The 51,094-nt window shown below is 67.6% G+C and carries 44 protein-coding genes and 4 pseudogenes; 29 read left to right on the forward strand and 19 right to left on the reverse strand.

The window, feature by feature from the left end:
* Positions 1-152: 152 nt before the first annotated feature.
* A complete protein-coding gene (locus tag CV1CTNOD_RS13005; protein ID WP_207386408.1) occupies positions 153-1,232 on the reverse strand; it encodes a S1C family serine protease in 1,080 nt (359 codons plus the stop codon).
* A 351-nt stretch (positions 1,233-1,583) separates the two neighbouring features.
* Positions 1,584-2,270, reverse strand: coding sequence for a YczE/YyaS/YitT family protein (locus CV1CTNOD_RS13010; protein WP_131786377.1), 687 nt, complete (start codon positions 2,268-2,270; stop codon positions 1,584-1,586).
* 418 nt (positions 2,271-2,688) lie between these two features.
* Between CV1CTNOD_RS13010 and CV1CTNOD_RS13015 the strand changes: the two genes are divergently transcribed.
* Entirely contained in the window at positions 2,689-3,465 is a 777-nt protein-coding gene (locus CV1CTNOD_RS13015) for an aminotransferase class IV family protein (protein ID WP_242606657.1), read from the forward strand.
* Positions 3,466-3,559: 94 nt separating this feature from the next.
* On the opposite strand, the gene CV1CTNOD_RS13020 is transcribed toward CV1CTNOD_RS13015, so the two are convergent.
* From CV1CTNOD_RS13020 to CV1CTNOD_RS13050, 6 genes are all read right to left on the reverse strand, one after another.
* A complete protein-coding gene (locus tag CV1CTNOD_RS13020; RefSeq protein WP_131786379.1) occupies positions 3,560-4,192 on the reverse strand; it encodes an ATP-dependent Clp protease proteolytic subunit in 633 nt (210 codons plus the stop codon).
* Positions 4,193-4,304: 112 nt separating this feature from the next.
* A complete protein-coding gene (locus CV1CTNOD_RS13025; RefSeq protein WP_131786380.1) occupies positions 4,305-5,018 on the reverse strand; it encodes an MBL fold metallo-hydrolase in 714 nt (237 codons plus the stop codon).
* Between the two features lie 174 nt (positions 5,019-5,192).
* Positions 5,193-5,762: a hypothetical protein gene (locus CV1CTNOD_RS13030; RefSeq protein WP_131786381.1), complete on the reverse strand. Its 570-nt coding sequence runs from the start codon at positions 5,760-5,762 to the stop codon at positions 5,193-5,195.
* Positions 5,763-6,091: 329 nt separating this feature from the next.
* Positions 6,092-6,865 carry an alpha/beta hydrolase family protein gene (locus tag CV1CTNOD_RS13035; RefSeq protein ID WP_347402932.1) on the reverse strand — a complete coding sequence of 258 codons (774 nt, stop codon included), beginning with the start codon at positions 6,863-6,865 and terminating at the stop codon, positions 6,092-6,094.
* Between the two features lie 730 nt (positions 6,866-7,595).
* Complete coding sequence (gene hypB, locus CV1CTNOD_RS13045; RefSeq protein WP_131786384.1) at positions 7,596-8,477, reverse strand: hydrogenase nickel incorporation protein HypB; 882 nt, start codon at positions 8,475-8,477, stop codon at positions 7,596-7,598.
* A gap of 52 nt (positions 8,478-8,529) precedes the next feature.
* Entirely contained in the window at positions 8,530-8,868 is a 339-nt protein-coding gene (locus tag CV1CTNOD_RS13050) for a hydrogenase maturation nickel metallochaperone HypA (protein ID WP_131786385.1), read from the reverse strand.
* 313 nt (positions 8,869-9,181) lie between these two features.
* Between CV1CTNOD_RS13050 and CV1CTNOD_RS13055 the strand changes: the two genes are divergently transcribed.
* The 9 genes from CV1CTNOD_RS13055 to CV1CTNOD_RS13095 all read left to right on the forward strand — a co-directional run bounded on the left by CV1CTNOD_RS13055 (position 9,182) and on the right by CV1CTNOD_RS13095 (position 17,730).
* A complete protein-coding gene (locus tag CV1CTNOD_RS13055; RefSeq protein ID WP_242606652.1) occupies positions 9,182-9,802 on the forward strand; it encodes a hydrogenase maturation protease in 621 nt (206 codons plus the stop codon).
* Complete coding sequence (locus CV1CTNOD_RS13060) at positions 9,799-12,273, forward strand: carbamoyltransferase HypF (RefSeq protein ID WP_131786386.1); 2,475 nt, start codon at positions 9,799-9,801, stop codon at positions 12,271-12,273. The genes CV1CTNOD_RS13055 and CV1CTNOD_RS13060 overlap by 4 nt, the downstream gene beginning before the upstream one ends.
* Positions 12,274-12,275: 2 nt before the next feature.
* A complete protein-coding gene (locus CV1CTNOD_RS13065; protein ID WP_131786421.1) occupies positions 12,276-12,566 on the forward strand; it encodes a HypC/HybG/HupF family hydrogenase formation chaperone in 291 nt (96 codons plus the stop codon).
* Positions 12,563-13,309 carry a HypC/HybG/HupF family hydrogenase formation chaperone gene (locus CV1CTNOD_RS13070; RefSeq protein WP_131786387.1) on the forward strand — a complete coding sequence of 249 codons (747 nt, stop codon included), beginning with the start codon at positions 12,563-12,565 and terminating at the stop codon, positions 13,307-13,309. Before CV1CTNOD_RS13065 ends, CV1CTNOD_RS13070 begins: the two co-directional genes overlap by 4 nt.
* Positions 13,309-14,085, forward strand: a complete 777-nt coding sequence (locus CV1CTNOD_RS13075) for a D-sedoheptulose-7-phosphate isomerase (RefSeq protein WP_131786388.1) — start codon at positions 13,309-13,311, stop codon at positions 14,083-14,085. The genes CV1CTNOD_RS13070 and CV1CTNOD_RS13075 overlap by 1 nt, the downstream gene beginning before the upstream one ends.
* Positions 14,082-15,209, forward strand: a complete 1,128-nt coding sequence (hypE, locus tag CV1CTNOD_RS13080; protein WP_131786389.1) for a hydrogenase expression/formation protein HypE — start codon at positions 14,082-14,084, stop codon at positions 15,207-15,209. The genes CV1CTNOD_RS13075 and hypE overlap by 4 nt, the downstream gene beginning before the upstream one ends.
* A 179-nt stretch (positions 15,210-15,388) precedes the next feature.
* On the forward strand, positions 15,389-15,661 hold the full coding sequence (locus CV1CTNOD_RS13085) for a HypC/HybG/HupF family hydrogenase formation chaperone (protein ID WP_131786390.1): 273 nt from the start codon (positions 15,389-15,391) through the stop codon (positions 15,659-15,661).
* Between the two features lie 123 nt (positions 15,662-15,784).
* A complete protein-coding gene (gene hypD / locus CV1CTNOD_RS13090; RefSeq protein WP_131786391.1) occupies positions 15,785-16,885 on the forward strand; it encodes a hydrogenase formation protein HypD in 1,101 nt (366 codons plus the stop codon).
* A 62-nt stretch (positions 16,886-16,947) separates the two neighbouring features.
* Positions 16,948-17,730 (forward strand): DUF6390 family protein, encoded by a 783-nt coding sequence (locus tag CV1CTNOD_RS13095; protein WP_131786392.1) that lies wholly within the window; start codon positions 16,948-16,950, stop codon positions 17,728-17,730.
* 80 nt (positions 17,731-17,810) lie between these two features.
* On the opposite strand, the gene CV1CTNOD_RS13100 is transcribed toward CV1CTNOD_RS13095, so the two are convergent.
* The 3 genes and pseudogenes from CV1CTNOD_RS13100 to CV1CTNOD_RS13110 form a co-directional block, all read right to left on the reverse strand.
* Complete coding sequence (locus CV1CTNOD_RS13100) at positions 17,811-18,416, reverse strand: response regulator (protein WP_131786422.1); 606 nt, start codon at positions 18,414-18,416, stop codon at positions 17,811-17,813.
* A pseudogene (locus CV1CTNOD_RS13105) lies at positions 18,328-19,146 on the reverse strand (ABC transporter ATP-binding protein); the annotation flags it as partial. The gene CV1CTNOD_RS13100 and the pseudogene CV1CTNOD_RS13105, both read right to left, overlap by 89 nt.
* A gap of 271 nt (positions 19,147-19,417) precedes the next feature.
* A complete protein-coding gene (locus tag CV1CTNOD_RS13110; RefSeq protein WP_131786393.1) occupies positions 19,418-19,987 on the reverse strand; it encodes a hemerythrin domain-containing protein in 570 nt (189 codons plus the stop codon).
* Positions 19,988-20,282: 295 nt separating this feature from the next.
* Here CV1CTNOD_RS13110 and CV1CTNOD_RS26615 point away from each other — a divergent pair.
* The 5 genes and pseudogenes from CV1CTNOD_RS26615 to CV1CTNOD_RS13135 all read left to right on the forward strand — a co-directional run.
* Positions 20,283-20,522, forward strand: a pseudogene (locus tag CV1CTNOD_RS26615) (methylcrotonoyl-CoA carboxylase); the annotation flags it as partial.
* 20 nt (positions 20,523-20,542) lie between these two features.
* Positions 20,543-20,665 (forward strand): hypothetical protein, encoded by a 123-nt coding sequence (locus CV1CTNOD_RS13120; RefSeq protein ID WP_347402934.1) that lies wholly within the window; start codon positions 20,543-20,545, stop codon positions 20,663-20,665.
* 55 nt (positions 20,666-20,720) lie between these two features.
* Positions 20,721-21,881 carry an acyl-CoA dehydrogenase family protein gene (locus CV1CTNOD_RS13125; protein ID WP_131786395.1) on the forward strand — a complete coding sequence of 387 codons (1,161 nt, stop codon included), beginning with the start codon at positions 20,721-20,723 and terminating at the stop codon, positions 21,879-21,881.
* A gap of 165 nt (positions 21,882-22,046) precedes the next feature.
* Positions 22,047-22,289 (forward strand): type II toxin-antitoxin system Phd/YefM family antitoxin, encoded by a 243-nt coding sequence (locus tag CV1CTNOD_RS13130; protein ID WP_131786396.1) that lies wholly within the window; start codon positions 22,047-22,049, stop codon positions 22,287-22,289.
* A complete protein-coding gene (locus tag CV1CTNOD_RS13135) occupies positions 22,286-22,678 on the forward strand; it encodes a type II toxin-antitoxin system VapC family toxin (protein ID WP_131786397.1) in 393 nt (130 codons plus the stop codon). The genes CV1CTNOD_RS13130 and CV1CTNOD_RS13135 overlap by 4 nt, the downstream gene beginning before the upstream one ends.
* Positions 22,679-23,017: 339 nt before the next feature.
* Here CV1CTNOD_RS13135 and CV1CTNOD_RS27835 read toward each other — a convergent pair whose 3' ends face one another.
* Positions 23,018-23,584, reverse strand: a complete 567-nt coding sequence (locus CV1CTNOD_RS27835) for a lanthionine synthetase LanC family protein (RefSeq protein WP_131786398.1) — start codon at positions 23,582-23,584, stop codon at positions 23,018-23,020.
* A 65-nt stretch (positions 23,585-23,649) separates the two neighbouring features.
* On the opposite strand from CV1CTNOD_RS27835, the gene CV1CTNOD_RS13145 reads away from it, so the two are divergent.
* Entirely contained in the window at positions 23,650-24,711 is a 1,062-nt protein-coding gene (locus CV1CTNOD_RS13145; RefSeq protein WP_207386409.1) for an NAD-dependent epimerase/dehydratase family protein, read from the forward strand.
* Positions 24,712-24,730: 19 nt separating this feature from the next.
* Here CV1CTNOD_RS13145 and CV1CTNOD_RS13150 read toward each other — a convergent pair whose 3' ends face one another.
* The 3 genes and pseudogenes from CV1CTNOD_RS13150 to CV1CTNOD_RS26625 all read right to left on the reverse strand — a co-directional run.
* Positions 24,731-26,065, reverse strand: a complete 1,335-nt coding sequence (locus CV1CTNOD_RS13150) for a hypothetical protein (protein WP_131786399.1) — start codon at positions 26,063-26,065, stop codon at positions 24,731-24,733.
* 325 nt (positions 26,066-26,390) lie between these two features.
* The gene (locus CV1CTNOD_RS13155) at positions 26,391-28,082 is read right to left on the reverse strand and encodes an IS1634 family transposase (protein ID WP_242606654.1); all 1,692 of its coding nucleotides are present in this window, start codon (positions 28,080-28,082) and stop codon (positions 26,391-26,393) included.
* Positions 28,083-28,199: 117 nt separating this feature from the next.
* A pseudogene (locus CV1CTNOD_RS26625) lies at positions 28,200-28,373 on the reverse strand (ABC transporter permease subunit); the annotation flags it as partial.
* A gap of 1,236 nt (positions 28,374-29,609) precedes the next feature.
* Here CV1CTNOD_RS26625 and CV1CTNOD_RS13170 point away from each other — a divergent pair.
* Positions 29,610-30,572 (forward strand): hypothetical protein, encoded by a 963-nt coding sequence (locus tag CV1CTNOD_RS13170; protein WP_131786402.1) that lies wholly within the window; start codon positions 29,610-29,612, stop codon positions 30,570-30,572.
* Between the two features lie 655 nt (positions 30,573-31,227).
* On the opposite strand, the gene CV1CTNOD_RS13175 is transcribed toward CV1CTNOD_RS13170, so the two are convergent.
* A complete protein-coding gene (locus CV1CTNOD_RS13175; RefSeq protein ID WP_242606655.1) occupies positions 31,228-32,928 on the reverse strand; it encodes an ATP-binding SpoIIE family protein phosphatase in 1,701 nt (566 codons plus the stop codon).
* Positions 32,929-33,353: 425 nt separating this feature from the next.
* Between CV1CTNOD_RS13175 and CV1CTNOD_RS13180 the strand changes: the two genes are divergently transcribed.
* Entirely contained in the window at positions 33,354-33,809 is a 456-nt protein-coding gene (locus CV1CTNOD_RS13180; protein ID WP_131786404.1) for a hypothetical protein, read from the forward strand.
* Positions 33,810-33,917: 108 nt separating this feature from the next.
* Here CV1CTNOD_RS13180 and CV1CTNOD_RS13185 read toward each other — a convergent pair whose 3' ends face one another.
* On the reverse strand, positions 33,918-35,378 hold the full coding sequence (locus tag CV1CTNOD_RS13185; RefSeq protein WP_131786405.1) for a DHA2 family efflux MFS transporter permease subunit: 1,461 nt from the start codon (positions 35,376-35,378) through the stop codon (positions 33,918-33,920).
* A gap of 134 nt (positions 35,379-35,512) precedes the next feature.
* Here CV1CTNOD_RS13185 and CV1CTNOD_RS13190 point away from each other — a divergent pair, with 134 nt between their 5' ends.
* From CV1CTNOD_RS13190 to CV1CTNOD_RS13235, 9 genes and pseudogenes are all read left to right on the forward strand, one after another.
* Positions 35,513-36,181 carry a TetR/AcrR family transcriptional regulator gene (locus CV1CTNOD_RS13190; RefSeq protein WP_242606656.1) on the forward strand — a complete coding sequence of 223 codons (669 nt, stop codon included), beginning with the start codon at positions 35,513-35,515 and terminating at the stop codon, positions 36,179-36,181.
* Positions 36,181-36,306: pseudogene (locus tag CV1CTNOD_RS28300) on the forward strand (LLM class flavin-dependent oxidoreductase); the annotation flags it as partial. The gene CV1CTNOD_RS13190 and the pseudogene CV1CTNOD_RS28300, both read left to right, overlap by 1 nt.
* A gap of 411 nt (positions 36,307-36,717) precedes the next feature.
* The gene (locus tag CV1CTNOD_RS13200; RefSeq protein ID WP_131786408.1) at positions 36,718-38,325 is read left to right on the forward strand and encodes an acyl-CoA synthetase; all 1,608 of its coding nucleotides are present in this window, start codon (positions 36,718-36,720) and stop codon (positions 38,323-38,325) included.
* Positions 38,326-38,473: 148 nt separating this feature from the next.
* Positions 38,474-39,196 carry a TetR/AcrR family transcriptional regulator gene (locus CV1CTNOD_RS13205; RefSeq protein ID WP_131786409.1) on the forward strand — a complete coding sequence of 241 codons (723 nt, stop codon included), beginning with the start codon at positions 38,474-38,476 and terminating at the stop codon, positions 39,194-39,196.
* A 227-nt stretch (positions 39,197-39,423) separates the two neighbouring features.
* On the forward strand, positions 39,424-40,635 hold the full coding sequence (locus CV1CTNOD_RS13210) for an acetyl-CoA C-acetyltransferase (RefSeq protein WP_131786410.1): 1,212 nt from the start codon (positions 39,424-39,426) through the stop codon (positions 40,633-40,635).
* Between the two features lie 181 nt (positions 40,636-40,816).
* Positions 40,817-42,982 (forward strand): 3-hydroxyacyl-CoA dehydrogenase NAD-binding domain-containing protein, encoded by a 2,166-nt coding sequence (locus CV1CTNOD_RS13215; RefSeq protein ID WP_131786411.1) that lies wholly within the window; start codon positions 40,817-40,819, stop codon positions 42,980-42,982.
* 1,269 nt (positions 42,983-44,251) lie between these two features.
* Positions 44,252-44,656, forward strand: coding sequence for a PPOX class F420-dependent oxidoreductase (locus CV1CTNOD_RS13225; RefSeq protein WP_131786413.1), 405 nt, complete (start codon positions 44,252-44,254; stop codon positions 44,654-44,656).
* 206 nt (positions 44,657-44,862) lie between these two features.
* Positions 44,863-45,246, forward strand: coding sequence for a VOC family protein (locus tag CV1CTNOD_RS13230; RefSeq protein ID WP_131786414.1), 384 nt, complete (start codon positions 44,863-44,865; stop codon positions 45,244-45,246).
* A 360-nt stretch (positions 45,247-45,606) separates the two neighbouring features.
* The gene (locus tag CV1CTNOD_RS13235) at positions 45,607-46,656 is read left to right on the forward strand and encodes an LLM class F420-dependent oxidoreductase (RefSeq protein ID WP_131786415.1); all 1,050 of its coding nucleotides are present in this window, start codon (positions 45,607-45,609) and stop codon (positions 46,654-46,656) included.
* 141 nt (positions 46,657-46,797) lie between these two features.
* Here the strand turns inward: CV1CTNOD_RS13235 and CV1CTNOD_RS13240 are convergent, their stop codons facing one another.
* Both CV1CTNOD_RS13240 and CV1CTNOD_RS13245 read right to left on the reverse strand, forming a co-directional pair.
* Entirely contained in the window at positions 46,798-47,958 is a 1,161-nt protein-coding gene (locus CV1CTNOD_RS13240) for an acyl-CoA dehydrogenase family protein (RefSeq protein ID WP_131786416.1), read from the reverse strand.
* Between the two features lie 21 nt (positions 47,959-47,979).
* Positions 47,980-48,843, reverse strand: coding sequence for a 3-hydroxybutyryl-CoA dehydrogenase (locus CV1CTNOD_RS13245; protein ID WP_131786417.1), 864 nt, complete (start codon positions 48,841-48,843; stop codon positions 47,980-47,982).
* Positions 48,844-49,433: 590 nt separating this feature from the next.
* Here CV1CTNOD_RS13245 and CV1CTNOD_RS13250 point away from each other — a divergent pair.
* Both CV1CTNOD_RS13250 and CV1CTNOD_RS13255 read left to right on the forward strand, forming a co-directional pair.
* Positions 49,434-50,594, forward strand: a complete 1,161-nt coding sequence (locus tag CV1CTNOD_RS13250; RefSeq protein WP_131786418.1) for a branched-chain amino acid ABC transporter substrate-binding protein — start codon at positions 49,434-49,436, stop codon at positions 50,592-50,594.
* Between the two features lie 15 nt (positions 50,595-50,609).
* Positions 50,610-50,894 (forward strand): hypothetical protein, encoded by a 285-nt coding sequence (locus tag CV1CTNOD_RS13255; protein ID WP_131786419.1) that lies wholly within the window; start codon positions 50,610-50,612, stop codon positions 50,892-50,894.
* Positions 50,895-51,094 lie beyond the last annotated feature (200 nt).

Raw genomic sequence — 51,094 nt, forward strand, 5'->3', positions numbered from 1 at the left:
TTCTGCTGGGCGCATCCCGTTCGCAGCCATCCACACAGATCATGATCTAAACGAGTTCGTTACCGTGCACGCTTTTCGGCCACATTAGCTTTCGGCGACATTAGCGTACGCATCGACAAACTCGTGCCGATCTTCCCGGTGTCTAGCGCTCATCAAGGCATGCGAAGTGCTCCGACGGCCGGGACGGTCGACCTGACGCGGCGCCGTCCGTCCGGACGCCTCCCGCGCCTGGCTGGGCCGGCCTGCGGAGCAGGCCCTGGTGAACCAGGCCATGCCTGGCGCGGCGCACCCAGAGGGCCGGTCGCTGACGCGCCGGCACGGAGGTCACGCTCGTGCACGCCGGTGAGGACGCTGTTGCCTGTGGCACGCGTTATGCGGACCTGCACGCTGTGCGCCTCGATGCCGGCGGTGCTCCCAAGGCTTCCAAGGCTCTCCAGACGTGCTGCTGGGGCGGCTTTCGCGGATGTGCCCGATGTGAGCGCAGTGGCGATGGAGACCGCGTGACTGATCGGGATGGCGTACCCGGCCCTCATCCCGGTTGGCAGGTACTCGTTGAACGCGGTCGCTGCCGTGTCCATCCCGATGACATCACCGGCCGCGCTGACCAGCGGACCGCCGGAGAATCCGGGCTTTATGGCAACGTCAGTCTTGATCAGTCCGGAAAGCTCTTCGGCGTTGCCGCCGTCGGGGTCGGTGGCGGTGATGCTCTGGTTGAGTGCTGTGATCCTGCCGGAAACGACCGCGGGCGATCCGCCGTCGGCGTTGCCGACGGCGGCGACGGAGTCACCGGCCCTGGCCTTCGAGGAGTCACCGATCGGAACCGTGGCAAGCCCGGAGGCACCCTGCAGCTGCAGCACCGCGACATCGTCGGTCGTGTTCGTCCCGACGACCGACGCCTGGTAGGAACGACCGCTGCTGGCGACGGTAACAGTGATGGTGGCGGCGTCCGCGATGACGTGGTTGTTGGTGAGTACCTCGCCGGAGGATTTCAGCACCATACCGGTGCCCGCCGCGGAGGCGTTCTGCGAGGCGAGTCTGGAAACAATGCTCACCACCCCCGGGAGCACCTTGTCGGCGGCGGCCGACAGCTGGGCGGAAACGGGGTTGGTGTTGGCGGCGGTAAAGGAACGCGGAATGGTAAAGGTCTGAATCGCCCGGTCGACGACTGGCGCGTCGGCGCCGTCACCCGGGCCGCCGATGACACTGGAGGCCGGGGTAACGGCGCCGATCACTATTGCCACGCATCCGACGACAGCGGTCCGCAGCCGTCGTTTTCGCGGCGCTGAACGCGGTATGGACCGCCGGGTACTCCTGATCGTTGCCGATCCTGGATCTGATCCTGGATCTGTCCGTCGTAGTTCGCAGGCGTCGGAACTCTCCTCACCCACTGTGACCTTCACCTACCCTGAGTTCGCCCTGATGGTCGACGTCCGTTGATCTAAGACAATCGCGTGGCAAACCTCGGGTAATCACGATCGCCGCGATGCGGGGCACATCACGCTCGGACCGGCCCTGTTCTGGATCCGGTATTCGTCACACCTGCGAGGAATCGGTTGCGGGAAGGCGGGGAAGGCAGGAAGGTGTCAGCCGGCTTCGGGCGCCGAGGCCGACGTCCTGGTCGGCAGACCCAGGTTGGTGATACTGGTAAGTCGTTCCGTAGCAGCGATCATCGGTTGGATGAGCAGGTTGACGCTCAAAAGGAAGCACAGCGTCCCGACACCGACCGGACCGCCGAGCAACCAGCCGGCAACCAGCAGCAGCGCCTCGAGGGATCCCTTCGACGCCCAGAACGGCCATCGCCAACGCCGAACCATTGTGATGGCGAGCAGGTCCATGGCACGGATACCAATCGCGCTCATGATGATGAGGGTCGAGCCGTAGGCGCACAGCACACCACCGACGAGCATCAGCCCGACTCGGTGGATATGGGTCTCCTCGGCGAGTTCGACGGCCAGCAGCAGGTCGATGATGCTGCCGCAGAGGAAGAACGTGATGAACGGCAAGACAACCGGCCTACACCGGTTCCACAGCGACCAGATGGTGATACAGACGAGCGCGACGGACGCCTGGCCGATCCCGATCGTTATCGAAATGTGCTCCTTGACGCCGAGCACGAATACGTCGAGCGGGTCCGTTCCCAGGTCGGAGACGATGAAGAACGTGGCACCGATCGAGAAGAAAATGCATCCGACCAGGTAGACGGTCAATCGTCCGGGATTCCATTCCGACCAGCGCGCATTGCTGAGGATTCTGCGTGCTGACAACCCCATGTTCGCCCTTTCTCGCCCATCTCGCGGAACCGGCCAGGCGAACGATAACTACGAAAATGATTGTCGGTGATCGCCGGAAGAATACATTTTCGTTAAGCATCCGTGACGAATTTTTCTCCGTAACAGATGCCTGGGTAAAGTATGGGCTTCGATTGCCGGCGGGTAACGTCCGGATTCGAACCGGACGAACCGAACCGGGGCGTAAGGTGCCGTGGGCGTTCTCGTGCGATCTCAACGGTCACCTATACCGTGGACCCCACCCTATCCGGCACCAGCAGCCGGCCTGCCAGGGGGTACGCAAGGATCCGGTGATCCCCCGCACCGTCCTGTCGCGGGGATCCCGCTGGCGGCTTCCCCGGGAGAGGCGAGAGAGAATCGGCTGGTAGCGATCCCTGCTGGAGGTGAGACTGGCCCCGTGATGGAGCTGGACGGCGCACCGCTCGACATTAATGATCTTGCTGCACTGGCGCTGACGAACTACGGCCACTTCACGACGATGCGTATCGATCACCAACGGGTGCGCGGGCTGTCACTGCATCTGAAGCGGTTGGCCCACGATTGTCGGCTGCTCTTCGATGCCGACCTGGACGTCGACAGGATCCGACATCTCGCCCGCCGGGCGGTCGCGGGGGGCACAGCTTCCTGCATGGTCCGGATAACTGTCTTCGACCCGGCGCTCGAGGTAGGGCATCCAGGTGTCGCGGCACAACCGCACGTCCTGGTGACCACCCGGCCGGCACCCGCCCTCCCGTTGCCGCCGCTGCGCGTCCAGTCGGTCGCTTACAGCCGGAACATGCCGGCGGTCAAACACGTGGGCCTTTTCGACACGCTGCGCTACCGTCGTGCCGCGCAACTCAACGGCTTCGACGACGTGCTCTTCACCGATGCCGCTTCTTTCGTCTCGGAGGGCGCCACCTGGAACATCGGCTTCTTCGACGGTAACCAGGTGATCTGGCCCGATGCGGACTGTCTGCTCGGAGTGACCGTGGAGTTGCTCCGGCGGACGCACGAGCGCGCGGTCACCGCACCGGTCGACCGTGCGGCGCTCCTCGGTATGCAGGCCGCGTTCGCCACCAACACGGCTGTCGGCGTACGCGCGATCGCCGCGGTCGACGACCGGGAACTGGCAAACGATCATCCGATCGTCGAGACTCTCCGCAGGGAATATCTCGACATTCCCGGAGAACCACTGTGACGGCATCGGTGTGACGGCATCGGGTCGCCGGCGCCCGGCCGAGAGGGTCCGGGGCCAGATGCTGTCGCTATGGGCTGCCGCTATGCGGACGCCGCTATTCGGACGCGGCGCGCCGCAGCGAGTTCTTCCGGCTCTGGATGACCTCGTCGATGAGGCCGTACTCGCACGCCTCGGTCGCGTCGAGAATCTTGTCGCGTTCGACGTCCCGGCGGATCTGTTCGGTGCTCCGGTTGGTGTGCCGGGCAAGTATCGTCTCCAGCAGCGCCCGCATCCGCAGGATCTCACGGGCGTGAATTTCCAGATCGCTCGACTGCCCCTCGCTCTGGCTGGACGGCTGGTCGATCAGTATCCGGCTGTTGCTGAGGGCGAGCCGTTTGCCGGGAGTTCCGGCCGCGAGCAGGATGGCCGCCCCGGACACGGCCTGCCCGAGACAGAGGGTCTGTATGTCGGGCCGGACGAACTGCATCGTGTCGTAGATCGCCATCAGCGCGGTGAACGAGCCACCCGGGGAGTTGATGTAGAGCGAGATGTCCCGGTCTGCGTCCTCGCCTTCGAGATAGAGCAGCTGCGCCATGATGTCGTTCGCGGAAATATCGTCGATCTGGGTCCCCAGGAAGATGATGCGTTCCTTCAGCAGCTTGGAATAGGGATCCATCCCGTATTCGCCGCGGGAGGTGCGCTCAATGATGTTGGGTAGGACGTAACGGTTCACAACGGTGCGTGTCATGTGCTTCTCTCTCGATTCGGATGAGCGGTTCGCGACCGGAACAACTGGAACGGACATACCCGTCCGGTCAGCAGGACCGGGTCGGGTGACGGGTGGGCGGGGCATGTCGGTGTCACCCGCCGAAGAAGGCCCGCCATTGTTCGACGGAACGGGGACGGAACACCGCGTTACCGCTGCGCACCGTCGACATCGGCGCGCTGGGCTGCGCCGAGTAGAAGTGACCGGGGTAGACGATGGTGTCGTCAGGCAGCGCGGCCAGCTGCCGCAGGCTCGCGTACATGGCGTCGGGGTCGCCGCCGGGGAAATCGGTACGTCCGCAGCCTTCCAGGAAAAGCGTGTCGCCGGCGACCAGCCGGTCGCCGTCCACCAGGAAGCACTGGCTGCCCGGGGTGTGCCCGGGGGTGTGCAGCAGCCGGACGGGCACGGCACCGACGTCGAGCACGTCGTCGTGATCGTGGCCCACGAGGTCGGTCGCCGACACCCCGGTGGTACGCCGTACCCACTCGCTCTCGTCCTGGTGCACGTGTACCGGGACCTGCGTACGGGCGAGCAGCTCCGGCAGGCCCGGCAGGGCGAAACCGAACATCTCGCCGCCGACGTGATCGGGATGGTGATGGGTGACCAGGACGCCGGTGAGGCGCATCTCATCGGCGGCAAGCACCGAGAGAAGATCGTCGACAGCGTACGCCGGGTCGACCACCACCGCGTCCCGGGTCTCCTGGTCGCCGATCAGGTACGTGAAGTTGACCATCTGAGTCGCTACCGGATCATTGACCGCGTAGTCACGCCCGGACAGCAACTGGCGAAAGTACAGACGGTTGACCATCGGCCCAGACTACGGCGGCAGCCGGCACAGCGAGGTCGGCCATCCGAGACTGTCATGCGGGGATCTGCGGGAGCCCCGATGGGAGATCCTCTCGGGCCACCTGACTCCGGACGGGGGGTTGGGCGTATCTCGTCACCGTCATCGACCGCCGTTCACGCAAAATGATCATCTGGTTCATTGTGCGGCCTGCTTCCTGGTGCCGCTCACACGGGCGGGGCCGATGAATTCAGCGGGACATCGAGGTCGATGCGACGGAAGTCGAAAGAGGAAGGGGCCGAGCTCCCCGTGTTCGAATCGGACGATCTTACTCGTCACGGCTTGGGGTGGCGGCGAAGCCGCTATTCCCGTGGTAAAGCTGTTGCAGGTCGATGAGTTGGATGGTGCGGTCGTCAGCGGCGGCATCGTGGAGTTCGGGGTGAAACCCGCGCCGCTGAAACACAGCAGGCGCGGGACGCCGCCGCTGGTGGTGCGGGTTGTTCTGGTGTGGAGCAGGCTGCGGATGTGGTCGAGGCGCTGGAGGTGGCTGATTCCCATGGTCTCGTTCCATTTGGCCTTGCCGAGGGCGAGCAGGGTTTCGCGTTCGGAGTCGTGGTGGCCGAAGACCGCGAAGTCAATCTCGTGGCTGGTCCTGGCGGCCGGGTCGTGGACGGTACCGGCGGCGACGCGGGAGGGGTGGCCGCCGTGGGTGTCGGGGCTGGCGTGCCAGCGGGCCCAGGCACGGCAGAGGTCCTCGACGACGCCCACGGTCAGCCGGCCGAGCCGGCCTTGCGTGCTGGGCCCGAACGCCCTGATCTACCGGTCATACCGGTCATACCGGTCATACGGTCGTACCGGGGAGACTGTCACGCACGGTCCCGCGAGGGCCGGGAGGCGAAACTCCTCTCGGCTACTCGGCTACTCGGCTACTCGGCTACTCGGCTACTCGGCTACTCGGCTACTCGGCTACTCGGCTCTGGGGGAGTGAGGGCGCGGCCGGCGGAACGGCGAATCGTGTAGCCGGGGTTCCCGCTGATCGGGAGCGAAGCGAACGATCAGCGGGGAGGCGAAGTGATCGGTGAGGAGGCTGGCGTCCGTCATGTCCTTGCGGGGAGGTTGCCCTCGGTGATCCAAGCGGCGGCTGCGGAGCCGATGATGTCACTGCTCTTGATCCAGGCAAAGTGGTCGCGGACGGTCACTCCGGATCCCTCTTCGATATGCCAGCGGGTGACCTGGGCGTTGCCGATTTTGCCGCACAGAAAGTCGACATTGGAACGCGGACCGAGCGGGTCGCCCTCCAGTGAGATCACCAGTACCGGCAGGTCGAACGTACGTAGTGCCGCGTCATAGTCACGCTTCGTGCCATGTGGCTGGTATCGTCCGTTTCGTGCATGCCGGGCCCAGTCGGTCATCACGCCGGCTGCCATAGGCGCGGCGATCACCATGCCGCCCGGCCAATACCCACGGATCCGGGACACCAGGCCGATGATCTGCCCCTTCCAGAACGCGCTGAGCCGATGCCGGGGGATAAAGGACCGCCAATAGACGCTGCCGGTCGCAATCACGCAGACTCCGGCGATCTCCTTCGGCGCCGAAGCCGCGTACAACAGCGCGAGCTGACCGCCGAGGCTGTGCCCGAACAGGTATACAGGCGCCAGCGGCAGCCGCGCTCGGAGCGCCGCGAGGATCGCCGGAAGATCCACCTCCAGGAGCTCGCGATAGCCGAATGTGGGTTGCTCACGAAGGCCCGGTGTGCTTTCCCCCTGGGCCCGAAGATCGCAGGTGGTGACGGACAGGCCAACGGCAAATAGCGCTTTTGCCAACGGCCGGTAAAACTTTGCCTTCATCCCCATGGCCGGCAGGATCAGCACAACCGGGACGGTTGGGTCGTTGTGCTCAAGCAGCCGAATCACAAAGGTCACGTTGTCGTCGGTCGTGACGTGAATCGCTTCCGGCGTGGCCAGCTCCGAGGGCTGCCCGGCCGGGTCATCGGCGGTGGCGTTACCGTCGGTCCAACGTACGGACATCTAAGCCTCTCATCATGGTAGAACCGACAGTCCTGCCGCGGCTGGCCGCAACGATAGACAGGATGCACCGGGGTTCCGGCGGATGCTGGGAGGTCGATACGACGCGGTCAGCGCCTCCGGTCCGCCTCCGACCAAATGCCGTTCGCCGTCGAGGCCACGTGCCGGCATAGTTGTTCAGACGAGACACCACCGTGACTTACGATCAGGTGCTTCATCCCGCGCAGGTTCACGTTTCGTACGGTAGGCGATTGAAGTCGGGTCCACAACCCGACAGGCAAAAACCGATAACACGATTGCCACTTCGTACCGGTCCAGCACGGCCGCCGGACAGAGCCGGGGACCCGTCGAGGATGCCAGGTGATCGCTTACCGGGCGTTCGACGTCGAACCGGTCGGGGTCCGGATAGTGCTCGGGATCACGGTTGACGGCGGGCGGCAGCACCAGCATGGCGATACTCGGCGTGACCTCCGCTGGTCTCGTTCCACTTGGCCTTGCCGAGGGCGAGCAGGGTTTCGCGTTCGGAGTCGTGGTGGCCGAAGAGCGCGAAGTCAATCTCGTGGCTGGTCGGGTTGCGTTATACGGACAGCCAGTCGCACCATGCGGTGAGGCCGGCGCCGGTGCGGGAGCTGATTTCCAGGGTGGTCACGCCGGGGTTGACGTCGGTGAGGTTGCGGTGGAAAAGCTCGAGGTCGAAGTCCAGGTGGGGTAGCAGGTCCATCTTGTTGATCAGAACGAGGTCGGCGGACCGGAACATGATCGGGTATTTCAGCGGCTTCTCCTCGCCTTCGGTGACCGAGAAAATCATCGCCCGCCGGTGTTCGCCGACGTCGAACTCGGCCGGACAGACCAGATTGCCGACGTTTTCGATGACGACGAGGTCGAGGAGATCCAGGCGCAGGCGTCCGATCGCTGAACGGATCATGGCGGCGTCGAGATGACATTCGCCGCCGAAACCCTGCCCGGTGTTGACCAGCGACACCACCGCGCCCAGCCCGGCGAGCCGGTCGGCGTCGATGCTGGTCTCGATGTCGCCCTCGATCACCCCGACCCGCAGCGTGGAGCACAACCGGCGGAGGGTTTCCTGGAGCAGGGTCGTTTTACCGGCGCCCGGTGCGGACATCAGGTTGACGACATGCGTCCCGGCGGCGTCGAAGTCACTACGGTTCGCGGCGGCGAGCCGGTCGTTCTCGCCGAGGATCGCGGCCAGCACCTCGACGCGCTGCGCCCCGGTCTCGTACCCGGAATGATCGCCAACCCCGCGCTGGCCGGCGCCGGCCGCCACGACGCCGTTGCCGGCGCGCGCATTGCCGTCATGGGAGTTGCCGTCATGACGCTCATGGTCAGGGCGGGGCCCATGGTCAGAATAAGGCTCGTGGCCACGCTGGGGGTGGTCGTTCTGGGCGTGGTGTTCGTGGTCGTGCGGGGTGCGGTCGGCGTGCCAGTGGAATCGGCCCATACTGATCCTCCTCCTCCGGTTCGCGGTGTCGATGGAATCAGCCTGTGGCGGCTCACGCCTCCGCGAGTTCCAGGGAAGTGATCAGAAACTCCTCGCCCCGCACCACCGACACGCTGCGACCGCCGCACTGCCCACACAGCAGGACTGGCGCGGTGAGCGTCTGCATATGACCGCAGTCGGTGCAGCGGATCTGCGCCGGCACACTCTCGATCCGTAGCTGAGAGCGGTCCAGGGCGGTGCCTTCGCTGACCAGCGACCAGCAGTGGACGAGGGTGTCCGGCACGATCTGCCGTAGTTGTCCGATCTGTATGTATACGGTCTGTACCGGACGGTCACCGGCGTGCTCGGCGACGACGCCGGCGATGGCGCGGCAGATCGACAGCTCGTGCACAGTGAGTCCCCTCTGCGGGTCCGTCCGACTTGGCTGATTCGTCCGGTCTGCGGGTCCGTCCGGTCTGTTGGTTCATCCGGTCTGTTGGTCCGTCCGGTTCCGTGGGTCCGTATGGCGGGACGGGCTTCAGCGTTCGGCGTCCGTGGTCGACATCGGTGGTCGGCATCAGTGTTGACCATCCGGATCGTGCCTGCCGGTGGGTTCCGGCAGTGGAGCGGGCGTGAGCTCGGCAACTTTGTGATCAATGGAATGGTCCTGGAGCGCAACAGGTAGAAGATCGACACGGAATGGACGGAACGGATGGAGGAGCCCGGTGACGCAGCTCCCCGAGGAACCCGCCAGCGGCATCACAACGTCGCGGTGTGAGCTTCTCCTGGTGGGCTGCGGCAACGTCCTGCGTCGCGACGACGGCGTCGGCCCAGTCCTCATCCGGCATCTGTGGGAACGGGGCGTCCCCGACGGGGTGCAGATCGTCGACGGTGGTACCGCCGGGATGGACGTGGCGTTCCGGATGCGCGGGGCCCGCCGGGTGGTCATCATCGACGCCGCTCGGACCGGCGCGCAGCCGGGCACGATCTATCGCGTACCCGGTCCCGAGCTGGCCGATCTCCCGCCGCTGGAAGGCCTGCACACCCATGCCTTCCGCTGGGACCACGCGCTGGCACTCGCCAACTGGCTGGAGGGCCAAAGGCGGCGCGATCATGTTTCTTTCGCGCGGCCGGAGGGCCAGGTTCCGGGGTCACTGGAGGCGGACGCCTACCCCGACGATGTCACGGTGTTCCTCATCGAGGCCGAGTGCGTCGATGCGGGCTGGGAGCTGTCAGCGGCGGTGCGCCACGCCATGGAGGAGGTCATCGTCCTGATCGAACGGGACTTCCTGGCCGGGTTCCGTCGCGCTGGGGCGGCTGGTCCTCACCCGGGGTCATGCGCATGACAGCGGCTGGCATCCATCCTGTAGCCATCGGTCACTCCGAGGCCGTGGAACGGCTGCGGGTGACGGTCGAGGGCGTTGTGCAGGGGGTTGGATTCCGGCCCTTCGTCCACCGGCTCGCCGTTGCCCTCGGTGTCGACGGTTTCGTCGGCAACGACCCCGGCTCGGTGTTCATCGAGGTCCAGGGCACACCGGTAGTGGTCACGGAGTTCCTGCGGCGGCTGCGCAGCGACGCACCGCTCCCGGCCTGTATCACGACTCTGCGGGCGGAAGTCGTTGCGCCGGCAACCGGAGAGCCCGGCTTTCGCATCGTGGCCAGTCGCGGTGGCGGCGAGGGCGTCCGTACCTTCGTCCCCGCGGACATGGCAGTGTGCGACGACTGCATAGGTGAGCTGTTCGACCCGGCCGACCGCCGCTATCGCCATCCGTTCATCACCTGCACCACTTGCGGTCCCCGGTTCACCATCATCCGGTCGCTGCCCTACGACCGGGCGGCCACCACCATGTCAGGTTTCCCGATGTGCCCGGCCTGCACGGCCGAGTACCACGACGGAGCCGACCGCCGTTTCCACGCCCAGCCGGTGTGCTGCCCGGATTGCGGGCCGCAGTTGACCTTCGTGCCTTTCGTGCGTGGACGCCGCACCGCGACCGGGCCGGACGAGGCCCTGGCCGCGGCCCACCGGGCGCTGGCCGACGGTCTGGTCGTCGCGGTGAAGGGGATCGGTGGCTACCACCTGGCCTGCCGGGCTGACAGTCCGGCGGCGGTGCGTCTGCTGCGCGAGCGCAAGGCGCGGGCGGGCAAGGCGTTCGCGGTGATGGCCCGCGACTTTGCGGTGGCCGGGCGGCTTGCCGAGATCGACCCGGCCGAGGCCGCGGTACTGGGCAGCCCGGCCCGTCCGATCGTGCTGCTGCGGCGCCGGCCGGACGCCCCCGTCGTCGCGGACGTGGCGCCGGGCAACCCGCTGATCGGTGTACTGCTGCCCTACTCGCCGCTGCACCACCTCCTGTTCGCCCAGGTGCCCGGCATGGCCGTCCCGGTTCCCGAATTCATGGTGCTGACCAGCGCCAACCTGGCCGACGAGCCGATCTGCTTCGACGACACCGACGCCCGGAGCCGGCTGCCGGCGCTGGCCGACGCGATGCTCACCCACGACCGGCCGATCCAGGTGCCCTGCGACGATTCGGTGGTCCGTGTCGTCGACGGCCGTGAACTGCCGATCCGCCGGTCCCGCGGCTACGCACCGCTTCCGGTCGACCTCGGCGGGGCGGTGTTCCCTGTCGACCTCGGCCAGGTGGCGCCTGCGGGCAGCCTCGATCGGGGGGCGCTTCCGGGCGGCCGAGGTCGACCGGGTGAGGCGATCCTGGCTGTCGGCGGCGAGCTGAAGAACACCTTCTGCGTCACCGAGGGTGAGCGCGCATTCTGTTCGGCTCATGTAGGCAACATGGGCAGCCTGGAGACGCTGCGCGCCTTCGAGCGATCGGTCGACCACCTCACCGCTCTGCACGCCGTGCGGCCGGTACGACTGGTCGCCGACGCTCATCCGGGGTACTCGACCCGTGGCTGGGCCGAGCGCCACGCCGGTGACCGGCCGCCGCTGCTCGTCCAACACCACCACGCGCATGTGGCCTCTCTGCTCGCCGAGCACGGCAGGCTGGGCGAGCCGATTGTCGGGGTGGCGTTCGACGGCACCGGTTACGGCACCGACAGTGCCGTCTGGGGCGGTGAGGTGCTGCTCCTCGGATCGGACAGTCACCGCTTCACCCGTGCCGGCCATCTGCGCGAGGTGCGGCTGCCCGGTGGGGACGCGGCCGTACGCAACCCGTGCCGGATGGCGCTGTCCCATCTGGACGCGGCCGGCATCCCGTGGGAACCCGACCTTCCCGCGGTGGCCACGTGCGAGCCCGCTGAGCTGCGGGCGGTGCGTTCCCAGCTCGACAGCGGCATCGGCTGTGTCGGCTGCACCAGCATGGGACGACTTTTCGACGCCGTGTCCTCCCTGCTCGGCGTCTGTCACCGCATCGGTTACGAGGGCCAGGCGGCGATCGAGCTTGAGGCGCTCGCCGCCACGGCCGTCGGCGCATCATCACCGTCGCTGGTGCCATCTCCGGCATCACCGCTGCGGCTGCCGGTTGGTGCGGACGGCGTGCTTGATCCGGCCCCGCTGCTGCACGCCCTGGTGGCCGGGCTGCGCGGGGGCACACCGGTTGCGGTGCTGGCCGCGGCGTTCCACGAAGCGGTGGCCGACGCGGTCGCCGACGTGGTGACGCAGGTCGGCCGGGAGCGGGGCGTCCGGCTGGCCGGTCTCACCGGCGGGGTGTTCCAGAACGTGCTGCTGTTGCGCGCCTGCCGGGATCGGCTGCGCGCCGCCGGATTCGAGACGCTCATCCACCGCGTGGTGCCGCCCAACGACGGCGGGCTGGCGCTCGGGCAGGCGGCGATCGCGGTGCTGTGCATGAACGACGAGGAGACGTGACCATGTGTCTGGGGATTCCGGGCAGGATCGTCGAGGTCTGGGACGAGAGCGGGACCAGGATGGCCCATGTCGCCTTCCCCGGCGAGACGCGGAAGGTGTGCCTGGCCTACCTTCCCGATCTCGGAGTCGACGACTACACCATGGTGCACGCCGGTTTTGCCCTGACCCGGCTCGACAAGGAGTCGGCGCTGCTCACCTTGGACGTGATGCGCGAGTACGAGCTGATCGACGATACTGTTACGGGCTGTGACACCGTGACGGGCTGTTCCGGGGGAACCGAGGGAGCACGATGAGCACCCCGGTGATCGCCGACGGTATGGGCGACGGGAGCCTGGCCGATGATCTTGACGCTGATCTCGCGGTCGCTTCGCTCGCGTTGGCTCGATGTTTCGCCGATGGCGCCACCCTGTGGTGCGTGTCGCCGTCGTGGGCGCCGCACGCCCACCATGTCGCCGTCGAGTTCGTCCACCCGGCCGTCGTCGGCAAACCGGCGCTGCCCGCGGTGGCCGTGACCGGTCCGGATCCCGTCGCCATGATCCGCCTGGCGGCCCGGCCCGGTGACGTGGTCCTCGCCGTGGCCGCCGCCGGTGACCCGGTGGTGCGCTCCGTGATGCGCCGGGCGCCGGCGTGGGGGACGGGAACGGTATGGATCGGTAACGGTACGCGACCGCCAGCCGGTGCGGCCGATCACGTGCTGTGGGTGGACGACCCGGATCCGCTGCTGCCGGTAACCGGCCGCTTTGTACTTCTCTACCACCTGCTGTGGGAACTGACCCACGTCTGCCTCGAGCACACCGGTCTGCTCCGCCCGTCCGAGCAGGGGCGCACCGGCGGGACGTGCGGCATCTGCGCCGACGAAGGCAGGCTCGGCGAGGTGATCACATCCCGGGGGTCGGCCGACGGCCGGGCGCTGGTACGTACCGCCACGGGGGAGGAGCTCGTGAATATCCTGCTGGTCGAGCCGGTGGCCGCGGGCGACCTGCTGCTCGTCCACGCCGGAACGGCGATCACCCGTCTTGACCGGGACGGTGCGTGATGGCCACCGAGAACACCGCGTTCCTCTACCCGTTCCTCCACGTCCAGGAGGGCAGCGGTCACCAGAGCAACGGCCGTCAGAGCGATGGCCACCATGGGAACGATCATCAGGGCGGTGGTCGGGAGGATGGCGATCGGGAGGAGGCGCTGGGAGCGCTGCTGGCCGAACTCGGCGCCTCGGCGCGGGCGAAGGCCCGCCAGAGCGTGGAGCTGCAGCGCTCGACGCTGCGGGAATGCGCCGGGCAGATCGCGGCCGCCGCGGCGGCGATGGCTCAGTGTTTCACCCAAGGTGGACGTATGTACACCTTCGGCAATGGCGGCAGCTCGACCGATGCCGCCACACTGGCCGATCTGTTCTCCCGTCCGCCATCTGGACGTCCACTGCCGTCCTGGTCGCTGGCCGAGGACCAGGCGGTGGTCACCGCACTCGGCAACGACGTCGGTTTCGACCTGGTGTTCTCCCGGCAGCTCATCGCGTACGCCGGCCGGAGCGACATCGCGGTGGCGCTGTCGACCAGCGGCGACTCGCCCGATCTCCTGGCGGGGCTGGCCGAGGCCGGACGCCGCGGTGCGCTCACCGTCGGCTTCGCCGGATACGACGGTGGCCGGTTCGCCGTCGACGGTGTAGTCGATTTCTGCTTCGTGGTCCGCTCACAGAGCGTGCACCGGATCCAGGAGTCGCACGCGCTGCTCGGTTACCAGCTGTGGGGCGTGACGCAGCAGCACCTGACCGCGCATCCGGACGCGCACCTGGCCGCGGGGGAGCGACCCCGATGACCGTCGCGGACCGAACGGACCGAACGGACCGAACGGACCGAACGGACCGGGCGGACCGCAAGGACGAGGTCCTGGAGCGGATCGAGGCGTTCCGGCGCCGCCGGCCGCGGCTGCTCGGCGAGGTCGTGACCTCGGCGCACGGGGCCGGCGGGAGCGCGTCGGCGGCGTTGGTCGACACGGTCTTCGTCGACGCCTTCCGCAATCCCGCGCTCGAGGTACTCGGCGACGGCGCGATCCTGCCGTTGCCGTCGGGGGAGTCGCTGGCGTTCAGCACCGACTCCTTCGTCGTCAGGCCGCTGCGCTTCCCGGGCGGTTCGATCGGTCACCTGGCGGTGCACGGCACCGTCAACGATCTGGCGATGACGGGGGCACGGCCGTTGTGGCTGTCCGCGGCATTCGTGATCGAGGAGGGTTTCCCGATCGACGAGCTGCGCCGCATCGCCGGGGACATGGCCGATGCGGCGCAGGCCGCGGGGGTGCGGGTGGTGACCGGAGACACCAAGGTCGTCGACACCGGCGCCGCGGATGGACTGATCGTCACGACTGCCGGTGTGGGGCTCGTACCGGCCGGCCGGCAGCTGTCCGCGCATCGGGTGCGGCCGGGGGACCAGGTGCTGCTGTCCGGCACGATCGGCGAACACGGGATGGCGGTCATGCTCGCCCGGGGCAACCTGGCGATCGAGGCCGACATCCGATCGGACACCGCGGCGGTCAACGCCCTGGTGGACGAGCTGTTGGCCGCGGCGCCGTCGACGCGATGGCTGCGCGACCCCACCCGGGGCGGGGTGGGGACGGTCTGCAACGAGCTGGCTCGGGACAGTGGCCTCGGTGTTCTGCTCGACGAGCGCTGCCTGCCGGTGCGGCCCGAGGTGCACGGCGCCTGCGAGCTGCTCGGCATCGACCCGATCCACGTCGCCAACGAGGGCAAGTTCCTCGCGGTGGTGCCGCCCGAGCAGACCCCGGCGGCGCTGGCCGCATTGCAGAAGCATCCGCAGGGACGGCTGGCCGCGGTCATCGGGGAGATCACCGAGCAGCCGGCCGGGACCGTCGCGATGCGTACCGCCCTGGGGGGCACCCGGATCGTGGACATGCTGGTCGGCGACCCGTTGCCCCGCATCTGCTGACCGCATCTGCTGACCGCATCTGCTGACCCGCGTCCACCGACCGCGTCCACCGACCGCGTCCACCGACCGCGTCCACCGACCCGGCGAGGAGCACGCCGTGATCATCCGACGCCCGTGGTGACACGCCGATGCCCGTGGCGACGCGCGGCGACACACGGAGGCTGTAAAGGAGGCCGTACATGTGCCTGGGGATTCCCGGCCAGCTCGTCGAGATCGTCGACGCCGACCAGCACCTCGCGAAGGTCGACGTCAGCGGGGTACGGCGGACGATCAGCATCCGGCTGGTCGCCGAGGAAGGTCCGCGGGTCGGTGACTGGGTGCTGGTGCATGTCGGGTTCGCCATGGCGAAGATCGACGAGGTTGAGGCGATGCGCACGCTCGAGGCGGTGGAGAAGTTGGGGCAGGCCTATCTCGACGAGGTCGAGGCGTTCGGATCGTCACCGTCGCCGTAGCCGCCGTGCAGATCACCTCGGCCCGCGGTACGTCACCGGTCCGTCGATTGCCACCGTCCCACCGGCTGTTACCGGTTCGTTGACCGTCGCCGGCCCGTGGGCCGTCACCAGAAGGAGGACCCGATGCGCTTCATCGATGAGTTCCGCGATCCCGCGGCCGCGCGCGCGCTGGTGGCCGCCATCGCGGACCTGGCCGGGTCGGACACCTACAAGTTCATGGAGGTGTGCGGCGGCCACACCCACACCATCTACCGCCACGGCATCCAACACCTGCTGCCCGAGTCGGTGGAGCTGGTGCACGGACCGGGCTGCCCGGTGTGCGTGATACCGATGGGCCGGGTCGACGACGCCATGTGGCTGGCCGAGCGGCCGGATGTCATCCTCACGTCGTTCGGCGACATGATGCGGGTGCCGGGTGGTCGCGGAAGCCTCATGGAGGCCAAGGCACGCGGGGCGGACGTCCGGTTCGTGTACTCGCCGTTGGACGCGCTGGGTGTGGCCCTGGACAACCCGGACAAGCACGTCGTGTTCTTCGCGGTCGGTTTCGAGACCACCGCTCCCTCCACCGCGGTGACGCTGGTCCGGGCCAGCGAGCTGGGTCTGACCAACTTCAGCGTGTTCTGCAACCACGTCACGATCGTCCCGCCGCTGCGAGCGATCCTGCAGTCACCCGACCTGCGGTTGTCCGGCTTCCTCGGCCCCGGCCATGTCTCGACCGTGGTGGGCAACCGGCCGTATCGCTTCGTCCCCGAGGCCCACGGCAAACCGATCGTGGTAGCCGGTTTCGAGCCGCTGGACATTCTCGCCGGGGTCGCGATGCTGCTCAGACAGATCCGGCAGGGACGCTGTGAGGTCGAGAACCAGTACGGCCGTGTGGTGCGGGAAGAGGGTAATCCTCAGGCACTGGCACTGATGGCGCGTGTGTTCGAACTACGGCCCCATTTCGAATGGCGTGGGCTGGGCTTCATCTCGCAGAGCGCACTCAAGCTCAACGACGACTTCGCGCAGTTCGACGCCGAGCAGCGGTTCGACATGCCCGGCATCCGGGTCGCCGACCCCAAGGCATGCCAGTGCGGGGAGGTCCTCAAGGGTGTCATCAAGCCGTGGGAATGCAAGGTGTTCGGCACCGCCTGCACGCCGCAGACCCCGATCGGCACATGCATGGTCTCCTCGGAGGGGGCCTGCGCGGCCTACTACAATTTCGGACGGATGGCCCTCAGATGACCCGGGAGTTCGGGCCTCCGGCAGCGCGAAAAGAATATGATCGCGGTGCCTTTGGCCCTCAGGTGACCCAGGCGGAGGGGGAGGGGGCACGGCTGTTCGCCCGTTACGCCTATGCGCCGAACAAGCTCGGTTACTGCGGCCCGGCTGATTCACAGACGCTGCTGGAGTACGGCGCTACCGGGGTCATGACGGGCGATCCCCGGTCGCTGGCCCGTGGCTTCCACGGAGCCTGGCCGTACCTGCAGATCCTGGCCCGGCTTGCCGGCATCGACGACCCGCTCGACCGCCGGGTGGTCGAGGCGTACTGGCTCGGTGGCGGTGTGTCGGACGCGGTCGATCCACGCGAGTTCGGCGCGGCGCTGCTGGCCAGGATCACCCCGCAGGCCGGGCAGTACTGGAAGCACCTCACCCCGGAGATCCTTGACGAGGCCGCGCCGAACCACTGCTTCCACGTCCTCGGGGTCTATCCGTGGTCCCGGCTGCTGGACTCGCCGCACTCCGCCCAGCCACTGCACGTGCTGGACAGCTGCCGGATCCGGTGGGGACGGGTAATGGCGCGCGCCGGCGACCACCGCGACGGCGACCACATTGTGGTGCGCAGCCAGTGCCTGACCTGGGAGGACGGCAGGCTCGGGCTGTCCGGACCCCGGTCACAGCGGGTCGCGCTCGTTGTCGACGGCGTCAGCTTCGTCCCCGACGTGCAGCCGGGGGAACGAGTCGCCCTGCACTGGGACTGGGTCAGCGGCCGGCTGACCGACGAGCAGGCCGGGACGCTGCGCCGGACCACACTGGCCCAGCTCCAGGCCACCAACCGCCGGCTGGCGCACGTCCAGGAAGCAAGGTAGACGACCTGCCCGGCGTTCGGCCGCTTCCACAAGCCGATCATTCCAAGGGCTCGGCCATGTGGCGGAACTGCCGAGTCTGTTCAGATCCAGCCCTGGGAGCGGGCGAGGTGCACGGCCTCATGGCGGTTGGCGGCGCCGAGCTTGGTGGTGGCCGAGGACAGGTAGTTGCGTACCGTCCCCAGGGAGGGCGTCGCGCGTTTGGCAATCTCTTCGAGCGGAGAGCCGCCGGCTGCGAGGGTGAGGACGTCAGCCTCTCGCGGCGTCAGTGGGCTGTCTCCGGCGCTGATGGCCTCGGCGGCGAGTTCTGGATCGACGTACCGCCCGCCTCGGTGGACGGTACGGATGACGTCGGCGAGGACCTGCGCCGACACGGTCTTCGGCAGGAAGCCACGGGCGCCCGCGGCGAGGGCCCGTTTGAGATGTCCGGGGCGTCCGTGGCTGGTCACGATGAGGCTTGCGCATCCGGGTAGTTCGGTGCGCAGCTGGTCCGTGACCGCGATCCCGTCGGCGCCGGGCATCTGCAGGTCGAGTACGGCTATGTCGGGACGGTGCAGCCGGGCCATTGCCAGCGCCTCGTCGCCGGACGCAGCCTGCGCCACGACATCGATGTCGTCTTCCATCGCGAGCAGTGCCGCCAGCGCGCAGCGGATGAGGTTCTCGTCGTCCGCGAGCAGGAGCCGGATCATGAGGTCGACTTCGCTGTTGCCGGGGGAGCTTCCTGGACGGCCGGAAGCGATGCCTCGACGAGGAAGCAGCCATCCGGCCCTGATGCATGATCGCCAGTCGGTCGGCCAGCTCACCGGCCTCCTCCAGGTAGTGCGTTGTCAGAAGCACGGTGGTACCGGATGCCACCGTCTCGCCGATCAGCGACCACACCCTTCGACGGTGCTCCGGGTCCAGGCCGGTGGTGGGCTCGTCGAGGAACAGGACCTCGGGACAGCCCATGATCGCCAGTGCGAGCTCGAGGCAGCGGCGTTCCCCGCCGGAGAGCTGCTTGATCTCGGCGCTGGCGCGGTGGCGGAGGCTCACCAGCTCCAGCGCCTCCTCGACCGGTCGCGGCAAGGTCAGCGTCCCGGCCCACATCCGGGCGGCCTCGGCGACGGTGAGACCGGACGGCAGGCCGCTCTCCTGCAGCATGATCCCGATCCGTGGCCGGACGAAACGCCGCGCACGGTAGGGATCACTACCGAGTACGCGCACGGACCCGGAGGTGGGCGGCGCGAGGCCCTCGAGCACCTCAACGGTCGAGGTCTTCCCGGCACCGTTGGTCCCGAGCAGCGCGAACAGCTCGCCGCGGAGTACCGCGAGGTCCACCCCACGGACCGCGGCGAAGCCACCCCCACGCGGTCCGCCGTAGCGGCGCCAAAGCCCCTTGACGTCGATGACATGTGTGTCTGTGTCGTCCATGTGAACCATGGTCCGGCTCGCTGGGCGCACACAGTGGTGCCCGGCGTCACCAATCCACGTGACCGACTCACAGCGCTGCCATGACGTTTGTCATGGCAGCAGAGGAATGCTCAGGCTGCCACCGAGGAGGATTCGAGGGGAGGCGTCACACCGTACGCGGATGATGGTCGCTGGCGGCAGCTGCGCTGCCGCGTTCATCCCGGCCCCGCGGCTGCCGAACCACGCGTTCGAACCAGCCGGTGCATCTCGTCCCGCGGCCTGGACGGATACGGCAACGCGGTTACTTGACGGCGTCCTTCACCCGGTCGACAAGCGACGCGAAGGGGCCGACCGCCCACTGGGCCGTCGTGGAGCCGGCCACCGCGGGGTGGGGATGGGTCGGGGCGATCTTCTCGGCCGTCCGGAGCCGCCGGCCCATGCGCTGGAGCTGTTCCTCGGCGCGTGCCGGGCGTAGGGCGGGGAACTCCTCCTGCTCCTCGTGCTCGGCGTGCTCCAGCACGGCCCGCTCGAACTGCGCGAGCCGGGCGTCGAACTCAACGCCGCTGACGTCCATCTTCTCCAGCTCGGCCAGCACGCGGTTGGCTGCCTCCTCCTCGTGGTTGCGCGCATCGGAGACCTCGGCCCCGGCCACGTCCCGCGTGACCGGCCGCAGGACCATCTCCTCCCCGGTCTCGTGCACCGCGAGCAGTGCCCGCAGCTCGTCGAACGCCTGCTGCTTGTGTTCACCCTCCGCGGTCTTCAGGTCCGCGAACAGATCACGGATGCGGGCGTGCTGCTCCAGCAGAATGCCCACGACGTCGTCCTGTGGAAGCCGCGCGGCCTGGGCGCGTTCTTCGTCGGCCTTGCTCATCGTGACTGTCCCTTCCTCGTCGGCGGTCCGCTCCGCGGCGGTGTCCTAAGTCGGGGTGCCCAGGACCGACCACGGGTGAAACTGCGAACCGACCACGACCTCACGCGAAGGCCTGCTGAGAAGCGGATCCGGCATCAGCGTCTTTTCCGGCAACAGGGTCATCCCGGCGCGAGGGCGCCTCCCCGGGCCCGGACCCGGACTCGGACCCGGCGCCGGTCACCGGCCTGGGATCAGTGGATTGGCGGTGCCAGGGGCTAACCTCGGAGCTGCTGATCCCAGCCTGCGAGGGGCCGCCTTGGACACACCGACGCTGACGGCCCGCCGGGACGCAGACGGGGACGCGGCCCAGCGTAACGCGGCTGGTCATCGTGCTCTGGTCGGGCAGTTGCGCGGACGGTCGGCACAGGCCGCGCTGGGTGGTCCGGCGCGGTTGCGGCGTCGCCATGTCGCCCGGGGGAAGCTGCTGTCCCGGGACCGGGTGGACGGGCTGCTCGACCGCGGCAGCCCCTTTCTTGCGCTGTTCCCGCTGGCCGCGGGATGAAGATGGAGCACGTGGTGGCGGCCCCGCACGCCGGCCTGGTCAAGGAGGTCATCGTCCGTACCGGGGATCAGGTCGCTTTCGACCGGCTGCTCGCGGTGGTCGAACCCGTGGACCCGCCGGCCGGGCAGACCCGGTGAAACCGGCGGAGCCGGGGAGCGTGCAGCCGAGGGCCGGTGCAGAGGAGGGGTTCGGATGCCTGACACCCGGTTGACCGAGGAGCAGGAGTCCCTGCGCAAGACGGTGGAGGCGTTCGCCCGGGAGGTGGTGGCGCCGGTGGCCGCCGCGTACGACGAGGCGAGGACCTTCCCCTACCCGGTCGTCGCGGGGATGGCGGAGATGGGCCTGTTCGGGCTGCCGTTCCCCGAGTCCTACGGCGGGCAGGGCGCGGACTACTTCGCCCTGTGCCTGGCGATCGAGGAGCTTGCGCGGGTGGACTCCAGCGTGGCCATCACATTGGAGGCCGCGGTCGGGCTCGGCGCCATGCCGATCCACCGCTTCGGCAGCGAGGCGCAGAAGCAGCAGTGGCTGCCGCTGCTGGCCGCTGGCCAGGCGCTCGGGGCCTTCGGGCTCACCGAGCCCGGCGCGGGCAGCGACGCCGGCGGCACCCGCACCACCGCCCGGCTCGAGGACGGCCAGTGGGTCGTCAACGGCTCGAAGGCGTTCATCACCAACTCGGGTACGGACATCACCCTGCTGGTCACGGTCACCGCGGTCACCGCGGTCACCGGGCGGACCGCGGCCGGCGGCAAGGAGATCTCGTCCATTCTGGTGCCGGTGCCCACGCCGGGCTTCACGGCCGGGCCGGCCTACTCGAAGGTCGGCTGGCATGCTTCGGACACCCATCCGCTGACCTTCGACGATGTCCGGGTGCCGGAGGAGAATCTTCTCGGCGAACGGGGACGCGGCTATGCCAACTTCCTCCAGATCCTGGATGAGGGCCGCATCGCCATCTCCGCGCTGGCGGTGGGCCTGGCGCAGGGATGCGTGGACGAGAGCGTGAAATACGCCCGGGAGCGGGAGGCGTTCGGCCGTCCGATCGGGCAGAACCAGGCCATCGCCTTCAAGATTGCTGAAATGGAGGCGCGGGCGTACGTCGCCCGTACCGCCTATTACGACGCGGCCGCGAAAATGCTCGCCGGGCGGTCGTTCAAGAAGGAGGCGGCGATGGCGAAACTGTTCGCCTCGGACGCCGCGGTCACCAACGCCCGGGAGGCGACCCAGATTTACGGTGGCTACGGTTTCATGAACGAGTATCCCGTCGCCCGCCACTGGCGGGACGCGAAGATCCTGGAGATCGGCGAGGGCACCAGCGAAGTCCAGAAGATTCTCATCGCCCGAGAACTCGGTCTGTGAACGGACACGGCGGGGCGGGCGCTCCGGTACCGGTGGCGATGTCTTGCTACCGGGTGCTCCCCGCCGGACCTTCCGCTCGCTGCCGGGCGCCGGATGGCGGGCTGCTCGGCGTCTCTGTCGCGGTACTGCTGTTGTGCCGCGCTGGCTCTGGTCTAGACTAAGTCCATGACTAAGTTTGCTATCCAAGTCGGCGTGCATGAAGCGAAGACGCGGTTGTCCGAGCTTCTGCGCGCTGTGGCTGGAGGCCAGGAGGTCGACATCCTGCGTAGTGGTAAGCCGGTAGCCAAGATCGTCCCGTTTGCTCCTCGGGGCGTGCGCGAGATCGGTTTCGACGAGGGGCGGTTCACCGTCCCCGACGACTTCGACGCCCCGCTGCCCGACGACATCGAGGACAGCTTCTACCGGTGAGCCGTTACCTGCTCGACACGCAGGTATGGCTCTGGTTGCTTGCCGAGCCGCGGCGCCTGCGTGACGACACCCGTGACCTGCTGACCGATACCGCGAACGAGGTCCTGCTGTCCGCCGCCAGCGGCTGGGAGATCTCGATCAAATACCGGTTGGGCAAGCTGGTTCTTCCCGAACCGCCGCGTAGTTATGTGCCGGACCGGATGCGGCGCACGGGCATGACTCCGCTTGCGGTCGAGCATGACCATGTGCTGCGCGTGGCGGAGCTGCCGGACCATCACCGGGATCCCTTCGATCGGCTCCTGGTCGCGCAGGCGCAGGCGTTGGACGTACCGCTGGTCACCGCGGACGGCCAACTTTCGGCCTACGAGGTGAAGACGCTGCCCGCCTGACGTCCCAGCCGCATGTCACTGTGTCCACCGCGTTGGACTGAGTATGGGTTAGGTCGAACTTACGTGATCTTTGTTGCGGAAAGGGGCTGTGATGCGATGAAGGAGCGGAGCCTCCTCGTCCAGTGACGATGGCAACAACCCCCGGCCTACCCGGGGGCCGTCACCAAGGACCGGAGGCCCCGCTCCTTCAGGGATGACCTGCGGTTTTATGGGGACGCCCTGAAAGTTCGTGTCTACAGGCCCTCGACTTCGACGGGGCGTGACCACGAACCGGCTGATCTCTACTTAGCGTAGCAGGCCGTTAGTGGACACGAAATTTGCGCTCCCTGAGCTTGCCGTTTAACCTGCTTGCCGCTGAGACAGTGTCTCTGTTGTCGCTTCTTTGATCTTACCTACGGGTGGGTGAGCGGCGCGTCGGCGGTTGGTGGAACCGGGAGGACGGCCCGTGTCGTCGGTCGCCTGTGTCACGCGGTGGAGGTGCTGCTCGAACCTGGTGTGCAGGGCGGGCAGGCTGGCGGCCAGGGCGCTGTCGGGACCGGCGTCGGCCGCCGCTCGTCGGGTGGTCTGGACAAGCCCGGCCCATCCGTGACAGACGCCGGCGTCGCCGAGTTGCGCCAGCTGCTTTTCGTCGACGAGGCATCCGGCCAGTGCGGACTCGGCCTTGTGCTGCCGCCGCCGGTCGCCCAGCGCCAGGGCGGCCAACTGCTGGGCGCGAGCCAGTCCAGGGGTGCCGTAGCACCAGCTGGGTCGTTGCGGGCCGGGCTGCTGGACGGCCCCAGCCTTCCATTCGGAAGGGGAGACCATGCCGGGCCACCACCGTCGCCCCGGGGTGCCGCAGCGCCACTGGCCCAGCTCGGCGCAGATCCGGTCGATCGCCAGATAGGCGTGTAAGCATGCCGCCGCCATGCCAATCTTGGTTGTAGGGCGATTCGTCCTGGCCTGTAGGGGCTTGCGTGAGGCAGCATCTTAGGGTGCGTGTTCTTCTGCTTGGTGGCACGTGGTTCCTCGGCAAGGCGGTGGCGGCCGACGCACTCGCACGGGGCTGGGCGGTGACCACGTTCACCAGAGGGTGTTCCGGTCCTCCGCCGGCGGGGGCGGTTGCCGTGACTGGGGACAGGACGAGCAGGCGTGACCTGGCCGCGCTCGCCGAGCACGGCCGTTGGGATGCTGTGGTCGATACGTCTGCGTCCGAGCTGGCTCCGCGGGATGTCCTGGCCGGGGCGAGACTCTTGGAGCCGCTGGCCGGTACCTATGTGTACGTGTCCACGGTGAATGTCTACCGGGGGTGGCCGAACGAGCCGTTGGAGGATCATTCTGAGCTGCTCGAGGCCCCGGCCGATGCGGATGCCGACTTTGGCCGGCTGCCCCCGGGCTGGACGGGGCCGGACTGGTACTACGGCCGGCAGAAGGCCGGCGCGGAGAGAGCGGTCCGGCATGCCTTTGGGGATGGCCGTTCTGTGATTCTGCGTCCTGGCGTCATCCTGGGGCCGGACGAGTACGTCGGGAGGCTGCCGTGGTGGCTGGCTCGGGCTGCTCGCGGCGGCACCATCCTGGGGCCCGGGACGCCGGACCGCCGGATTCAACCGGCGGACGTGCGCGACGTCGCGTCTTTTGCGCTTGACCGGGCTTCCGCTGCTGAGGGCGGCAGCTTCAACATCACCGCGCTTGGCGACGAGACCTTCGGTGATTTTCTGAACGCCTGTGTCGAGGTGACGGGTGGTCGTGGCGTCGTCGAATGGGTGCCCGACCGGCTCCTGCTGGATGCTGGGGTGAAGCAGTGGACGGAGCTGCCGCTGTGGCGGACGAGCGCGGGCGTGTGGGCGGTGGACTCGTCGGCGGCGCGGGCTGCAGGGTTGTCGACACGGCCAATCCGCGAGACCGTTCTCGACACGTGGGGGTGGATGGAGTCGGGAGGCCGGCCGGTGGCGCACCCGCGCTGGGATGAGCACGGGATCAGCCCGGATGTCGAGGCTGGCCTGCTCACGGCCGCACGGCTGGCTTCGACGCAGGCCGGGCGTGCCTCGGGCGGGTGAGTTGGCGCAGTCAGCTCTCCTACTGAGGCAGACCAAGGTGTGTAGCCTGCGGCTGGCCTGGCGCCTTGGCGGTCCAGTCCTCGATGGCCTCGCCGTACTCCCGTAGAGGCCGCGCTTGGCCTAGGGCGGGCACCAGGAGTCTTTGGCGGATGCTGTTCACGCGATGCACGATCCCGGTGCCTCGCCACGCGGCCGGCAGCGAAAGTACGGCGTCAAGCGCCTCGGCCACGCCGTCCATCTCCCCGAGCAGGAGACGGGCATGGGCGAGATCGGCATGTGCCTGCGCAATGCACATCGCGGGGCGCTGGTCGTTGGGCAGCGCCCCGTAACTGTCGAGGGCGGCCTGCGCGTTCATCGCCGCAGCCGAGGCGTCGTTCAGGAGAAGGGCCGTCGAGGCATTGCTCATGAGCATGCGCTCCACACTCATGCCGAACTCGCCACCGATGTCGTGCAGGTCGTCCCGTGCCGATGGATCTGTCAGACGCTCGGCATGCGTCATCGCGCTGCGAGCCGACGCCGCGTCGCCCAGGTGCCCCCAAGCGCGGCCGGCGATGACGGCGATGCGTCGTCTTCCCACCGTGCCGACTCCCTGGGCCTGGGCGGCTGCCTGCGCATGGCGCACGGCCTCTGCTGGGCGGTCTTGCCAGTAGGAGATGTAGGCGAGAACGCCCTGTGCATAGGCTTGAAGAGGGCCGAACTCGATCGTCTGCCCGTAGAGGAAGGCCGTCCGGGCGAACTGCGCGGCGGGCCGCAGCAAGAACAGATCGAAACACGCGGCGGCGCAGAGCGCCGTAGCTTCGCCCGCGAGGAGATACAGCCGAGCTCGCTGACGAGGGGACTGCGTCTGCTCGAGGGACCGCTGGGAGACCTCCAGCAGGAGCCGGGCCCGCTGGTAGACGTCGGGAAGCGCGAGGGCGCTGTAGCCCGCAGCCAGATGCCTTATGTCGTCTTCGAGCTGGTCAATGGTCATCTCCGGCAAGGTGCTTGCCGCCGCTTCGGAGGCATGCCCAGCGGCCTCTCGTGCCGTCATTTCAATGTCGCTTTCGGTCAGTGCTGGCAGGGCCGCCCGGTGAACCTTGTCGGACTCCGGGTTGGCGAGGAGCCGGGCCACCGGCAGACCGAACATGCGCTCCAGAACGGCCGGGGTCGGGTGGGCTGGCAGCCGTCTCAGGCCACCGCTGGTCCACCGACGCAGGGTCGGTTCCGCCACTGTCGCATTGCGGAATACACGGTCGCCCGTCTCTTCATAGAGCAGCGCCGAGACCCGGACGTATTCTCGCTCGAAGATTGAATACGTCATCGCGCGTTCGACCAGAAGGGCATGCAACACGGTGCGTGATGGCCCGGAAGGCATAGCAACTCCCTTACTGGAAGGCCGGGCGGCTTGCCTCCATAATGCCAGCGCCGACGTGCCGCTGGTCGCATGCCGCGCCTGGCGGCACTACTTGATACCCCCGCGATACCCCGATCCCTCGCGTGAGCGCCAGGTGATCCCCCCACAGCATGGCCCGCTGCGGGACTCCTCGCCAGGCTGGTCCCTGAAACGGAACCGAGGGAGCGCGAGGAACGGGGGTGACGGACGTGCCGAGCTGTCGAATGGGCTGGAGAACAAGCCGCCGTGGGTTGTGCCAGCGCCGGCAGACTCTACCGACCGTGTCACCCGTACTCCGCACTTGTGGTTAAGGAGTTTCGGTCGACCGGGTAGCGATCATGGTGGTCGGGTGGGGTCGACGCCGAGGATATCGAGCAGCCGCTGCTGGAGCAGGCTGGGGCGGGGGATGTAGGCGGGTTGGCCGTTGTGGGCGGGCACGAGGCGCAGGCCGGCGAGGGCTCTGGCGATGAGTTGGCCGGTGGGGCGGGCGGGCCCGGCCGGCGTAGAGGCCGGGGACCTTCCCGTCGGGGCCGGTGGCCTGGCGGGCCTGTCGTTCGACGAGCGCGAAGACAAGCAGAGCGATGCAGACGGTGTGCAGGAGCCCGCAGATTCGGGCGTTGTTCTCGAGGAAGATCGGGGCCACGGCCAGAGGGCCCTTGAAGGCACGGTGACGGCGTTCGACGACGTCCTGACCCTTGTACTCGGCGAAGACCTCGCCGGTATCGGCCTCGCCGGTGGTCTGGTTCGTCAGGAGCGCGAACCAGCCGTCGGCGGCGGTGTCGATGGCGAGGGTCCGCTCGTCGAAGTGCCAGAGCAGGGTCGGGGTGCCGGTGTCGTCGTCGGTGCCGACCTGGGTGCGCAGCCAGGCGGTGACGCCGTGGCGGCGGCGGATCGCCTCGACCCGGTCGGTGACCGCCGCCTCGCTGGTGTAGCCGTACTTCCCGAGGTTGCGGCGTAGCCGGACGAGGTCCTCCCGAGCCGTGTCGATCTTCTTCTCGCGGGCGGCCCGCGCGGCCTTCTGGTGCTCGGACGACCAGATATAGACGGTGCGGACGGAAAGCGGTGGGTCGACGGCGCGCGGGCCGCGCAGCACCGTGACCCCCTCGCGGGCGCGGTGGGACGCCCGCTGGTGGGCGAACTTCCCGGCGTCCCGGGCCGGGACATGGTCGAGGATCCTCGCGCTCGCCCAGTCGAGGCCGGCGAGCACCGTGTTCGGGATGAGGGTCTTCGACGCGGGGGCCAGGAAGCACACGCCCGCGGCGTCGATCGCGGACAGGTTGCTGTAGGACACGAGCTTGCTGTCCCCGACGAGCAGGAACCGGCGCTCGGCCGCGAGGCCGCGGATCGCGCGCATCGCCGCCTCGACCTGGCTGACCTCGGCGGCGCCGCCGTCGTAGACCTTCCAGAACACCGGCACGCCACCGTCGGCGGTGACGCCCTGCCCGGTCTGGATCTGCTTCAGGTCGGTGCGGCCGTCCTTCGGGTGCCCGTGGCGAGGGGTCGGGTGGTCGTCGTCCGCGTCGGGGTAGACGCCGTGCACGGAGATCGACGTGAGGTCCCAGTGGACCCTGGCCATCTCCAGGCCGAACACGGCGATCGCGGCCGCGCCGATCGAGCCGACGATCTCGTCGCACCGGTCGGCGACCGCCTCGAGCGCCCGGCCGATCCGGTCGTCGTTGAGCGCGTCCGGCGGGAGAACGAACATCTCCTCCACCGCCCACGCCCGGGCCCAGTCCTCGACGTGCACGATCGCGCCGGGCGCGGTCAGCCGGTGCGCGACCAGCGCGGCCACGACCTGACCATGGGTGATCCTCGCGTCCTCGCGGACCGGGCAGAGCCGGTCCACGATCCCGACCACGTCCAGACGAGCCAGGAAGTCACGCACGACGGGGAGTAGCCCAAGCGGCTTCTCCACGCTCGGCGGTCCGTAGTCCCCCGCGATCGCCACAGTGTCGTAGCGAAGCAGATTCAGCACTCCCCGCACCAGCCAGACACCCACCACACCACCAAAAGATCACGCGGCTAACACATCGGACGAACGTGCGGAGTACGGGCCCCACCGTCTCCAGCGCGAACGCGACCGGCACCGGCACGACGAGGACGCAGATCGCGGCGGCCAGGCCAGATGGTGCTGGATATGCAGCGTATAGAATATGTACGCGGCGATCGTGGCCAAGGCGCCGTGGGAGAAGTTGAAGAAACCTGAGCTCTTGTACGTCAGAACGAGACCTGTGCCGGCCAGACCGTAGACAGCACCGCTGACGAGACCGGAGATGACGAAGGGCAGCACGGGTCAGCGTCCTCGTCCCGGGAGGGGCTGGTGAAACGTGGCAGAAGTCATGTCAGTTCCTTTCGTCACACCCGCTGAGGCAGACGACAACCTGCCTGATGATCGACGTTTTGTCGTCTCGTTGGTCCGGGCTTTTTTGTAGTTTCGAACAAAGAGCCGTGCCGCTGCGCAGTGTCATGCATTGGCTACGAAGTTCGTTGCCAGCCGGTCTGCTTTCCGTCTGGAAGCCATACGGGCGAGCGATCCCCGGCCGGGGTATCCCGTTCGTGGGATGATGCGTGGGCATGCCGAATCCGCCGAATTTTTGCCGGCTCGACGGTTCAGCACATTTCAGGTCACCCGGACACCCGGACACCCGGATGTTCGGCGAAGGGCGGCCGTCCACCCGCATTCTTGAAGAAACTGGACCAGGCCGCGTTTGATCTTGTCGCGGAGCAGAGGCCAGCCGGCCGGGTAAATGTCGAGTATGCGGGCTCCGCACAGCGCAGACGCCGTCCTTCGACGGGGTGACGCTCCCGGGAGCGGCCGCCCGGCCGGAGGATCCAGGGGCCTGCCGCGCCGGTGCTGCCAGCGGATGGACTCGGATCCGTGACTGCTTCCGTCGTCGCGCGGACGCGGCAGGCAGATCATCCCGCCGTGGGACGGACTTCCTCCCGGGGGGTGACGCGGACCCAATCACCCCGGAATATGGTTTGCGCCTGATGTAAATGACTTGGCGGACGAGGATCCGCGCCGTGCAGGGTGTCGCGGGCGAACATGTGGAGGACCTGATGGCCACAACGTTTACGGTCATCGGTGCGACGTCGATGAGCTTGACCAGCGACGCTCGTTTGCTTCCCGAAGCTGTCCGGCTTGCTCAGCCGCGTTGCGCCGGCCGACCGGCACAGCCTCGCCACCGTGTCCATAATGTCGGCAAGGTCTTTTGTTCCGTCTACAGCATGCTGCTGATATGACCGTACCGGGAGCTTGGCGAAGAGTCAGTCGTCCGGGTAGTTCGTTCAGGACTGCGGCGACACCCCGTCACGCTCCCGCGCCAGGCGACTTCACAGGGGTGAGCTTGCGGTCGTGCGACTCATGGCTGCTGGCAGAACAAACGCAGAACAAACATCGCCCTGTAGCTGGAACAAACCTGTCGAACGCCTCAACAAACTGATAACCTCCGGGAGAGCTGATACTTCGAAGCTTTAATTCCGCCCCGCCTTGCGAAGGCCCGAACAAGGACAAGGAGAAATCTTCATGCACTACAATTTCGCAGTCAAGTGGCTGAAAGCATTCCGTGAGAGTTCTGAATCGATCTGCAAGCTCTACGACGACAGCTTCATCTTCGAAGACGTGATGCTCGATCAGCACAACATCAACAGCAAGCCGGACCTGCACCGTCTTTTCGCCCCGTACGCGAACAAGGACCCAGACAACGGCATCGGCATCCACAACTTCCGGATCCGCTCCTACATCGGTGACGAGCGTTCGGGGCTGATCCGCTGGGAGTGGAGCCCCGAGCACGCCGCCGTCTTCCTCGGTCTGGACGTTGCCAACAAGCCGTTCGGCACCCAGGGTCACACCTTCCACCAGTACAACGAGAAGGGTCTCATCACCCGCGAGTCCTCCTGGTGGGACGCCTCCGCGGTCCTGCGCACGGTCGGGCCCGTGAGCCCCAGCAAGAGCCTGACCGGTACCAAGCCCGCCGTGGTGGCGGCGTCGTCCGGTGCTCCCTTCACCCGGGCCACCGGCTTGGACCATGCGCGGAGGTGGGCCGCCGCTCTTGGTAGTGACACGGCAGCTCTGGGTGACTTGTACGCCGACTACTTCACTCTCGAGTGCACGAAGGTCGACGACCACCTCGACGACACGATCACCGACCGCGCGACGCTCGCGGAGAAGCTGGGTGGGATCGCCAGCGGGGAGAACGGCACCTACACGTTCACCCCGACCGAGTGGTTCGGGGGCAACGGCAACTACGGCCTCATCCACTGGAGCGTCAAGATCGAGGGGGCCACGACCTATCGGGGCCTGCCCACCAGTGGCAAGACGCTGGAGACCATCGGCTCGACGTTCCACCAGTTCGACGACGAGGGAAAGATTATTCTTGAGTCGACCTACTGGGAGGACAACCGTGTCTTCGAGGCGCTCGGCGTACCGGTTGTCCGCCCGCACTACTGGGACGAAGATTTCGATCCGGCCAGCCTGCTGCCCGGTTAGCACAAGGCGCGGACGCGCAGCCGGTTGCTGAACGCAACGGGATTACAGAGAACCCCGTAGTCGCCCAGGTCCCGGGAGATTGATTCCGGAGAGATCGGCTGGATCATCCTGGCGTACCTGGGGCCGTCTCCGGATTCATCTCATGATCTCTTGGACCTTCCGAGGCGCACGGCCCCGCCCGACACGCTGAAGCTCCTGGTGAGCCGCAGCGTCCAGGTATGGGTGCCACGGAAACTCAATCCCGTACGATCGGTGGCATTCACGCCCCACCGATCGTACGGGGATGGGACCTGGGAACACCTCGTAATACGCGCGAGGTGTTCCCAGGTGTAGTAAACCTGGAAAGAGCAGTAAGCCTGGAAAGAAAAGCCACAAGAGCTGCTCCGGCCATCGCGCCGGCAGTACCGTGGCCCCTTCCCACGCGCTGTCCAGCTGTCTTTATGTCAGCCTCCTACGCGCGAGTGAGGTCGACACCATCTGCGGCTGCCGATCCACGCGACCGATGAAGGCGCACGGCTGTCCGCTCCGGACGGCTGTGGACACCGCTGTTTTAAGGGGAGTTTAAGGGGAGCCGGTCGACGGCTTCCCGGCCCGGCAATCCCTTCATCGAAAAGATCGCGCAGGTGCGGAGACCGCTTCACTATCTGTATCTTCACTATCTGTATACCGTATGCGTCGGTTGTTCGGTCCAGATGGTCTTACCCAGCCGGCCGTAGCGGCTGCCCCAACGCCGGGTCATCTGGGCTACGAGGAACAGGCCACGGCCACCCTCGTCGGTGGCGTGGGCGTAGCACAGCCGCGGTTGGGTATTGCTGGCGTCCGCAACCTCGCACACGAGAAGGTCGTCACGGATGAGCCGCACCCTGATCGGGCCTTGCGCGTACCGGATGGCGTTGGTGGCCAGCTCGCTGACGACCAGTTCGGTGGTGAAGACCAGATCGTCGAGGTTCCAGGCGGCCAGCTGCCGGGTCGTCAGTCTCCGGACTTCGGCGACCACGGACGGGTCGGCGGGAAACTCCCAGTCGACGACGGCCTCGGCCGCCACGGTGCGGGTGCGGGCGAGCAGCACGACGACGTCGTCCGCGGGCGGGGTTGACGACGTGTCGCCGAGCAGAGCGCGGCCGATGTCGTCCAGGGGGCGGTCCGCGTCGCAGAGCGCCTCCAGGCGGTCATGGAGCCATTCCATGCCCCGGGTGACGTCGCGGTTGTGCCGGTTGAGCAGCCCGTCGGTATACAGAACGAGCATGCTGCCGGGTTTCAGGTCGATCTCGGTGACCTCGAACGGCATGCCTCCCACGCCCAGCGGCGGGCCGGGGCTGACGTCGACGAAGTCGACGGTTCCCTCCGGTGTCACCACGGCCGGTGGTGGATGTCCGGCGCTGACGATCGTGCAGCGGCCGGCGACCGGGTCGTACACGGCATAGACACACGTCGCGCCCACCACGTCCCGCCTGGACAGGTCGGCCTCGTCGGCAAGCCGCTGCACAAGGTCGTCAAGGTGGGTGAGCAGTGCGCCGGGATCGGGATCCAGGTCGGCCAGGGCCTGCACGGCAGTGCGTAGCCGGCCCATGGTGGCGCTGGCGGACAGGCCGTGCCCGATGACGTCACCGACGACGAAGGCCACCCGCAGCGAGGACAGGGGGATGACGTCGTACCAGTCGCCGCCCACCTCGCACCCTCGATCGGCCGGAAGGTACACGCCGGCCGTCTCGGCCGCGGTGGTGTCGGTGCTTGCGCGGGGCAGCAGACCCTGCTGCAACGCGACGGCCGCATGGCGCTCGCGGGTGTACCGGCGGGCGTTGTCCACGCTGAGCTCGGCGCGGGAGACGATCTCCCGCAGCAGCTTGCGGTCGTCTCGATCGAAGACGGGAGTCGAGCCGGTCCGCCACACGGTGACGATCCCGAACAGGAGGCCACGGACGTACAGGGGCGCGCTCATCCCGGAGTGCGCGTCCAGTGGGACCATCATGTCCGGGAAATCGCCCGCGGCGGGAATTGCCTCCGCCCGGGCGAAGGCCATCAGAACCTTGCCGTGCTGAAGATTTTTGATCTCCGGCCGGTCCGATAACGGCGGGGTCAGCATACCCGCCAGGATGAATCCGGGAGACCAGCAGCCGCTGTTGCGGACCGCGGCGACGCGGCGAAGAGGCACCTGCCCGCCACCGAGTATTTTTGATGGCTCGTCCCCGGCCCGGACGGCATCGTCGATGTCGACCGTGGCGATGTCGCCCAAGGCCGGGACGAGGACATCGGCCAGATCCTGAGCTGTGCGATCGACGTCCAGCGAGCGACCGATTCGTCTGGCGGCTTCATAGAGCAGATACAGGTTGTGCAGGCTTCGCTGCTGTTCGGTCATGTCAGGTCCATGGAACGTTCCAGCTACATTGCATAGAACACGATCTCGACGCCGTGCCTCCGTGTCCTGGCGAAGGACCACACGCCCGGCTCATGGGACGACGCCGAAGGATACCATCCGATGTGGTTTTCCGGCCTATTCACGAGTAGATCCCACCGGGCGCCGCCCCATGGATGTCGTCACGTGTGGGACCGGGCGGTCACGCAGCCGGAAACACCGGACGGAGCGCGGCTGGGACCGTGTCCTGCGTGCGCGGTGGGACCTTGTCCGATCGGTGGTGCGGGTCCGTCCGGCGGACACGATGCCGCCGACCGGTACGAGAAGACCCTGACCGCGGCCATTCCCGCCGTCCAGGCCCGGCCCCGGTGACGCCGAGTCCCGCCCGGGCCGCCAGCGGCGAACCGGCAGAAGGAGCGTGCGAGAGCATGTCGGACACAACCGTGTGGTGTGGTGTCCTCATCGAGGAGAGTCTCGACGGCCCCGCCCTGCTCGAAGAGGTGAACGTGGTCGGCAGCAGTGCCGTCCTCCTCGAAGAGGAGGCCGAGCGGGGCGAAGTCACCTTTCGAAGGGTCGAAGTCCCGGAAGCCTCGGTCGACGCGGTCGTGGCCAAGGCGGCCCGGAGCATCAAGGACGCGTGGTATCTGCACCTGGTGAAAGGCGATCAGATGAAGGTCGTCTTCCGCGGCAAGGTCTTCACGCTCATCCGAGGCGATGAGGATGCGCTGCGTGCCGCGGTTGCTTATGGGATTCGCCGGCACGGAATCAGGCGGGCTCAGCTCGGACTCGCCCGCCTCTTCGACCAGCCGTTCGGCGGGGACCGTATTCGGGATCGGCTCCCGGATGGCTCCCAGGACGACCTCGAAAACCATTCGGGGGCCTGATCCACCCGGTTGATCAGGCCCCGACCTGATATTGCGAAGTCGGGGTGGCGGGATTTGCACCCGCGGCCCCTTTGTTTCCCGTCAATTCCCCTGAAATCACAGTAGTTTTCATCGGGCGGCTCCTTGGGCAACCGTGTCCACGGAGATGTCGGATGCTTCGGCACCGGCATCCGCCAGGGCCTCGGGTCGTCCCGGCAGGAGCACACCGGCGGCCAGGATGACGGCGACCGTGCCGATCACGAACCAGTGGACGCGGTGGAAGCCCGCCATCCCGTCACCGTCGCCGGCGGTCGCCAGGATGAGCGTGACGACGGCGATGCCGATCGCGGCGCCGAGCTGGTTGAGGATGTAGAGCACCGAACTGCCCTGGGCTACCAGCGGGGCGGGCAGCGTCCGGTACAGCGACCCCATCGTCGGTGCGCCGACGAAGCCGAGTCCCAGGCCGACCACGAACGCGGCCAGCGCCGGCCACACCTCGTCCGTGCGCGCCCCGACCTGGGTGAAGGCGAGCCCGCCGAGCGCGGCCACGACCGCGCCGCCGCGCGCCAGGCTCCGTGCGCCGAGCCGGTCGGACAGGCGTCCCGACAGCGGCATGGCGACGACGGCGGCGGCGGCGAAGGGCGCTACCAGCAGCCCGGCCGCGAGCGTGCCGTACCCGTGTTGCTGTTGGTAGTAAAGGGGCAGCACGAAGAGGTTCGCGAACGTCGCGAGGCCGACGAGCGTCATGACGGTGACGCTCGCGGCGAAGCCGGGGTTGGTGAACAGCCGCAGGTCGATCAGTGGCGGCGTGCGCCGGGCGCGAAGCGCGTGGATCGCGTAGCCGACGAGCAGGGCGGCACCGGCGGTAAGGGGAATCAGCACCTGCCAGACCGCGAACGCGGTGCGGTCGGCAGCCTGTGACAGGGCCAGCACCGCCAGCGCGAAGCCCGGACCGATCGAAGCGACGCCGATGGTGTCGAGCCGGGGTCGCGGCCGCTGTGTGTGCGGCCGATCGGCCGGCACCACCCGCAGGGCGCCGAGGAAGGCGACGATGCCGATCGGCAGGTTGACGAGGAACATCCACCGCCAGGTGAGACCCTGCAGGACGATCCCGCCGACGATCAGCCCGAGTACCGGGCCGGCGGAGAGAACCATGCCCATCAGGCCCATGACTCGTCCCGCGCGGCGGGGGCCGGCGGCGCGGGCCAGCAGCGTCAGCACGAGCGGATCGAGAATGCCGGCGCCGAGGCCCTGGAGGACACGGAAGACGATCAGGGTCTGCACGTTCCAGGCCAGCCCGCACGCCAGTGATGCGGCCAGGAAGAGGACGAGGCCGAACATCCACAGCTTCCTGCCGCCGAACCGGTCGACAGCCCAGGTGGTGATCGGGATGGCGGCGGTGAGGGCCAGCAGGTAGCCGGTGGAGACCCAGCCGATCGTGCTCAGGGACGTGTCGAACTGTGTGGCGAGCGTGTCGACCCCGACAGCGACCACCGAGCCGTCGAGGATGCCCATGATCCCGCCGAGCAGGATCACGCCGATCAGCAGCCGAAGCGCGGGATCCAGCCGGTCGTCCCGTGTACGCGTCATGGTGCCTCCACGTGGTTCTCAGGTATGCACTCGATGGTGCACTTTAACAGTCTCACGAGTGCTTGAAGAACGGCATGGTGCGTATGGTTACACGGCTTGGTGCAGTTACTCGTGTGTTGCACTATGGTGGCGTGGTGGGCGCAACGACGGCGTCGGCCGCGGCGGGGCGAGCCGGCTCGCGTGGACGCATCGACAAACGGCAGGCGATCCTGGATGCCGCGTTCACCGTGTTCGCCCGTGAGGGGTACACCCAGGCCACCGTGGACGCGATCGCGGCTGAGGCCGGTGTCGCCAAGCACACGATCTACAACCACTTCGGTGACAAGCAGACGCTGCTCCGCCAGGCAATAGCAGCCGAAGCGGATCGGGCGATGGCCGAGAACCTGGCCGCGGTCGAGCGTCTACGCGACCACGACGGGGACATCCGCGCGGCGCTGGAGAGCGTCGGCCACCGTCTTGTCCAGTGCTACTGTGACGACCGGTCCTGGGCGCTGCGGCGGCTCCTGTATGCCGAGATCAGTCAGTTCCCCGACCTGCTCGACATCATCCAGGGACGGGCGGCCAACCCTGTCACCGAAGCGCTCGCCGACCGGCTGGCGCGGCTGTCCCTCGCCGGCCGGCTGCGGATAAGCGACCCGGCCGAGGCGGCCGAACAGCTCGGCGCGCTGCTCATCGGCTCGATGGAGTCGCGTTCCCGCCTGGGTACCCGGCGCCTCCCCGATGCCGAGTTGCACAGCGTCACACGGGCCGCGGTCGACACCTTCCTGCATGCGTTCGGCGCGGAGCCCACCGAGAACACGTAGTGGGAGCCGGTGCCGTGCTGCCGCCCAACCACACCCCGCTGACGATCGCGGAGCAGTTCGGGCTGCTGGCGGGTCTCTACCCGGAGCGGGTCGACCTCGCGCTGGGCCGTGGGGCCGGAGGGGATCCCCAGGCGGCGGCCCGCGCTGGCGAAGACAGTGGCGTCGCTGGGCCGTGCCTAGCATCTCATGATTCCGCTTGTTTTATACATTATTTATTGTGGTGTTTAATGTCTAAAATAGAATAAATTTCTTTCTTGTGGGGCATCCGCGCAGGTCGTGGGCGTTGTGATGGCGTCACTTATTCCATTACGAGCCCTTCATGCCGGCTTTCTGGAATCCGGCCAGGTCGCGCGCGGCGGCCCGCGACCATGCCTGCCGCGCGCAGGAGGAACTGTGTGCGCTTGAGGCTGAGCGCGCGGCCGTGAGCGTTCCGGCTGTCGACGCCGCGCCCACGGGTTGGCGTGAAATCCGCATCATATTTAGGCTATTCCTACTCTGTATAACGATCGATATACAACATCAATCGAGGAGTGTGCATGTATCCCGGGGAGCACGCGGCGCGAACGCCGGCCAAGCCGGCTGTGGTCCTGGCAGGGACGGATGAGATCCTCAGCTACGCGGACCTGGAGGCCGGATCGGTGCGGCTGGCGCGGTACCTGCACGAGGCCGGACTGCGCCGAGGCGACCGGGTCGCCCTGCTCACCGACAACGGCCTCAAGGCGTTCGAGGTGTACTGGGCCACCCAACGCAGTGGGCTCTACCTCACCGCGGTGAACCGGCACCTGTCGCCGGCTGAGATCGCCTACATCGTCAACGACTGCGGTGCCAGAGTGATCATCGTGTCGGCTGCGCTGGCCACGCTCGCCGCGGCCGTCGTCGCCGACACGCCCTCGGCGCGCCACCGGCTTGCCTTCGGCGGCGACGTCGTGGGTCACCTGTCCTACGAGGCGGAGGTCGGGGCCTGCTCCGCGCAGCCGCTGCCCGATCAGCCGCGCGGCGCGGACATGCTGTACTCCTCCGGCACGACCGGCCGGCCCAAGGGCGTCATGGCGGAGCTGCCCGACCGGCAGGTGCACGAACCTGGTGACCGGCTGGTGGCGTTGAGTCAGGCGCTCTACGGCATGGACGCGAACACGGTCTACCTCTCGCCCGCCCCGATCTACCACGCCGCACCGTTGCGGTACGCAGGCGTCGTGCAGTCGTTGGGCGGCACAGTCGTCCTGATGGAGCGGTTCGACGCGGAGCAGGCACTCGGCGCGATCGAACGATTCCACGTCACCCACAGCCAGTGGGTGCCGACGATGCTCATGCGGATGTTCAAGCTGCCGGCCCACATCCGCGACCGCTACGACCTATCCAGCATGCGAGTGGCGATCCATGCTGCCGCGCCGTGCCCGGTCGAGCTCAAGCGGGCGATCATCGACTGGTGGGGTCCGATCCTCCACGAGTACTACTCGTCCACGGAGGGCCCCGGCGCCACCTTCATCGCTAGTGAGGAATGGTTGCGCAAGCCCGGTTCGGTCGGTCACGACGGCTATCTCGGCACCGTCCGGATCTGTGGACAGGACGGCGAGGAACTTCCTGCCGGCGAGATAGGCACAATCTATTTCGAGCGGGACGAGCTTCCTTTCCATTACCACAACGACCCGGCGAAGACGGCGGCGGCGCAGCATCCCCGTCATCCCACCTGGACGACGACCGGCGACGTCGGCTACCTGGACTCCGACCGTTATCTCTTCCTGACCGACCGGGAGTCCTTCATGATCATATCTGGCGGGATGAACATCTACCCCCAGGAGGTCGAGGACTGCCTGGCGCTCCATCCCAAGGTCCTCGACGTGGCCGTCATCGGTGTGCCCGACGAGGAGATGGGCGAAGCGGTCAAGGCCGTCGTGCAGCCCGCGCCCGGAGTGTCACCAGGTCCCGACCTCGAACGCGAGCTGCTGGAATACGCCCGCGACCGGATGGCCCACTACAAGTGTCCACGCAGCGTCGACTTCTTCGACGTCCTGCCGCGCACCCCGACCGGAAAACTGGTCAAAAGGACCCTGCGGGAACGCTACCTGACTGCGGCCTGGCCCTCGGACTGGTGGATTACCGACCCCGCAAGTCATAACCCGCAAGTCATAACCCGCAAGTCATGATTTGGGGGCTTGGGTCGCCGGCAGCGCGACATAGAGCATGATTGCGCCTTCGTAACCCGGTGGCCTGGGCCGCCCGGACCGCCCGGACCAGCTTCGCCGGCAGTCAGTTCTGACCGTCAAACGGTCGGTTGGCGGTAGTGTTCACTCCATGTCCACATCCCGGCCCGCCCCCCAGGCGGCCACCTCCGGCGGTGCCTCGCCCGCGCCGGGGGCTCCAGGCTCGGGCGCCGGTGTCACGGCAGCGCCGGGCCGGTCAGGCCAGCCGGGTCAGCGTACCCACAAGGAACGCACTACGGACAGCCGTCAGCGCATCCTCGACGCGGCGGTCAACTGCCTTGTACGACACGGCTACGCAGGCACCACCACTCTGGTGATCCAGGCGGAGGCCGGGGTGTCCCGGGGCCGGCTGCTGCACCACTTCCCGTCCCGGGAGGTGTTGCTGGTCGCGGCAACCCAGCACCTCGTGGCGACCCGGCTGACCTCCGTGTGGGAGCGGTTCGGCGAGCCGCCGGATCACCTTTCCGGCGGCACAGCGCGCCTCGACTGGGCGATCGAGCTGATGTGGTCGACCTTCCACCAACCGTACTTCTGGGCGGCGATGGAACTGTGGACGGCGGCCCGCACCAACGAGACCCTGCGGGATGCGCTGGCCCCCGCCGAGCGCCGGCTCGGCGTCTCCATCCGGTCCGCCGTCGAGGACACGTTCGGCCCGGCGCTGGCATCCGAGGAGAACTTCCCGCAGGTGCGGGAGCTGCTGATGACGAGCATGCGCGGAGTCGCGATGACCTACGGATTCGACCTGCGCACCGCGGACAGTGACCCACATCTCGCCCAGTGGAAACGGATGGCGCGTCAACTGCTCGGCTTGTGACACACCATGGCCGAGCCGACCTGACTCCACCTTCCCTGGCGAGTCCACCGTGTTCGTACGGACGTGACCGCTTGACGCGCTGCTACAGTCAGGATTGACTGTTAATGGGTTGACCCTGACCGTGCATCCCGTGGTCGGCGGTCCGGGCGGGAGCCGGAGCCGAGCGTACCCACCCGCGCCGCCCGAAGCAGCCTCCTCGTCAGGTTCGTCAGGAAGGAAGCGTCAACGTGAGCACCGAGGCATTCATCTACGACGCGATCCGCACACCGCGCGGCCGCGGCAAGAAGACCGGCTCGCTGCACGGGGTGAAGCCGGTCTCCCTGGTCGTCGGGCTGATCGACGAGATACGCAAGCGCAACCCGAACCTCGACGTCGACCGGGTCTCCGACCTGGTGCTCGGTGTCGTCGGCCCGGTCGGCGACCAGGGCGCGGACATCGCCCGCACGGCGGCGCTGGTCGCGGGGCTGCCGGACACGGTCGGCGGGGTACAGCTCAACCGGTTCTGCGCCTCCGGCCTGGAGGCCGTCAACACCGCCGCGCAGAAGGTGCGCTCGGGGTGGGACGAGCTCGTCCTCGCCGGCGGGGTCGAATCGATGTCCCGGGTACCGATGGGTTCCGACGGCGGCGCATGGGCGAGCGACCCGGCGACGAACTACCAGACGATGTTCGTGCCGCAGGGTGTCGGCGCGGACCTGATCGCCACGATCGAGGGCTTCTCCCGCACGGACGTCGACACCTACGCGGTCCAGTCGCAGCAGCGCGCCGCCCACGCGTGGAAGAACGGCTACTTCGTCCGGTCCGTGATCCCGGTGTATGACCACGGCCTGCTCGTGCTCGACCACGACGAACACATGCGACCGGAGTCGACGGTCGACGGTCTGGGCACGCTGCCGCTGTCGTTTGCGGCAGTCGGCGAGCAGGGCGGGTTCGACGCCGTGGCGCTGCAGAAGTACCACTGGGTGGAGAAGATCGATCACGTGCACACTGCGGCGAACTCCTCGGGCATAGTGGACGGCGCCGCGCTGGTGCTGGTCGGCAGCGAACAGGCGGGCGCCGAGCTCGGGCTGACCCCGCGGGCACGGGTCGTGGCCACGGCGACCTCCGGCGCGGACGCCACGATCATGCTTACCGGACCGACTCCGGCGACGCGCAAGCTGTTCGCGCACACCGGCCTCGGCGTTAACGACATCGACCTGTTCGAGATCAACGAGGCGTTCGCGTCCGTCGTCCTGAAGTACCAGAAGGACATCGGCATCCCGAGCGAGAAGCTCAACGTCAACGGCGGCGCGATCGCGATGGGACACCCGCTCGGCGCCACCGGGGCGATGCTCGTCGGCACGATGGTCGACGAGTTGGAGCGGCGTGGCGCCCGGCGGGCTGTGGTGACGCTGTGCATCGGCGCCGGGATGGGCGTCGCGACGCTGGTCGAGCTGGTCTGAAGCCCCGGCCCGCCGCCGGTATCCCGCCGTCCGCGCTTCCCCGGCGCGTCCCCGGCTCGCCCTGTCCCGACCGGGCCGACACCTGCCCGTCCGCATCCCACCGCCGTGCCCGAGCCGGCTCCCATCAGCGCCCCCGGGCCCGCCGCCCACGCGCTCACGACCTGGAGACGAGAGACCACCGATGACCGAGCCGAACACCATCTGCTGGGAGCAGGACGCCGACGGCATCGTCGTGTTGACGTTGGACGACCCGAACCAGTCCGCCAACACCATGAACGCCGCCTACACCGCATCGATGGGCGCGGTGGTCGAGCGGCTGGAGCGGGAGAAGGACACCGTCACCGGTGTCGTGCTGACATCGGGGAAGAAGTCCTTCTTCGCCGGCGGCGACCTGCGTGATCTGATCAGAACGGGTCCGGACGACCGGCAGGCCGTCTTCGACGACGTGACCGCCGTGAAGAACCAGCTGCGCCGGCTGGAGACGTTCGGCCGCCCGGTCGTCGCGGCGATCAACGGCTCGGCGCTCGGCGGCGGCCTGGAGATCGCGCTCGCCGCCCATCACCGGATCGTCGCCGACGTCCGCGGCCTGCAGCTCGGCCTGCCGGAGGTCACCCTCGGCCTGCTGCCGGCCGCCGGCGGCGTCGCGCGCACCGTGCGCCTGCTCGGCATCGTGAACGCGCTGCTGGGCGTCCTGCTGCAGGGCCAGCGACACACCCCGGCCAAGGCGCGGGAGATCGGTCTGGTACACGAGCTGGTCGGTTCGGTCGACGAGCTGGTGCCGGCCGCCAAGGCATGGATCAAAGCCAACCCGGCCGCCGCGCAGCCCTGGGACACGAAGGGGTACAAGATACCGGGCGGCGCACCGTCCACCCCGGCGTTCGCCGCCAACCTTCCGGCGCTGCCGGCGAACCTGCGCAAGCAGCTCAAGGGCACGAACCTGCCGGCGCCGCCGGCCATCCTCGCGGCCGCGGTCGAGGGCGCCCAGGTCGACGTCGACACGGCGTTCGTGATCGAGTCGCGTTACTTCCTCGACCTCGTCACCGGCCAGGTCGCGAAGAACATGATCCAGGCGTTCTTCTTCGACATCCAGCACATCAACTCCGGTGCCAGCCGGCCGGCCGGCCACCCGACGTCGCCGGCGAGCAAAGTGGCGGTGCTCGGCGCGGGGATGATGGGCGCGGCGATCGCCTACGTCTACGCGAAGGCGGGCGCAGACGTCCTCCTCAAGGACGTCACCCTCGACGCGGCCGTGCAGGGCAAGGGGTACTCGGAGAACCTCGTCGCCAAGGCGGTGCAGCGGGGCCGCACGACCCAGCAGGCCGGCGACGCGTTGCTCGCCCGGATCACCCCGACCGCCGACGTGGCCGACCTCGCCGGCGCCGACCTCGTCATCGAGGCGGTGTTCGAAAGCCCCGAGCTCAAGCACAAGGTCTTCCGGGAGATCCAGGACGTCGTCGCCCCGGACGCGCTGCTGTGCTCCAACACCTCCACACTGCCGATCACGACGCTCGCCCACGGCGTGCAGCGGCAGGAGGACTTCATCGGCCTGCACTTCTTCTCGCCCGTCGACAAGATGCCGCTGGTGGAGATCATCGTCGGTGAGAAGACGGGCGACGCCGCACTCGCCCGCGCGTTCGACGTCGTCCAGCAGATCCGCAAGACGCCGATCGTCGTCAACGACAGCCGCGGTTTCTTCACCAGCCGCGTCATCGGCACGTTCCTCAACGAGGCCGTCGAGATGGTCGGCGAGGGGCTTAACCCCGCCTCCATCGAGCAGGCCGGTGCGCAGGCCGGCTACCCGGCCCCACCGCTGCAGCTGCTCGACGAGCTCACGCTCACCCTGCCACGCAAGATCCGTCAGGAGTCCAGGGCGGCCCTGCAGGCCGCCGGCGGTGTGTGGCGGGAGCGCGGTTACGAGGCGGTAGTCGACCGGCTGATCGACGAGTTCGGGCGGCCTGGGCGCTCCGGCGGCGCCGGTTTCTACGAGTACGTCGATGGAAAGCGGGCCGGTCTCTGGAAGGGCCTCCATGAGCACTTCGTCAAGGACGGCCACGAGATCCCCTTCGAGGACATGAAGGAGCGCATGCTGTTCGCTGAGGCGCTGGAGACTGTCCGCTGCTTCGACGAGGGCGTGCTGCGCTCTGTGCCGGAGGCGAACATCGGTTCGATCCTGGGAATCGGCTTCCCGGCGTGGACCGGTGGCGTCATCCAGTACATCAACGGCTACCAGGGTGGGCTGCCGGGGTTCGTCGCCCGTGCGTGGGTGCTCGCCGGACGCTACGGCGAGCACCTCACCCCACCGGCGTCGCTGGTGGCCAGGGCCGAGCACGGCGAGACGTACGCCTGATCACGGGGCGTGGACGCGTACGGCCGCGCCGTCGGGGCGTTCCGGCGTGGTGAAGCGGTCAAGGCGGAAGAAGCGTTCGATGTGGTTGAGGGAGGCCCCGGTCAGGGGGCCAACGCGGCGTTACCGTCATCGCGACCACGACAAGCACCGCCACCCCGGCAGGGATGTCCGACAGGCCGGTAGGAATGTCCGTCAGGGATGGGTGCAGGGCGGGGCGGAGGATCGGCGGGGGTGCCTATCGGGGTCCGTCCGTTGCGGACCCGAGATGTGATCGGTATACGTCGATAGGCAGCGTAAGGCGCCAGGGTGCGGCTTTAGGGGGTCTCTGGGGGGTCCCTGAGGGGGAAGGATCGTGGCCATGGAGCGCTACGCGTGCTCGTCGAGGCCTCCGGAATCCAAAGCTTCATCTTCGGCTGTCGGCCCGCCGTCGGTGTAGGGGCGGACATGGTCCAGGTCGCAGAACCGGGCGGGTTTCCGACAGCCCGGAAACCGGCAGGTCCGGTCCCGGGCGTGGACCAGCCGGGCCGGCGCTGGTAGCGGGCACAGGGGTGATGCCGATGGGCCACGCGAGGGGGAGGGTGCCGGCGGGCGGATCGGAGACGCCCACCTTGGATTCGAACATGCGTACGAGTCTAGTCGCCGATTCGGACATTTCCACCACTCGACGACGGCCATTCTCCCCACCCCCGCACATGCGCGCTCCGGGGCGCGCGCAACTGGGTCTCTATGGGATAAATTTCCAGGTTTGCCGCATATATGTCTAGTTCGGCGGCGTCTGCTCGAGGCTGCGGTGACTCGCCCTTCCGTACGGTGTTCCCGCGGATCGCTACCGGCCGGCCTCCGGTTCCCGGCCGCCAGCGCATCCCCGTTCGGTCACGAAGAACTCGGCCGTCCCGACACCGAGGATGTCCGCGACGGGTTTTGCCTGGACGACGCGAATTCCTGTTGCTCGCACTGCCCGTGCCAAGCCCTTGAACCCATGCCAAGCCCTTGAAATAGTCGTGCTCCGTGCGTTCGCCCGCAGCCACGATCAAGATCTTAGAGCGTTCTGTCCGGTGCCCCGCCTACGTTGAAGGTCAGATTTCCGGGTCGTCCTTCAGGGCTCACACCTTGTGTTGGCGCAGAGTCCGACAAGGACGTCGGGATCGACTAGCGGCACGACACCGTATCGACCGTCCAGCTGTCGATCAACTGCCTGGTCGTGGCGTCGAAACCGCCCGTGCCATCCCCTATTGACATGAAGTGCGGTTCAGGTTGCAGGCTGTTGTCATGTCCTTCACCGACATCGAACGCACCTACCTCGCCGGCCAGCGGCTCGGACGGCTCGCCACGGTCGCGCCCGACGGCTCGCCGCAGAACAGCCCGGTGGGCTTCCGTTACAACGAGGCCGCCGGCACCATCGACATCCACGGCTACAGCCTGGGTGGCAGCCGCAAGTTCCGGAACGTCGCCGCCACCGCGGCCGTCTCCCTGGTCGTCGACGACATAGCCTCCGTGGACCCGTGGCGGGTCCGCGGCCTGGAGATCCGCGGCAAGGCGGAGGCGGTGACGGATGAGGACCCGCCCGCGGCCTACCTGAGCCGCGAAGTCATCCGCATCCATCCGCGGCGCATCATCAGCTGGGGCATCGACCCGGACGCCCCGAGGATGTCGGCTCGGGACGCCACAGTGTGATCCCGTTCACTGGTGCGCGGGCGTCCACGAGTTGCGGCAGTTCGGAGTCGGTGTTCGAACCGTCCGCGTGCCGTCCGCCCGCGTGCGGTGTAGCCCAGCGTCCGGAGCCGATGATCGTCGAAATTGCGTCCGCCCACCACAGCAGACAACGGATTCGCCCATCACGGCAGACAGTAGACACAGCAGACACCAGAAAGGTCACTACCATGACCGTACAGCTGAATCACACCATCGTGTCAGCCCATGACAAGAGCGCGTCGGCCGCCTTTCTCGCCGGAATTCTTGGGTTGGACGCCCCCACGCCGTTCGGGCACTTCCTCGTGGTCACGGCCGACAACGGCGTGAGTCTCGACTTCGCCGAGACCAAAGCAACGATCGTTCCGCAACACTACGCCTTCCTTATCAGTGAAGCGGAGTTCGAGGAGATCTTCGGACGGATCCGTGAGCGCGGTATCCGCTACTGGGCCGATCCGGGCCGCAGCCGGCCAGGCGAGATCAACCACGGCGACGGCGGCCGCGGGGTTTACTTCGAGGATCCGGACGGTCACCTGCTCGAGGTTCTCACCCGCCCCTACGGAAGCGGGGCCTGACAGCCCGACTGCGCCGGAGAAGGCCAAAGGCGGCGCGATCATATTTTTCTCGCGCTCGGGGGCCCGGAAGCCGATCTGGGAGGCCCAGGTCTCCAGGTCCCCAGGTCCCCGGGTTGCTGATCGGAACTCGTCGGCCTTCGTCGGACGGCGGTGCGTCATCGGCAGGTGAGATCGCCGAGAGCTCCGCCGGAGGCCGAGAGCTCCGCCGAACCGCCGAACGAGGTGGACGACGACCTGCTGCCGCTGCTGCCGGGAACGGCGGCTGCGGCAGGGCCGCGGAAGTCCTTTCTCGGGCCGGTCCGCCGGCGCTATCGTTGCAGTCAGTCATGACTGTTGTTGTGAGCGGAATCGGGGAGATCGATGCGGATCGGAATGACTGTGAGCTACAGCGGCGGCTTCGCGGAGACCGTCGCCGAGCTGGAAGATTTCGAGAAGGTCGGGCTCGACATTGTTGCGGTCCCCGAGGTATACACCTTTGACGCGGTCAGCCAGCTCGGCTTCATCGCGGCGCGAACCAGCCGGTTGGAGATCACTTCCGGCATCCTGCAGTTGTACACCCGTACGCCGACGCTGACCGCGATGACCGCCGCGGGCCTGGACTTCGTGTCCGGGGGCCGGTTCTGGCTGGGTCTGGGCGCTTCCGGACCACAGGTGATCGAGGGCTTTCACGGTGTCGTCTATGATGCGCCGCTGGCCCGCACCCGCGAGGTGGTGGAGATCTGTCGCCAGGTGTGGCGGCGGGAACCGGTCGTGCATCAGGGCAGGTATTACCAGATCCCGCTTCCGGAGGGCCAGGGCAGCGGTCTCGGTAAGCCACTGAAGATCATAAATCGTCCGGTACGGCCCCGGATCCCGATCATCCTGGCCGCGATCGGCCCGCGTAACGTCGCGCTGGCTGCCGAGATCGCGGAAGGATGGCTGCCGCTGTTCTTCCATCCGGACAAGGTCACCGACGCATGGGAAAGCGCCCTGCAGGAGGGTTACGCCAAGCGCGACCCCCAGCTCGGCCCGCTGGACATCACGGCCAGCGTGCCCCTCGCCATCGGCGAGGGCATCGAGGACAACACCGCGCTACTGCAGCCCTACCGCGCCCAGTTGGCCCTCTACATCGGCGGCATGGGCGCGAAGGGCAAGAACTTCTACAACGACCTGGCCCGCCGGTACGGGTACGAGCAGGCTGCTGAAGTCATCCAGGATCTGTACCTTGCCGGGCACAAGGAGCAGGCGGCGGCAGCCGTCCCGGACGACCTGGTCCGGAACACCTCGCTGGTGGGTCCGCCTGGGTACGTCAAGGATCGGGTTGCCGCCTTTGCGGCGGCCGGTGTCACGACCCTGCACGTGACACCACTGGCGGCCACACATGCCGAGCGTGTGCATGCCGTCGAACAGCTACGCGCGATCATCGACTAGAGCTGGAAGACCGGTCAGGGCCGGCAGCGGTCAGAGTCGGAAGCGGTCAGGGTCGGAAGAAGGCACCACCGGCTGGTGCGGACTCCGGGAGGAGCCCACGCCAGCCTTCGCCCCTCAGGCCGGTCGCCCCCGCGGTTTGCGTCAGCTCCTGAGCAGGTGGCGGGCCATGACCATGCGCAGGATCTGGTTGGTGCCCTCGTAAATCTGGGTGATCTTGGCGTCGCGCATCATCCGCTCCACCGGGAAGTCCCGGGTGTAGCCTGCCCCTCCGAACAGCTGTACCGCGTCGGTGGTCACCGACATCGCCACGTCCGAGGCGTACGTCTTGGCCGCCGCAGCACGGAACCCCGCCTCCGGCTCACCCCGCTCGCTGGTCGCCGCCGAGGCGTATACCAGGTGCCGCGCAGCTTCGATCTTCATCGCCATCTCGGCCAGCATGAACTGCACACCCTGGAAATCTCCGATGCGCTGCCCGAACTGCCTGCGTTCCCGCACGTAGTCCACTGTCGCGTCCAGTGCACCCTGCGCGATTCCCAGTGCCTGCACCGCGATCGTCGGACGGGTGTGGTCCAGCGTGGCCAACGCCGTCTTCAACCCGGTTCCCGGTTCGCCGATGATCCGATTTGCCGGGATCGTGCACTCCTCGAAGTGGATCTCCCGGGTCGGTGACCCTTTGATCCCCAGCTTCCGCTCCTTGTTCCCCACCGAGAAACCCGGGTCGTCCCGGTGCACCGCGAATGCCGAAATGCCCCGCGAGGGCTTTTCCGCCTTCGGGTCGCTCACCGCCATCACCGTGTACCAGGTCGACTCCCCGGCGTTGGTGATCCAGGTCTTCGTACCGTTGAGCACCCAGTGATCCCCGTCCAGCCGGGCGCGGGTGCGCATCGACGCGGTGTCCGAACCCGCCTCCCGCTCGGACAGCGCGTACGAGATCATGGCGCCGCCCGCAATGTCGGGCAGTACCGTGTTCTTCAACTCCTCGCCGGCGGACAGGATGATCGGTTGTGTGCCCAGCTTGTTCACCGCGGGGATCAACGACGAGGAGGCGCACACCCGCGCGACCTCTTCGATCACGATGCATGCCGACACCGCGTCCGCGCCCTGCCCGCCGTAGGACTCCGAGATGTGCACCGCATGGAAGTCCGCCTTCACCAGGGCGTCCCGAGCCTGTGTCGGAAACTGCTCGGCTTCATCCACTTCCGCCGCGTACGGCGCGATCTCCTTTTCTGCCAGCGCGCGTACAGCCGCACGCAGCGCGTCGTGCTCTTCACCGAGCCGGTAAAGCCCGAAGCCCTGGCTCATCCCCGATCCTTCCCGAGAAGATCAACTCTGATAGTCGTAGAAGCCACGGTAGGACTTCTTGCCCAGCAGTCCCGCGTCGACCATCCGCAACAGTAGTGGCGGAGCGGTGTAAAGCGGTTCCTTGAACTCCTCGTACATCGAGTCCGCCACCGCCTTCACGGTGTCCAGCCCGATCAGATCGGCGAGTCGCAGTGGTCCCATCGGATGTGAGCACCCGTGCACCATGCCGTTGTCGATGTCCTCCACCGACGCGAAACCCGACTCCATCATCCGGATCGCTGACAGTATATATGGGATCAACAGTGCGTTGACCACGAAGCCTGCCCTGTCCTGCGAGCGGATCACCGTTTTGCCCAGCGTCTCACCGGCGAAGGTCGTGGCGACCGCTATGGTCTCCTCGGCAGTCAACAGCGACGGGATCAACTCCACCAGCTTCAACACCGGTACCGGGTTGAAGAAATGGATGCCCACCACATATGCGGGCCGTGCCGTGGCCATACCCAGCTTCATGATCGGAATCGACGAGGTGTTCGACGCCAGGATCGCATCGGGTGAGGACACCACCTTGTCCAGTGCCGCGAACACCTCCAGCTTGACCTGCTCGTTCTCCGCGATGGCCTCGACCACCAGATCCCGGTCGGCGAACTCGTCCAGGTCGGTGGTGTAATGTAGCCTGCCCAGCGCCGCATCGCGATCGTCCGCGGTCAGTTTCCCGCCCTGAACCGCACGCTCGAACGACTTCTCGATCCGCTGCCGGCCCGCCTCAAGCGCGAGCCGATTCGCCTCGGTCACCAGGACGTCTAATCCTGCCCGCGCACTGACCTCGGCGATACCCGACCCCATCAGCCCGGCACCCACAACCCCGACCCGGTGGATCCCACTCATGTTCGGTTCTCCTTGTCCTGGCCCGGTGGGCCGTTGCGCGTCGCATCGGTCCTGGTCGCCGATCCCGCGCCGGTTCAGTGTCCTCCCGGTGTTCGTCGGCAGCTGAGAGCCTCGCCGTCGCGAACAAAAGATATTTTGACATCCGTCTATCGGATATACAAGTTTCCTGTCGTTTTTTGCCACCCCACCCCGGGCCGGGCGGTCGAACCGAGTCGTCGGAGCCGGAGACGGAGACGGAGCCGGAGCTGTGGATGGAGCCGGTCGGTCGTGCTCGTCCCCTTTCCGCTTGCTCCGGCGGGGAGTGTTCGCATCCGGTTGCTAATTGTTATGACACGCGTACATCAAGTTTTCGGACGCGAGCTGTAGCGGTTATGTTGCAGATAGTTCGGCAAGCGGGCCGGGCGGGGCAGGTACGGCAGGCGGGATCCGCGGTTGCGCTCCATACGGGACAGCTCACGGCGCGGACTGTCCCGGACACAGCCGAGCGGACGCGACGCCCTTCGGCGCCGGGGAGCGGATGCTGCGTGCTGTGCCGGGCCCTGCCGGGAACTGCCCGTGACGCCCCACCGGAACGGGTGAAGGGAAACGGCATGGCCAGGCGAACGACGACGGTTGCCGCCGGACTGCTCGCGGTAGCGCTGACCGCCGGCGCATGCGGGGGAGGGACATCCAGCGGCCGGGGTACGGAGTACGTCATCGGCTTCCAGGGGCCGCTGTCAGGTGACGGCCAGCAACTCGGCGTCAACGCGGTCAACGGAGCCCGAACGGCGGTCGACCGCGCCAACAGAAGCGGGCGCCTCCCGTTCACCCTCCGGCTGGTGGAGGCCGACGACCAGGGCAGCGCGGAGCAGGGTCCCACCGCCGCCCAGAAACTCATCGACGATCCGGACATCATAGGCGTGGTCGGGCCGGTCTTCTCAGGCGCCACCAAGGCCAGCGAACCGCTCTACAGCCAGGCCAGCCTGCTGTCGGTGAGTCCGTCGGCGACGAACCCGCAGCTCACCGAGCTCGGCTTTGTCAGTTTCTATCGCGTGATCGCCCCCGACACCGTGCAGGGTACCGCCGCCGCCGACTATGTCGCGAAGGCGCTCAAATCCCGGAAGGTGTTCTCCCTGGACGACAAGAGCGAATACGGCACAGGCCTGTCCGGGGTACTCGAGAAGGAGCTGCGGACGCAGGGGGTGAATGTCACGCATGACGCCGTCAACCCCACAAAGGACTACACTTCCGAGGCGACGAAAATAATATCCGAGAAACCGGACACGGTGTTCTACTCCGGCTATTATCAGGAATTTGCGCTGCTGGCCAAGGCGTTGCGCGCCAAGGGGTTCACAGGAACCCTCATGAGTGGTGACGGGTCGAACGACGACCAGTTCATCGCCCAGGCGGGTGCGGCGAATGCCGAGGGCGCGTACCTGACCTGTCCGTGTGGCGACCCCAACAGCGACCCGCGGGCCGCCGGATTCGTCGCGGACTACAAGCAGGTCAACAACGGCGCACAGCCGGGGACCTATTCCGGCGAGGCGTACGACGCGACGAACGCGGTCATCGAGGTTCTGCGCACACTCGGGCCGGGGGCCAGCCGGGAGGCGGTGGCACAGGCGTTCGCATCGGTTGACTTCGAAGGCGTCACCAAGCGGATCGTCTTTTCCCCGACCGGTGACGTCACCGGCTCCACCGTGTACGTCTACCAGGTCCGCGGTGGCCGGCGGAACGTGCTCGGGACCACCGCAGGACTGATCAAACCTTGAATCGAGTCCTGAGCCATGACGGGTGCCCCGCGGGGGGCACCCGTTCGCTCGCCGCAGGCACCGGTCGCTGCGCCGCCACGGTGCGCCCCCGCATCGCCCCAGACCCTGGTCATCGTCGGGATGGTGGTAATGATGCTCATCCTGGTCGACCGGGTGGTCGCCGGCACCCGGCTGGGCCGGGGCATCCGCGCGGTCGCGGCGGACGCCGACACCGCGAGCCTGATGAGGGTCGACGTCGAACCGATGATCGTCGCCGTGTGCGTGCTCGGCGGTCGGTTGACAGTTACAAACGGCAGATAAATGAGTGGGACCCGGGACGGTCTTTGGCGCCGTCCGCACCTTCCCCGTGTGCAGACGTTATCTACTCGTCCGCCCCGGGTCCCACTGTCCAAGGACGCTAGGACCCAACCGCCATCGGCGTCAATTCGCCGGGCGGAGAGCATCCGCCTGTTGTTTGTACACTGTGTTTTCCGCCCCCACCATGATCCGTGCTCCCGCCC

Origin of the sequence: Protofrankia symbiont of Coriaria ruscifolia, assembly GCF_900634745.1 — a bacterium.
Lineage (GTDB): Bacteria > Actinomycetota > Actinomycetes > Frankiales > Frankiaceae > Protofrankia > Protofrankia californiensis.

Bases quoted from the DNA above. Each gene is read 5' to 3' on its own strand.
- CV1CTNOD_RS13010 (WP_131786377.1), bottom strand. From the start codon at position 2,270: ATGGGGTTGTCAGCACGCAGAATCCTCAGCAATGCGCGCTGGTCGGAA.
- CV1CTNOD_RS13015 (WP_242606657.1), top strand. From the start codon at position 2,689: ATGGAGCTGGACGGCGCACCGCTCGACATTAATGATCTTGCTGCACTG.
- CV1CTNOD_RS13020 (WP_131786379.1), bottom strand. From the start codon at position 4,192: ATGACACGCACCGTTGTGAACCGTTACGTCCTACCCAACATCATTGAG.
- CV1CTNOD_RS13025 (WP_131786380.1), bottom strand. From the start codon at position 5,018: ATGGTCAACCGTCTGTACTTTCGCCAGTTGCTGTCCGGGCGTGACTAC.
- hypB (WP_131786384.1), bottom strand. From the start codon at position 8,477: ATGGGCCGATTCCACTGGCACGCCGACCGCACCCCGCACGACCACGAA.
- CV1CTNOD_RS13060 (WP_131786386.1), top strand. From the start codon at position 9,799: ATGACAGCGGCTGGCATCCATCCTGTAGCCATCGGTCACTCCGAGGCC.
- CV1CTNOD_RS13065 (WP_131786421.1), top strand. From the start codon at position 12,276: ATGTGTCTGGGGATTCCGGGCAGGATCGTCGAGGTCTGGGACGAGAGC.
- CV1CTNOD_RS13070 (WP_131786387.1), top strand. From the start codon at position 12,563: ATGAGCACCCCGGTGATCGCCGACGGTATGGGCGACGGGAGCCTGGCC.
- CV1CTNOD_RS13075 (WP_131786388.1), top strand. From the start codon at position 13,309: ATGGCCACCGAGAACACCGCGTTCCTCTACCCGTTCCTCCACGTCCAG.
- hypE (WP_131786389.1), top strand. From the start codon at position 14,082: ATGACCGTCGCGGACCGAACGGACCGAACGGACCGAACGGACCGAACG.
- CV1CTNOD_RS13085 (WP_131786390.1), top strand. From the start codon at position 15,389: ATGTGCCTGGGGATTCCCGGCCAGCTCGTCGAGATCGTCGACGCCGAC.
- hypD (WP_131786391.1), top strand. From the start codon at position 15,785: ATGCGCTTCATCGATGAGTTCCGCGATCCCGCGGCCGCGCGCGCGCTG.
- CV1CTNOD_RS13100 (WP_131786422.1), bottom strand. From the start codon at position 18,416: ATGATCCGGCTCCTGCTCGCGGACGACGAGAACCTCATCCGCTGCGCG.
- CV1CTNOD_RS13110 (WP_131786393.1), bottom strand. From the start codon at position 19,987: ATGAGCAAGGCCGACGAAGAACGCGCCCAGGCCGCGCGGCTTCCACAG.
- CV1CTNOD_RS13125 (WP_131786395.1), top strand. From the start codon at position 20,721: ATGCCTGACACCCGGTTGACCGAGGAGCAGGAGTCCCTGCGCAAGACG.
- CV1CTNOD_RS13130 (WP_131786396.1), top strand. From the start codon at position 22,047: ATGACTAAGTTTGCTATCCAAGTCGGCGTGCATGAAGCGAAGACGCGG.
- CV1CTNOD_RS27835 (WP_131786398.1), bottom strand. From the start codon at position 23,584: ATGGCGGCGGCATGCTTACACGCCTATCTGGCGATCGACCGGATCTGC.
- CV1CTNOD_RS13150 (WP_131786399.1), bottom strand. From the start codon at position 26,065: ATGCCTTCCGGGCCATCACGCACCGTGTTGCATGCCCTTCTGGTCGAA.
- CV1CTNOD_RS13170 (WP_131786402.1), top strand. From the start codon at position 29,610: ATGCACTACAATTTCGCAGTCAAGTGGCTGAAAGCATTCCGTGAGAGT.
- CV1CTNOD_RS13175 (WP_242606655.1), bottom strand. From the start codon at position 32,928: ATGACCGAACAGCAGCGAAGCCTGCACAACCTGTATCTGCTCTATGAA.
- CV1CTNOD_RS13180 (WP_131786404.1), top strand. From the start codon at position 33,354: ATGTCGGACACAACCGTGTGGTGTGGTGTCCTCATCGAGGAGAGTCTC.
- CV1CTNOD_RS13185 (WP_131786405.1), bottom strand. From the start codon at position 35,378: ATGACGCGTACACGGGACGACCGGCTGGATCCCGCGCTTCGGCTGCTG.
- CV1CTNOD_RS13200 (WP_131786408.1), top strand. From the start codon at position 36,718: ATGTATCCCGGGGAGCACGCGGCGCGAACGCCGGCCAAGCCGGCTGTG.
- CV1CTNOD_RS13205 (WP_131786409.1), top strand. From the start codon at position 38,474: ATGTCCACATCCCGGCCCGCCCCCCAGGCGGCCACCTCCGGCGGTGCC.
- CV1CTNOD_RS13215 (WP_131786411.1), top strand. From the start codon at position 40,817: ATGACCGAGCCGAACACCATCTGCTGGGAGCAGGACGCCGACGGCATC.
- CV1CTNOD_RS13225 (WP_131786413.1), top strand. From the start codon at position 44,252: ATGTCCTTCACCGACATCGAACGCACCTACCTCGCCGGCCAGCGGCTC.
- CV1CTNOD_RS13230 (WP_131786414.1), top strand. From the start codon at position 44,863: ATGACCGTACAGCTGAATCACACCATCGTGTCAGCCCATGACAAGAGC.
- CV1CTNOD_RS13235 (WP_131786415.1), top strand. From the start codon at position 45,607: ATGCGGATCGGAATGACTGTGAGCTACAGCGGCGGCTTCGCGGAGACC.
- CV1CTNOD_RS13240 (WP_131786416.1), bottom strand. From the start codon at position 47,958: ATGAGCCAGGGCTTCGGGCTTTACCGGCTCGGTGAAGAGCACGACGCG.
- CV1CTNOD_RS13245 (WP_131786417.1), bottom strand. From the start codon at position 48,843: ATGAGTGGGATCCACCGGGTCGGGGTTGTGGGTGCCGGGCTGATGGGG.
- CV1CTNOD_RS13250 (WP_131786418.1), top strand. From the start codon at position 49,434: ATGGCCAGGCGAACGACGACGGTTGCCGCCGGACTGCTCGCGGTAGCG.
- CV1CTNOD_RS13255 (WP_131786419.1), top strand. From the start codon at position 50,610: ATGACGGGTGCCCCGCGGGGGGCACCCGTTCGCTCGCCGCAGGCACCG.